Consider the following 56296-nt stretch of genomic DNA (forward strand, 5'->3'; position numbering starts at 1 on the left):
CGGCTTCTTCTCGCGGGACCACAGCGAGGAGAAGCCGAAGGCGCACGACGAGCGACGCCGCTAGCGCAGCCGCAATCCTTCCTTGTCGAACAGCATCGCATCCCGCGCGTCAAAGCTTAACCCCACCATCGCGCCCGGTTCCAGGTTGACCTGGTCGTGGCGTTCGACGATCAGCTTTTCGCCCGAGGGCGCGGTAAGGTGGACGTAGGAGACCCCGCCCAAAGCTTCGGTCAGTTCGACGCGGTGCGTGTCGCCGGGTCCGATCTTCAGGTGCTGCGGGCGCAGGCCCACTGTCACTTCGGCCCCTTTGGCTGGTAGGCCGATGGTCGTCGCAACGGGGCCAAGGCCCTTGGCTGCGACAAAGCCGGTCTCCGCCACACCCGCCACGAAGTTCATCGCCGGGCTGCCGATGAAGCCCGCGACGAACTTGTTGTCGGGGTTGTTGTAAAGGTCGAGCGGCTTGCCGACCTGCTCGATCCGGCCCGCGCGCAGGACGACGATCTTGTCGGCCAGGGTCATCGCCTCGACCTGGTCGTGGGTGACGTAGATCATCGTCGCCCCGATCTCGCGGTGGAGGCGGGCGATTTCGACGCGCATCTCGACGCGCAACTCAGCGTCAAGGTTCGACAAGGGTTCGTCAAAGAGGAACACTTCCGGCCCCCGAACGATGGCGCGGCCGATGGCGACGCGCTGGCGCTGGCCGCCGGACAGGGCCTTGGGCTTGCGGTCGAGAAGGGGTTCCAGCTTCAGGATGCGGGCAGCCTCGGCGACCTTGCGGTCAACCTCGGCCTTGGGGTGGCCGGTCATCTTCAACCCAAAGCCCATGTTTTCAGCCACGGTCATGTGGGGATACAAGGCGTAGGTCTGGAACACCATCGCCACGCCGCGTTCGGAGGGATCGACGTGGGTCACGTCTCGCGTGCCGATGCGGATGGCGCCTGAGCTGGTCTCTTCCAGCCCCGCGATCATGCGCAGCAGGGTGGATTTCCCGCAGCCCGAGGGGCCGACGAAGACGCAGAACTCGCCATCGTCCACAGCCAAGTCGACCCCGTGGATCACCTGCACGTCGCCAAAGCGTTTGACGACATCCTTCAGCGTAACGCCTGTCATGATGTTCCTCCCCTAAACCTGTTCTGGAAAGCGCCAGCTTTCCGCTTCCGCAGCGATCTTCGCCGCGATGTCCTTGATCATCGGAGCCTGGGCCCCAAGCGCCTCCAAAGTCGTTCGCGCCGTGGTCGAGGTGACGGACAGCGCGCCCATCACCCTGCCGCCGCGCGACAGAATCGGCACCGCGCAGCAGATGATTCCCGTCTCGTGCTCTTCTGCGTCCCAGGCGTGACCCCGTTTGCGAATCGCCTCCAGCTCGGCCAGCAGCGCCTCGCGGCTGGCAAGCGTGTGGGGCGTGTGGCGGTGGAAGGATTGGCGGGCGAGCGCGGCCTCCAGCGCCTCGGGCGGCAGGTAGGCGAGCATGGCCTTGCCGACGCCGGTGCAGTAGGCGGGGCCGACCTTGCCGGCCTGGGCGAACATCTCGACCGGGCGGGCGGCGTTGCGTTTGTCGACGTAAAGGACCTGGCCCAGGTCCATCTGCGCAAGGTGGATCGTCTCGCCGGTTTCGCGAGCCAATTCATCAAGATAGGGTCGGGCGATGGGCGCGAGCGACGACTGCGCCCAGGCGGCATGGGCCAGCCTGACCAGCCGCACGCCCAATGCGTAAGTGCCGGTATCGGGGTCCAAGGTCAGCATCCCCTGGTGCGTCAGCGTCTGCAAAAGCCGGTAGAGCGTGGCCTTGGGATAGTCCGATTGGGTGAGCAAATCCGAGAACCGCACGGGGCGGCCAAAGCCTGCCACCATGTCCAGGACATCCAGCGCCTTGCCCACCGTGCCGTCTGCGTGGCCCTCGGCTCCCATCGGTCCCCTCCCGGAACGTCGTTGTTGACAGGGATAACGATAGCCGACATAGTTTTCAATATTCAAGACTAAGTTTCAAATAGTGAAACCAAACGGGAGGAAACCATGGTTCACAAACTGTCGGGCGCGATTGCGCTCGGGGCGGCGCTTATGCTGTCCACGTCGGCCTTCGCGCAGGACAAGCGCGTCGTCACCTGGAACGCGGACTACGATCCGATTCCGCTGGCCGCCGCCGAAGCCCTGATCGCCGACTTCGAGGCCGCGAACCCCGAGATCGCCGTTCAGCTGACCAACTTCGACCACGAAGCCTACAAGAACGCGATCCGCAACTTCCTGACTGCCGATGCGCCGGACCTGGCCAACTGGTATGCCGCGAACCGGATGCGTCCCTTCGTGGAAGCCGGCCTCTTTGCCGACATCTCGGACGTCTGGGCCAACAACGGGCTGATGGACTCGCTGGCGTCGTCGGTGCCGTCGTCGACCATCGACGGCAAGCAGTACGCGATCCCCTACACCTATTATCAGTGGGGCATCTATTATAACCGCGACGCTTACGCAGCCGCTGGCGTTGAAGTGCCCGGCGCCGAAGGCGTAAGCTGGGATCAGTTCCTGGCCAACTGCGAGAAGTTCAAGGCCGCCAGCATCGACTGCGTGACCACCGGCTCCAGCGCACTGTGGCCGGTTGCGGGGATCTTCGACTATGTGTCCTTGCGGACCAACGGCTACCAGTTCCACAGCGATCTGGCTGCGGGCAAGGTCTCTTGGACCTCGCCGGAAGCCCGCGCCGTGTTCGACAACCTGGGCAAGCTGCAGCCCTTCGTCACCGAGAACCATGCTGCAATCGACTGGCAGGATGCGGCCGCGATCTTCGTGCAGGGCAAGGCTGCCAACTACGTGATGGGCAACTTTGCCGTCGGCGTCTTCAAGGAAGGCGGGATGACCAACGACAATCTGGGCTTCATGGTTTTCCCCGAGATCACCGCAGGCGTGGCCCGGGCCGAGGAAGCCCCGACCGACACGATCCACCTGACCTCGGGCGCGAAGAACCCCGATGATGCGAAGACGTTCCTGGCCTACATGGCCAGCGCCGAAGCGCAGTCCAAGTGGAACGCGGCGGTTGGCCAGTTGCCGACGAACAGTGGCGCGACGGTCGACCCGGCCGATCCGTTCCTGACGGCGGGCTTCCAGGCGCTGTCCACCGCAACGGGCGGCATCGCCCAGTTCTGGGACCGCGATGCGGACGCCGAATATGCCAAGGTCGGCATGGAAGGCTTCCAGCAGTTCCTGGTGCAGCCCGAGCAGCTTGAGGCGATCCTTGCGCGGCTGGAGCAGGCCCGCACCCGCCTTTACCCGCAGTAATCCAAGGCTGATGGGCGCTCCCTTCGGGGGGCGCCTTTTTCGTTTTCCGGGGGGAAAGACATGGCACAGGCATCGCAGGCGACCGCGCCACGACGCTGGAACCAACGGACGGTGGCGCCCTGGCTGTTCCTGGCGCCGGGGCTGTTCATGTTCGGGGTCTATGTGCTGTGGCCGATCATCCAGAGCGTGACGCTGTCGTTCTACGACTGGAACGGGCTTTACAACCAGGATGGTCAGTTCACCGGGCGCTTCGTGGGCATGGGCAACTATGCCGAGCTGATGACCGACCCGGCGTTCGAGACAAGCCTGTGGAACAACCTGAAATGGCTGGTCCTGTACATGCTGGCCCTGCCCATCGGGCTCTTCATCGCGATCTTCCTGAACCAGACCGTCACCGGCATCCGGCTTTACAAGTCGCTGTTCTTCTTTCCATTCGTCATCAGCCAGGTCGTCGTCGGCCTGATCTTCGCCTGGTTCTACGCCCCGAACTTCGGGCTGTTCTACCTTTTGACCGAATCAATCACTGGCAAGGGCACAGCTATCCTCGCCAACCCCGACCTTGTCACCTATGGCATCATCGCCGCGGGGCTTTGGCCGCAGATCGCCTATGTGATGATCCTGTACCTGACCGGCCTGAACAACGTCGCCCCCGACCAGATCGAGGCCGCGCGGCTGGATGGGGCGAAGGGCTGGCGGATGCTGTGGTATGTGGTGCTGCCTCAGTTGCGGCCCGCCACCTTCATCGCGGTCATCGTCACGGTCATCGGCGCGCTGCGGTCGTTTGACCTGGTGTCGATCATGACCAACGGCGGGCCGTTCGGGTCCAGCCGCGTGCTGTCCTACTACATGTTCGAGATGGCGCTTGGCGAATACGGCTTCCGCATGGGTTACGGAGCGGCCATCGCCGTCGTCCTGTTTGCGATCATGATGATCTTCATTTCGGGCTTCATCTGGAAGATGTGGCGCGACGAGAAGGAGCGCTGAGATGTTCCCGCGTCCGATCCAGAAATCCAGCCCCGCCGCACAGTGGATCTACACCATCGCGCTGCCCATCGCGCTGATCCTGTGGCTGTTCCCGCTGCTTGGCGTGGCCTTGACCTCGCTGCGTCCGGCCTCGGACCTGGCGCAGGGGAACTACTTCGGCATGCCCTCGGGCATCGCCTGGGAGAACTACGTCTACATCTTCACCAAGACGCCCATCGGCCAGTACATGATCAACTCGCTGTGGGTCACGATCCCGACGGTGATCGGCGCGGTCAGCCTGTCGCTGATGACGGGGTTCGCGCTGGCGGTCTACGGGTTCCGGGCGAACATCCTGGTGTTCTTCATGTTCGTCGCGGGCAACTTCGTGCCGTTCCAGATCCTGATGGTCCCGGTGCGCGACATGACGCTGCAACTGGGGATGTATGACACCTGGTATGGCCTTGCCCTGTTCCACATCGCCTTCCAGACCGGGTTCTGCACATTGTTCATGCGGAACTTCATCAAGGCCCTGCCCTACGAGCTGATCGAGGCCGCGCGGGTCGAGGGCGTCACCGAATGGCGCATCTTCTGGTACATCGTCCTGCCCCTGATGCGCCCGGCCATCGCGGCCCTCAGCGTGCTGGTCTTCACCTTCATCTGGAACGACTTCTTCTGGGCCACCGTGCTGACGCAGGGCGTCGACAGCCAGCCGATCACCGCGGGCCTGTCGTCCCTGAACGGCCAGTGGATCGCGCAATGGCATCTGGTTTCGGCGGGGTCGATCCTTGCGGCGCTGCCGCCGGTCGCGATGTTCTTCCTGATGCAGAAGCACTTCATCGCGGGGCTGACGCTTGGGGCCGTGAAGTAATGCAATGGCGTGTTGATACGCAGGGGCAGACCATTGCCCTTGCGACCGAAGGCGGGGTGCCAGAGGTCATCTACTGGGGTCCCGCGCTGCCCGAAGCCGAAGACTTGGGCCAGCTTGCCCTTGCCGCCCGGCACGATCTGACGGGCGGGATGCTGGACATCCTGCCGTCCCTTTCCCTGTCGCCCGAGCCGGGCCGCGCCTTCCAGGGTCAGCCGGGGCATGTGCTGGCCGAAGCCGATGGGACTCTGCTGTTGCCCGCCTTCCGCTTCGACCGCGCCGAAGTTTCTCCGGGTCGGCTGGAGCTGATCTCCACCGCCCCCGGCCTGATGCTGAGCCATGTGCTTCAGGCCAAGACGACCGACACCATTACGCTGCAAACGCGGCTTACCGCCGACCGGCCAATCCGTGTCCAGTGGCTCGCCGCGCCCGTGTTGTCCGCGCCGCAATCGGGCGACATGATCGACGTCCACGGCAAATGGGTGGGCGAGTTCCATCTGATCCGCTCGCCGTGGTCCCCCGGCATCCGGTCCCGCGAGACGCGGACGGGGCGGTCGGGGCAGGAGCATCCGCCCTACCTGATCCTTGCGGGCGATGGCTGCACCAACATCCGCGGCGAGGCTTTGGCGCTGCATTACGCCTGGTCCGGCGGGCATCGGATGGTCGCCGAAGAGCTGCCGGACGGTCGCCGTCTGGTGCAGTTCGGCCACCCGCTGGGGGCCGAAACGGAAGCGGGCACGCACTTTGAGACCGCCGAGCTTATCGCCTGCGCCTCGACCACGGGTCTGAATGGCATCGCCACGGTGTTCCAGCGCGACTTGCGCGACCGGGTGGTGCAGTGGCCCGACCCCTCGCGTCCGCGTCCGGTGCATTACAACTGCTGGGAAGCCGTCTACTTCGACCACAAGCTTGAAACGCTCGCCGAATTCGCCACCCGCGCTGCGGCACTGGGGGCCGAGCGGTTCGTGCTGGATGACGGCTGGTTCGGGCGGCGCGATGACGACACCTCCAGCCTTGGCGACTGGACCATTGACCGGCGGAAATGGCCCGAGGGGCTGCATCCGCTGATCCGGCATGTTCACAGCCTGGGGATGACCTTCGGCCTCTGGTTCGAACCCGAGATGGTGAACCCGAACTCCGACCTTTTCCGGGCGCATCCCGACTGGGTGCTGGGGCCTGCGGACCAGACCACGGGCCGCAACCAGCTGGTACTGAACCTGGCACTGCCCGAGGTGCGTGAAAACCTTTTTCAGAAAGTGTCAGCGGTGCTGGCCGACTACCCCATCGACTATGTCAAATGGGACCACAACCGATTGCTGCCTGTGGTGGATGCGGCCCAGACGCGGGGCATCTATGATCTGATCGACCGACTGCGCACGGCACATCCGACGGTCGAGATCGAAAGCTGCGCTTCAGGTGGCGGGCGGATCGACTCTGGCATCCTCGCGCGGACGCAGCGGGTCTGGCTTTCCGACAGCAACGACGCGCTGGAACGCCTGCGGATGCAGCACGACGCGGCGCTGTTCCTGCCGTCGGCGATCACGGGAAGCCACGTCGGGCCGCGGCACTGCCATACCTCGGGCCGCGTGCTGCCGATGGCTTTCCGCGCCTGGGTCGCCGCCCAGCGGCATATGGGGTTCGAGATGGACCTGCGCGAGTTGACCGAGGATGAGACGCTGACCCTGGCGCGCGTCACCGCCTGGTACAAGGCGAACCGCGACTGGATGATGGCGGGCCGGGTCCTGCGGCTGGACAGCGACGATCCGGCGGTGACGGCAGAGTTGCAACTTGCCGCGGGGGGCGACCGCTTCGTGGTCTTTGCCGGACAGGCGGAAACCAGCCGCCAAAGCCTGCCACGCCCCTTGCGCCTGACCGGGCTGGAACCCGAGGCGCGGTACATGGTTTCCCTGCTCAACACCGAGGACGCACCACGCCAGTCGCGCGGGCCGAACGCGTTGAAGTCTGGCCCCTTGACGCTGACAGGCCGGATGCTCATGACGAAGGGCATTCTGTTGCCCGTAGCCTGGCCCGCGACGATGTGGGTTGTCGAAGGAAGAAAGCTGTGACCGATCCCGTCTTCCCCGACCTGAAGGGCAGTTCCGTCTTTGTCACCGGCGGTGGCTCCGGGATCGGTGCCGCGCTGACCGAGGCGTTCCTGCGCCAGGGCGCGAAGGTGGCGTTCTGCCAACGGTCGGACGGCACGGCCTTTTGCGGCGCGATGGAGGCGGCGACGGGGAACCGCCCGCTATTCCTGCCCTGCGACATCTCGGTGGTGGATCAGTTGCAGTTGACACTGGCAACGGCGGCAAAGGCACATGGGCCGATCACGGTGCTGGTCAACAACGCCGCGAACGACCAGCGGCACGAGACGTTGAAGACCGATCAGGCCTTCTGGGACTGGTCGATCAACGTCAATCTGCGGTCCTATTTCTTCGCCTGCCAGTCGGTGATCCCGGGGATGCAGGCAGCGGGGGGTGGGTCGATCATCAATTTCAGTTCGATCAGCTTCATGATGGCCGACAAGGGCTATGCCGCTTACATCACGGCAAACGCTGGCATTGTGGGGATGACCCGGACGCTGGCGCGGGAATTCGGGCCGGACCGGATAAGGGTGAACGCGGTGGCTCCTGGCTGGGTGCTGACCGAGCGGCAGAAAGAGCTGTGGGTCACGCCCGAGGGTCTGGCCGCCTATCTTTCGCGGCAATGCCTTCCCGACCCGATTGCGCCCGAAGATGTTGCGGGGACGGTGTTGTTCCTGGCGTCGGATGCGGCGAAGATGATGACCTCGCAGACCCTGATCCTGGACGGGGGGTATATTTCGTCATGAGTGATGTGGCACCCGCCTGGATCGCCGTCGATTGGGGCACGTCGAACCTGCGCGCCTGGGCGATCGCGGGGGATGGACAAGTGCTGGCTGAGGCTGTCAGCGACGAGGGGATGGGGAAGCTGTCGCGTGAGGGGTTCGAGCCAGCCCTGTTGCGGCTGATCGGGCCGTGGTTGGCGGGCAAGGCCCCTGTGGTCGCCTGTGGCATGGTGGGCAGCCGTCAGGGCTGGTGCGAGGCACCCTATCGGACGGTCCCTTGCACTCCGCTGGACATTGCCGGGCAGGTGATGGCGCCCACGACCGACCCACGACTGCGGGTGTCGATTGCGCCGGGCTTGAAGCAGACCAGCCCAGCCGACGTTATGCGTGGCGAGGAAACGCAGATCGCGGGCGCGCTGCGGTTGCTGCCGGGGTATGACGGCGTGCTGTGCCTGCCGGGGACACATTCCAAGTGGGTCCACATCAGCGCAGGCGAGGTGGTCAGCTTTCAGACCTTCATGACCGGAGAGATGTTCGCGCTGTTGTCCGAAGCCTCGGTCTTGCGGCACGGGATGCAGGGCGAGGGCTGGAACGACGCGGCCTTCGACGCAGCGGTGTCAGACGCGCTGTCGCGGCCCGAACGGCTGGGTGCGCGGCTGTTTTCGTTGCGGGCCGAAGGGCTGATCGCCGGGCTGTCCCCCCAGGCCGCCCGCGCCCGGTTGTCGGGGCTGCTGATCGGCACCGAACTCGCTGCCGCCAAACCCTACTGGCTGGGCCAGCGCGTCACCCTGATCGGGGCCGAGAAGCTGTCCGCCGCTTACGCCCGTGCGCTTGAGCTTCAGGGCATCGAAGCCCATCGCCTGAACGCCACCGATTGCACGCTTGCGGGCCTTGCCTCGCTTTTCCCCCAGACCGAGGGCGCCAGATGACCCCCAAGACTGACATGCGCAACCTGATCGCCATCCTGCGCGGGATCACCCCGCCAGAGGCCGCTGCTGCTGCCCTGACTTTGGTCGCCGCGGGCATCACACGGATCGAAGTCCCGCTGAACTCGCCCGATCCTTTCGCCTCGATCAAGGCAATGGCGGCGGCCACACCAGACGCCGAGATCGGCGCGGGAACGGTTCTGACGGTCGAGGATGTCAGCAGGGTCAAGGCGGCGGGCGGGAGCCTTGTCGTCTCGCCCAACTGCGACCCAGAGGTCATCATGGCCACCCGGGCGCAGGGAATGGCCTCCTGGCCCGGTGTGATGACGCCGACCGAGTGCTTCGCGGCGATCAGGGCCGGGGCGACGGGGTTGAAGCTGTTCCCCGGCAGCCTGATCGGACCCGAGGGGCTGAAGGCCCTCCGCGCCGTTCTGCCCCGGGACCTGCCGGTCTATGCCGTCGGCGGAGCGGGCCCGGCGAACTTCGCCGATTGGGCCAACGCGGGCGCGGACGGCTTCGGCATCGGCACCGCGCTGTATACACCCGGCCTGTCCACCGACGAGATTGCCACCAGAGCCGCCGCCATCGTCGCGGCCTATGACGCGGTGTTTGCATGATCTACGACGCACGACCCTGCGAGCTGGGCGAAGGTCCGCTCTGGCACCCAATGCGGCAAGAGCTGTTCTGGTTCGACATCCTGAACCGGACGCTCCATTCCAAGGCGACGTCCTGGCCCTTCGACGTCTATGTCTCGGCCGCCGGGTGGATCAGCCGGGACGAGCTGCTGGTCGCCTCGGAAACCGGGCTGTTCCGCTTTGACCTGACCACCGCAACCCGCACTCCCGTCGCCGACGCCGGGACCTCGGTCACAAGGTCGAACGACGGCCGCACCGACCGGCAGGGCGGGTTCTGGTTCGGCACGATGGGCAAGAAGGCCGAGAAAGGAGCCGGCGCGATCTGGCGCTGGTATCGCGGTGAGTTGCGGTCGCTTTTCAAGGACGTCTCGATCCCGAACTCGATCTGCTTTGCGCCCGACGGGACTGCCGCACATTTCTCGGACACAGTGCAGGGCAAGGTGATGAAGGTCGCACTGGACAGCGCCGGATGGCCGAGGGGCGAACCGGAGGTCTGGCTGGACCTTGCCCGCGCGGGCCTGAACCCCGACGGGGCGGTGATCGATGCCGAAGGCCGGTTCTGGAACGCCCAATGGGGCGCGGGCCGGGTCGCCTGCTACGGTGCCGATGGCAGCTTCGTGCAGGCGGTCGAGACCCCCGGCGCGACGCAATCCTCGTGCCCCGCCTTTGGCGGCACCGATCTGTCCACCCTTTTCGTCACCACCGCCCTTGAGCATATGGACACCGAAGCGCGGGCCAGGCACCCGGCCTCGGGTCAGGTCTTCGCCTTCGCCAACGTCACCAAGGGCCTTCCCGAACCGCAGGTCATCCTATGAAACGCACGCTTGGCGTCTGCTACTACCCCGAACACTGGTCCGAGACCCAATGGGCCGAAGACGCTGCCCGCATGGCGCGGCTGGGCCTGACCTGGGTCCGCATCGGCGAATTTGCCTGGAGCCGGATGGAACCCGAGCCAGGGCGTTATGACTGGGACTGGCTGGACCGGGCGATTGCCACGCTGGGCGCGCGGGGCCTGAAGGTCGTGCTGGGGACTCCGACCGCCACGCCGCCGCGCTGGATGATCGACCGGCATCCCGACATGCTGGCTGTGGATGCGGAAGGCCGGACGCGGATGTTCGGCTCGCGTCGGCACTATGACTTCTCGCACCGGGGCTACCGGACGGAATGTGCAAAGATCGTCGGCCTGATGGCGGAACGCTACGGCAAGAACCCGGCAGTGGCGGCCTGGCAAACCGACAACGAATACGCCTGCCATGCGACCACGCTGTCCTATTCCGACGCTGCAAGGACCGCCTTTCAGGACTGGCTGGCACAGAAATACCAGTCGCCTGATGCGCTGAACCGGGCCTGGGGCAATGTGTTCTGGTCAATGGAGTATCGCGATTTCCACGAGATCGGATTGCCGAACCTGACCGTCTGCGAGCCGAACCCGTCGCATGTGATGGACTTCCGCCGCTTTGCCTCGGAAGAAGTGCGCAGCTTCAACAAGTTGCAGGTGGATATCATCCGCAAGCACTCTGACGCCCCCGTGGCGCACAACTTCATGGGCGCCATCACAGAGTTCGACCATTGGGACGTCGGCGCGGATCTGGATATCGCGTCGTGGGACAGCTATCCGCTGGGGTTCCTGTCGGACCGTATCCCGGCGGATGCCGAGCACAAGCGCCGGTTCGTGCGGCAGGGGGACCCGGATTTCCAGGCCTTCCACCACGACCTTTACCGTGCCGTGGGGCGGGGCCGCTGGTGGATCATGGAACAGCAGCCCGGCCCGGTGAACTGGGCGCCTTACAACCCCGACCCCTTGCCGGGCATGGCGCGGCTCTGGGCCTGGGAGGCTTTTGCGCATGGGGCCGAGGCGGTATGCTATTTCCGCTGGCGGCAAGCGCCGTTCGCGCAGGAACAGATGCACGCAGGCCTTCTGCGGCCTGACAGCGCCCCGGCGCAGGCCTTCGGCGAGGCCGAGCAAGTGGCGCAGGAGCTGGCATCGATGCCTTCGGAGGCCGGGACGGGTGCGGCGCAGGTGGCGCTGGTCTTCGACTACGAATCCGACTGGGCCTGGGACATCCAGCCGCAGGGGCGGAGCTTCCAGTATTTCTGGCTGGTGTTCCACCTTTACAAGGGCTTGCGGCGGCTGGGGCTGAACGTGGACATCGTCCGGCCCGACGTGGCGGACCTGTCGTCTTACAAGCTGGTTCTCGCGCCGGGGGTCTTCACCTTGTCCAAGCCGCTGAAGGCCGCTCTGGCGGGGTTCGGCGGGACCGCGATCCTGGGACCGCGGACCAATTCGAAGACGAAGAACTTCGCCATTCCGGTGCCGCTGCCGCCCGCCCTGCCGGGGCTGGAAGCCGTGGTGGCGCGCGTGGAAAGCCTGCCGCCCGACGTGCCGGTGCCTTTGGCGCAGGGGGGCGCACTTGTGAACTGGCGCGAGAAGCTGGACGGCAACGCGCATGTCGTCGAGGTGGCCGAGGATGGCTGGCCCGCGCTGGTCTGTGCAGACAAGCTGCACTACCTGGCCGGTTGGCCGGACGACCAGGCCCTGTCCCGCATCCTGCAGCGCGCCTGCGCGGCCGAGGGGATCGAGTGCGATCCGTTGCCCGAAGGCCTGCGGCGGCGCGATACGGCCACGCACCGGTTCCTGTTCAACTACAACCCGGTTCCGGCCGAGTGGGGCGGGGTCTCGATCCCTCCGGCGGGCGTGCACTGGACAGAGCTTTAGAAGCGCAGGCGTAGGGTGGGCAATCTGCCCACCCTCCTTTCCTCAGGTCTGCACAGAGACCGCGCCCGTCACCGGGAGGAAGGCCGCCGCGTTCGGACCCAGCGTCAGCCGGTCATCCTGCAGCACCGCATGGATCGACGGCCCAACCGGAGCCTCTGCCCCGGTCACGGTGACTGACAGCGCCACCGGCGACAGGTTGAACAGGCACAGAAACGCGCCGTCGCCGGCGCCACGGACGAAACCCAGCACCGGCTCGGGCAGGTCCAGGAAGCGGGTCTTCCCGTCCCGCAGCGCCGCCGAGCCTTTGCGGAAGGCCAGCACTTGCCGGTAATGTTCCAGCACCGAGCCTTGCGCGCCCTTTTGTCCCTCGACATGCCGCGCGGCCTGTTCCGGCTTGACCGGCAGCCAGGGCTTCACCGGCGAGAACCCCGCGTTGGCCGAGGCGTCCCAGACCATCGGGGTCCGGGTATTGTCGCGGCCGATGGGTTCGGGCCAGAAGACGATGCCCTGCGGGTCGGTCAGTTCTTCGAAGTCCAACGGCGTGTCGGTCTGGCCCAGTTCCTCGCCCTGCCAGAGACAGACCGAGCCTTCGAAGGCCAAGAGCAGCGACCCTGCCTGCTTGGCCACGTCGTCAACATTGTCGCCATGCTTTGCCCAGCGCGAGGCGTGGCGCACGACATCGTGGTTGGAAAACGCCCACATCGGCCAGCCGTCGGGGGCGCCCTTGAAGAAACCCTCGACCTTTTCACGGAAGAAGCCTGCCTCGAACTCATATCCCATCAGTTCGAACGAGTAGCACTGATGCAGCCGACCCGGCGCGGTGTACTCGCCCATCATGCGGATGGCATGGTGAGCCTCGCCCATCTCGCCAACCGAAGCCGCGCCATATTCGTCCAGAAGGACCCGGATGCGTTCCATCCAGGCCAGGTTCTCGGGCTGGTTCTTCGAGAAGATGTGGTACTGCATCCCGTAGGGGTTGCCCTCGGGTTCCTTTTTCACGCGGTAGTCGGCCGGGTCGTCGCGGAACAAGGGGTCATGAAAGAAGTAGTTCACGGTGTCGAAGCGGAAGCCGTCTACCCCCCGCTCCAGCCAGAAGCGCATCGCCGAAAGCGCCCAGTCCTGGACGGCGGGGTTGTGGTAGTTGAGGTCGGGCTGCGAGGTCAGGAAGTTGTGCAGATAGTATTGCTTGCGCCGCGCGTCCCATTGCCAGGCGGGGCCGCCGAAGACGGAAAGCCAGTTGCAGGGCGGCAGTCCGTCGTGCTTCGGATCGGCCCAGACATACCAGTCGGCCCTGGGGTTCAGCCGGTCCTTGCGGCTTTCGGCAAAGAAGGGGTGCTGGTCCGAGGTATGGCTTAGCACCTGGTCGATGATGACCTTCAGGCCCAGCGCGTGGGCCTTTGCGATCATCGTGTCGAAATCGGCCAGAGTGCCGAAGACCGGGTCCACATCGCAGTAGTCGCTGACGTCATAGCCCATGTCCTTCATCGGGCTGCGGAAGAACGGCGACAGCCAGACTGCGTCCACGCCGAGATCGGCCAGATGATCCAGCCTGCGGGTGATCCCGGGCAGGTCGCCAACCCCGTCGCCGTTGGAGTCCTGAAAAGACCGCGGATAGACCTGATAGGTCACGGCGCCACGCCACCAGTCGGACATTCCCCACTCCATTTTCCGGATTCATGCGGCCCATAGCGGCAGGTCAGCCGCTGCAAAAGACCAAAGCGGTTGCAGTGCCGCGCAGGCCCGCAGAATCCCACGCTCTGCGGCAGTTCCGCCACGTCCTGCCCAACCAAGCGGCAGGTGTAGCCGGCTGTAACGGTGACAATATCGCGGTTGACCCTGTCCGGCCAGGCGCGCAGGTTGCCCGCCTGACCCGGAGCGCCGTGCATGCCGAAAGCCTCAATCTTCACCCCCGTCCTGATCGCCGGTTGCACGATCCTGATGATCTCTTTCGCGATCCGGGCCAGCTTCGGCGTCTTCCAGATCCCGGTGGCGACCGAGTTCGGCTGGCCCCGGGCGGATTTTTCGATGGCAATCGCAATCCAGAATTTGGCCTGGGGCATCGGCCAGCCGGTGTTCTCGGCCTTTGGCGAAAGGTTCGGCGACCGCAAGACCATCATCATCGGTGCGCTGCTTTATTCACTTGGCCTGGTCTTGTCGGCCTACGCCATCACGCCGGGACAGCATCAGGCGCTGGCGATCCTGGTGGGCTTCGGCATTGCGGGCACCGGGTTCGGTATCATCCTGCCGCTGATCGGTCGTGCCTCGTCGCCGGAACGGCGGAGCCTGACGCTGGGCATCGGGTCGGCCATCGGGTCGGCCGGTCAGGTGCTGGGGCCGCCAGCCGCCGAAATCCTGCTGCAAAGCTTTCCCTGGCAGACCGTGTTCCTGATCTTCGCCGGGGTGATCCTGCTGACGCTTCTGGCGCTGCCGATCCTGAAGCCCCCCGCCAAGACCAGCACCCACACCGAGCCGTCCGAGCCGATGCTGACCGTTCTGAACCGGGCACTGCGCGATCCGTCCTACATGCTGATTTTCCTGGGCTTCTTCTCCTGCGGCTACCAACTGGGCTTCATCACCGCGCACTTTCCCGCTTTCATCACCGAGGTTTGCGGGCCGATCGATCCGGGCGGGATGCTGGCGGGGATGGGCATCGGGACCACCTCGGCACTTGGGGCGGCAGCGATTGCGGTCATCGGGGTCGCAAACATCGGAGGTTCGGTCCTGTCGGGTTGGTTGGGCGGGCATTTCCCCAAGAAGTACCTCCTGGCGGCGATCTACACCGGGCGGACACTTGCGTCGGCGATCTTCATCCTTCTGCCGATGACGCCCACCAGCGTCTTGGTCTATTCTGCGGTCATGGGCGCGCTCTGGCTGGCTACGGTTCCCTTGACCTCGGGGCTCGTGGCGCAGATCTACGGCGTGCGATACATGGGCACGCTGTATGGCTTCGTCTTTCTGAGCCACCAGATCGGGAGCTTCCTCGGCGTGTGGCTGGGCGGCCGGATGTATGACCTGAACGGCGACTATACGCTGGTCTGGTGGATCGGGGTCGGGGTCGGGGCCTTCTCGGCCATCGTCCACCTGCCGATCCGCGAGCGCCAGATGGTCGCGCAACCGGCCTAGGCAAAACTCGGGAAGTCCTTTCGTGAAAGTCGGTATCGCAGCCCTCGTCCTGGCCTATTTGCTAAGCCAGTTCTACCGCGCCTTCCTGGCAGTGATGAGCCCGGTCCTGACCAAGGACCTGGGCGTCACGGCGGCCGAACTGGCTTCGGCTTCGGGCTGGTGGTTCCTGGCCTTTGCCGCCATGCAGATCCCCATCGGGGCCTGGCTGGACAAGGTGGGGCCGCGGCTGACGACAGGAGTCCTGCTGGCGCTGGGGGCTGTGGGGGCCGTCCTGTTCAGCCAGGCCACGGGGGCCTTGCAGATCAAGCTGGCGATGGCGCTGATCGGCGTGGGCTGCGCGCCGGTGCTGATGGCAAGCTACTTCATCTTCGCGCGCCAGTTCTCGCCCGCCGCTTTCGGCACGCTGGCGGCACTGACGCTGGGGGTGGGCACGCTGGGCAATGTGGCGTCCTCGCTGCCGCTGTCCTGGGCCGTCACCGCCTTTGGCTGGCGCGAGACGGTGCTGGGCATTGCCGCAATCACCGGAGCGGTGGCGCTGGCGATCCTTCTTCTGGTGCGGGATCCCGAGCGGCTGGAGGGGGCGCGGTCGGGGTCGCTTCTGGAACTGCTGAAGATGCCGGTCCTTTGGCCGATCCTGATCATGATGATGGTCTGCTATGCCCCGATCGCGGGGCTGCGGGGGTTGTGGATCGGTCCGTACTTCGCGGACGTCCACGGCGCGGACCAGCTGGGGATCGGCGAGATCAGCCTTTGGATGGGGCTGGCGATGGTTGCGGGCAACTTCGCCTACGGGCCGCTTGACCGATGGCTCGGGCGGCGCAAGCTGGTGGTGGTCATCGGGAACGCGGTGACGCTGGCGTGCCTCTTCGGTCTGTGGTGGTTCGCGGCGGCCCCCTCGGCGGTGGCGACGGCGCTGCTGATCGCGGCCGGGTTCTTCGGCGCAAGCTTTCCCATCGTGCTGGCACATGGCCGGGCCTTCGTGCCGCCGCACCTGATGGGCCGCGGGGTGACGCTGCTGAACCTGTTCGGCATTGCGCCCATCGGCATCGCCCAGATCATCACCGGACGCCTTCATGCCGGGACGCCGCCGACTCCACCCGCCGCGCCGTATGAGGCCGTGTTCCTGTTCTTCGCCGTTGCCACCGCCATCGGCCTGGCCGTCTATCTTCTGTCACAGGATCGGCCGCACTGACGCCCTTCCCGTCGAATCCGCTTCCCCCCGCGCGGACCATGCGCTAACAGCCGCCCGTCCCACCTTTGGGACGATCAAAGGAGAACCCCGATGGGCTACAAGGTCGTCGTCGCGGGTGCCACGGGCAACGTGGGCCGCGAAATGCTGAACATCCTCGCCGAGCGCGAGTTCCCCGTGGACGAGATCGTGGCGCTGGCGTCGCGCAAATCCTTGGGCACTGAAGTCAGCTTTGGCGACAAGACCTTGAAAACCAAGGACCTGGACACCTTCGATTTCACCGGCTGGGACATCGCGCTCTTTGCCGTGGGGTCGGACGCGACGAAGATCTATGCGCCCAAGGCCGCCGCGGCGGGCTGCGTGGTGATCGATAACTCCAGCCTTTACCGCTACGACCCGGACGTTCCGCTGATCGTGCCAGAGGTGAACGCCGAGGCGATCCATGGCTACGCCAAGAAGAACATCATCGCGAACCCCAACTGCTCGACCGCGCAGATGGTCGTGGCGCTGAAGCCCCTGCATGACCGCGCCCGGATCAAGCGCGTCGTGGTCGCGACCTACCAGTCCGTCTCGGGTGCCGGGAAGGAAGGGATGGACGAGCTCTGGAACCAGACCAAGTCGATCTACAACCCGGTCGACGACGTTCCGGCCAAGAAGTTCCAGAAGCAGATCGCCTTCAACGTGATCCCGCAGATCGACGTGTTCCTGGACTCGGGCGAGACCAAGGAAGAATGGAAGATGGTGGCCGAGACGAAGAAGATCCTGGACCCCAAGATCAAGGTCACCGCGACCTGTGTGCGGGTGCCGGTCTTCGTCGGCCACTCCGAGGCGATCAACATCGAGTTCGAGGATTTCCTGGATTGGCAGGAGGCCCAGGACATCCTGCGCGAGGCCCCCGGTATCATGCTGATCGACAAGCGGGAACCCGGTGGCTACATCACGCCGATCGAATGTGTGGGCGAATATGCGACCTACGTCAGCCGCGTGCGGCAGGACAGCACCATCGACAACGGACTGTCGCTTTGGTGCGTGTCCGACAACCTGCGCAAGGGTGCCGCGCTGAACGCGGTGCAGATCGCCGAGCTTCTGGGGTCCAAGGTCCTGAAGAAGGGCTAAGGGTTCCTTAACCCTGATCGGAGAGGGTCTTGGCCTATGGCCGAGACCCTTTTTCAATGTGATGACCTGTTGTGGCGGCGGTTCGTGACGCTTTGCAAGGCGCGGGACGAAACGCCGGGCGCTGTGCTGCGCGATCTCGTCCGCCTCGAAGTCCAGCGCAGCGAGCGACGCACAGCGAGGAGTGCCGAAGGCATCGACGAGCGGCTCCTCGTGCGCCTTCGGCTTCTCGTCGCTGAGGCGCTGGCGAGTTCGGAAAGCTGGGGGCAGTTGCAAAGAGCGCTTGGAGAACGCGGGTTGAAGTTCGTGCCCTCCGGCGGCGGGCTTGTCCTTGCCGACTTCGCCACCGGCGAAACCCTTGCCAAGTCGAGCCAGGTCGGCCCACCCTACATGGCGCTGGTCCGGCAGTTCGGCACCGGCTTTCCGGGCCACCCTCAGCCAGGGATTGCCGCCCAGGCGCTGTCCCGCGCCTGACCCTCTTGCACCCGCCTGTCACACGGGCTTTCCTGTCCCCCCTGACAGGAGCCCGCCGATGACCACGATGCTTTCCCTGAATGACGGCCACCAGATCCCGCAGCTTGGCTTCGGCCTGTGGCAGGTCCCTGCGGCCAGCACGGCCGAAACCACGGCCAGCGCCTTGCGCATGGGCTACCGACTGGTCGATGGCGCGGCGATCTACGGCAATGAGGAGGGTCAGGGCGAGGGTGTCCGGCAGTCCGGCCTGCCGCGCGACCAGGTATTTGTCACAACGAAGGTCTGGAACAGCGAGCAGGGCTTTGACCGTGCCCTACTCGCGACGGAAGCAAGCCTGAAGCGGCTGGGCCTGGACCACGTCGACCTTCTGTTGATCCACTGGCCCTGCCCGGCCAAGGACCTTTACCTAGACACCTGGCGTGCCCTGATCCGGCTGCGGGAAGACGGGCGTGCGCTATCCATCGGCGTGTCGAACTTCCAGGAGCCGCATCTTCAGCGGATCATCGGCGAGACCGGCGTCACCCCTGTCGTCAACCAGGTCGAGATCAACCCGCGCCTCCAGCAGCCGACATTGCGGGCGTTCCATGATCAGCATGGGATCGTCACGCAAAGCTGGACGCCGTTGGGCCAGGGCCGCAGCTTCGACGCCGCCCCGGTGCGGGCCGCCGCGCTCCGCTCCGGCAAGTCCCCCGCACAGGTGATCCTGCGCTGGCACATCCAGATCGGCGCATCGGTCATTCCCCGGTCCACCCGTGAGGCGGGGCTACGCGAGAACCTGGATATCTTCGACTTCACGCTGAACGACGCCGAAATGGCCGCCATCGCCGCGTTGGACGAAGGCGCGCGGTGCGGCCCCGACCCTGCGCAGTTCAACATGGCTTGACGCGCGCCCGGGCGATATCCTTGGGACGGGTTTCCCGGCCTTGCCGCGCCCGTGACCAAGGGCCTACCGTCCCGGCACCCAACCGAAAGGCCCCGCCGATGCGCGCCCTGCTTGCCGTCCTGCTTGCCTCCACCGCTTTGCCGGCCTTTGCCGACACCCTGCCCGCCACCAGCCGGATCACCGCAGTGACCGTCTACCCGGACGGCGCAAGGCTGACGCGGGAGGTGACCTTCACCGCCCCCTCTGCCGGAAGCCACGAGCTTCTGGTTACCGACCTGCCCCATGACAGCGCCCCCGGCCTGATCCGCCTTGCCGCGTCCGACGGCTTGCAACTTGGCGCGTTCAACCTGCGCGCCGATCGGCTTCCGCCGCGCGAGGACCCGCTGACCGAAGCGCAGCAGTCGGCCAAGGCGGAGGTCGAGGCCGCCCAAGTCGCCGCCGACACCGCACAGCTGGCGCTGGAGGCGATCACCGCAAAGGTCGAAGCCGCAGAGGCTCAGGTGCGGTTCCTGTCGTCGTTCACCGGGGCGCTGCCGGACGGGGCGACACCCGACACGATCAAGGCGATGGCCGCAATGATCGGGGCCGAAACTCTGGCCGCCCGCCAGTCCGCCCTTGCCGCCAAGGCCGAACTGCCGCCTGCACAAAAGGCCGTGACCGAAGCGCAAGAGGTTCTGGCGAAGGCGCAGGCGGCCTACGACACGCTGCCGTCGGCTGACATGGACTATACCGCGCTGTCCGTGGCGGTGACTGCGGCCGGGGCTGGCGAGGCCACGGTGACAATCACCCAATACGTCGGCAACGCCCGCTGGCAGCCGGTCTATGACCTGAACCTGACGCGGGTCGGTGGCGCCAAGCTGACTCTCGACCGCGCGGTCCTGGTGACGCAATTCACCGGCGAGGATTGGGATGGCGTCGCGCTGACCCTGTCCTCTTCGCGCCCCAGCGAACAGTCCGCGCCCTCGCTGCTTTGGCCGGAACTGCGGTCCATCGGGCCGGAGGTGGGTGCCGAAGAACTTTCCCGCAAAGCCTATGGCTCCGACAGCGCGCTGTACGAGTCTGCCCCGGCCCCAGAGGCCGCCGCCGCTCCGATCACGGCTGCAATGACCTATGAAGGCGACACGGTCGTTTACCAGTATCCCGAGCCGGTCACCGTCGCGACGGGGGCCGAGGACCTGCGCTTGGCGCTGGATAGTCTGGACTTCGCGCCGGTGGTGGAAGCGGTGGCGGTTCCACGACTGGATGACACCGCTTTCGTCATGGCCAGCTTCACCAACGCAAGTGGCGAACCACTGCTTCCCGGTCAGGTCATGCTGTTTCGGGAAGGGGTCCTTGTCGGATCGACCTGGCTTGACGTGATCGCGCCGGGCGCCGAGACCGACCTGGGCTTCGGAGCCATCGAGACGCTGCGGGTCAAGCGCGAAATGCCGAAGCGGGAGGGGGGCGAGACCGGGATCTTCACCAGCGCCAACCGGCAGTCGGAAAGCGCGGTGATCACGGTCGAGAACACCGGAGCCGAAGCCTGGCCGGTCCGCCTTCTGGACCAGGTGCCCTACAGCGAGCAGGACGATCTGGAGATCGACGTGACCGCCAGCCCCGCCCCGGTGGAAACCGACGTTGAAGGCCAGCGCGGCATCCTGGCCTGGGAGTTCGATCTGACCGCCGGAGGCAAGCAGACGATCACGCTGGAACATGTGCTGACCTGGCCCGAGGGCATGGTTCTGCAGTGATCCACCGTCTCTGAAACCGCAAGGGCCGGGCCGTCAAAGCCCGGCCCCTTGCCGTGGCGTCACCCGCTAAAGTTGCCCTCCGCCGACTGACTTCACGTCAGGTGGAATTCTGACGTGACGTCACAGTGACGTTAACGTCAACTGCTCTGGTATTCATCGGGTGGGGTTCGCATCTGCCGGCCATGATGTTTTCCCTGACGACGAGCTTGATGATGAAATCCGATATTCCAACTGATGTGCTGACGATCCGCCAGATGTGCGATGCCTTTGATGTCACCCCGCGCACCCTGCGGTTCTATGAGGCCAAGGAGCTGTTGACCCCGATCCGCATGGGGACGCGGCGGCTTTTTACCCGGCGTGACCGGGCGCGGCTGGCGCTGATCATGCGCGGCAAGCGCTTCGGCTTCAGTCTGGAGGATATCCGGCAGACGCTGGACCTCTACGACCGGGACGGCGGCCTGACGGCGCAGCGCCAGAAGGCCTGTGAGCTGGCCTTGAAGCGGTTGGCGGAAATGGAGGCCCAGCGCGCCGAACTGGAACTGGCGATCGCCGAGTTGAAGGCAGAGCTGAAGGACGCCGAAGCCAAGGGACTGGTGCCCAACCGCGCGGCCTGAAACACACGTGCCCATCCGGGCGAAAGAGGGAAGAGGACAAGATGCCCAGCTACACCGCCCCCGTGAAGGACATGCAGTTCGTGCTGCATGACGTTCTGAAGGTCTCGGACGCCGACATACCCGGCTATGCGGACCTGGACAGAAGCTTTACCGAAGCGGTGCTGGACGAGGCGGCGAAGGTCGCGCAGGACATCCTTACCCCACTGAACATTGTCGGCGACGTCGAGGGCTGCGTGCTGGAGAACGGCGTGGTTCGGACGCCCAAGGGCTTCAAGCAGGCCTTCGATACCTTGCGCGAAGGCGGCTGGATGTCGCTGGACGCGGCACCGGAGTATGGCGGGCAGGGGCTGCCCTACCTGATGCACACGGCGGTCAACGAGACCTTCGTTTCGGCCAACATGGCCTTCAACATGTACCAGGGCCTGACCCACGGGGCCTATTCGGCGATCAAGGTGCATGGGACGGACGAGCAGAAGACGAAGTGGCTGCCGAAGATGGTCAGCTGTGAGTGGACCGGCACCATGAACCTGACCGAGCCGCATTGCGGCACCGATCTGGGGATGATGCGGACCAAGGCCGAACCGCAGGCGGACGGGTCATACAAGATCACCGGGCAGAAGATCTTCATCTCGGCCGGCGATCACGACATGGCGTCGAACATCGTCCATCTGGTCCTGGCCAAGGCTCCCGGCGGTGGCGAGGGGACGAAGGGGATCAGCCTTTTCATCGTGCCGAAGTTCCTGGTGAACGAGGACGGCTCCCTGGGCGACCGCAACGCCGTCTCTGTCGGCAAGGTCGAAGAGAAGATGGGCATCCACGGCAATGCCACCTGCGTGATGAACTACGACGGGGCGACGGGCTGGCTTTTGGGCGAGTTGCACAAGGGCATGAAGGCCATGTTCACGATGATGAACGAGGCCCGGCTTGGCGTGGCGTTGCAGGGATATGCGGTGGCGGAAGCGGCGTATCAGAACGCGCTGACGTACGCGAAGGACCGGCTGCAGGGCCGCGACGTGACCGGGGTGAAGAACCCGGGCGGCCCGGCGGACCCGCTGATCGTCCACCCCGACATCCGCCGCAACCTGATGGAGCAGAAAAGCTTCCTGGAAGGCGCGCGCGCCTGGGCCTACTGGGGTGCCACGCTGATCGACCGGGCGCATACGGGCGACATGGCGGCGGACGGGCTGATCGGGCTGATGACTCCCGTCCTGAAGGGCTTCCTGACCGACAAGGGCTTCGAGATGGCGGTGCAGGCCCAGCAGGTCTATGGCGGGCACGGCTATATCGAGGAATGGGGCATGTCCCAGTTCGCCCGCGACGCCCGGATCGCCATGATCTACGAAGGCGCCAACGGCGTGCAGGCGTTGGACCTGGTGGGCCGCAAGCTGGCTACCGACGGCGGCAAGCACGTGATGGCGTTCTTTGATCTGGTGAAGGCCGAGTGCAAGGCACATGAGGGCGACGACCGGATGAAGGGCTTCGTCGAGCCGCTGAAAGCCGCGTCGAAGGCACTGCAGCAGGCGGGGATGTACTTCATGCAGAACGGGATGAAGAACCCCAATGCAGCACTCGCCGGGTCCTATGATTTCATGCACATGATGGGCCATGTCTGCCTGGGTCTGATGTGGACCAAGATGGCCACGGCCGCCTACACGGCGCTGGATGCGGGGGCCGAGGACCGCGATTTCTACGAGGCCAAGATCGCCACGGGCCGCTTCTACATGGCCCGCCAGCTTCCCGCCTGCGCGATGCACCTGGCCCGGATCGAGACGGGCGCCGAACCCGTCATGGCGTTGGCCGCCGAGGCGTTCTAGGCTTCTGCCCGAGGGGCGGGCCACAAGGCCCGTCCGACACCTCACGGGAGAGACTGGCCATGAAGCTTTATTCCTTCGGCGAAAGCGGTAACGCCTACAAATGCGCCTTGGCGCTGGAGATGGCCGACCTGGACTGGGAGCCGGTCTTCGTCGATTTCTTCAAGGGCGAGGCCCGGTCGCCGGAGTTCAAGGCGATCAACGAGATGGGAGAGGTCCCGGTGCTGGTCGACGGCGACACCACGCTGACCCAGTCGGGGGTGATCCTGGACTACATCAGCTCCAAGACTGGCAAGCTTGGCGGCCGGTCCGCCGCCGAACGCCGCGAGGTGCTGCGCTGGATGTTCTGGGACAACCACAAGCTTTCCACCGCCATCGGCACCACCCGTTTCCTGATGAACTTCCTGCCTCCCGAAAAGCGCCCCGAAGGCGTTATCCCTTTCATGCAGGGCCGCCTGAAAGCCGCCTACACTGTGCTGAACGACCACCTGGCCAACCGCAACTGGGTCGCCGGAGAGGCCGCCACCATCGCGGACCTGAGCTGCTGCGGCTACCTTTACTACCCCGAGCCCTACGGCTTCACCCGCGCCGAATGGCCCCACATCGACCGCTGGCTGGACCGCATCGCCGCCCTGCCCGGCTGGAAACATCCCTACGACCTGCTGACGCGGGCCTACCCCGCATAGGAGACGACCATGACCGACGCCTTCATCTACGACGCCGTCCGCAGCCCCCGCGGCAAGGGCCGGGCCGATGGTGCCCTCCATGAGCTGACCTCGGTCGCGCTGTCGGCACGCGTGCTGAACGCGGTGAAGGAGCGGAACGGGCTGGAAGGCCACGCGGTCGAGGATGTGATCTGGGGCAACGTCACCCAGGTCGGCGAGCAGGGTGGGTGTCTGGCGCGGTCGGCCGTTCTGGCCTCGGACCTTGACGAGCGCATCCCGGGCCTTGCGATCAACCGGTTCTGCGCCAGCGGAATGGAGGCGGTGAACCTGGCGGCGAACCAGGTGAAGGGCGGCGCGGGCCAGGCCTATATCGCCGGCGGGGTCGAGATGATGGGCCGCGTCGCGATGGGCAGCGACGGGGCGGCGATTGCCGTCGATCCGACACTGGCGATGAAGACCTACTTCGTGCCCCAGGGCATCAGCGCCGACATCATCGCCACGGAATTCGGCTTCACCCGTGACCAGGCGGACGCGCTGGCGGTGGAATCCCAGCGCCGCGCCGCGCAGGCCTGGGCGGAAGGGCGGTTCGAGAAGTCGGTGCTGGTGATCAAGGACCAGAACGGCCTGCCGATCCTGGCGACCGACGAATACATGCGCCCCGGCACCGACATGCAGACGCTGGGCGCGCTCCGGCCCGCCTTCAAGGAGATGGGCGAGGCCATGCCCGGCTTCGACAAGGTTGCGATGATGAAGTACCCGCACCTGGAGCGGATCAATCACATCCACCACGCCGGAAACTCGTCAGGCATCGTGGACGGGGCCGCCGCAGTGCTGATCGGCAACGCCGAGTTCGGGAAAGCCCACGGCCTGAAACCCCGCGCCCGCATCCGGGCCACGGCGAAGATCGGGACCGATCCGACGATCATGCTGACCGGCCCGGTGCCCGCGACGCAGAAGATCCTGAAGGACAGCGGGTTGCAGATCGGCGACATCGACCTTTTCGAGGTGAACGAGGCCTTCGCATCCGTCGTCCTGCGTTTCCAGCAGGCCTTCGACGTGGACCCGGCGCTGGTGAACGTCAATGGCGGTTCCATCGCGATGGGCCACCCGCTTGGCGCCACGGGCGCGATCATCATCGGCACCCTGCTGGACGAGTTGGAGCGTCAGGACAAGGAACTGGGCCTGGCGACGCTGTGCATTGCCTCTGGCATGGGTGCCGCCACCATCATCGAGCGGGTCTGAAATCATGCGCGGCGGTAGACGCAGGCAGGACATGCGCTGGCTGCAAGGCCGCCATGATGTCGCTGATGCACCATCTGATGTCGCAATCCTACGTCGCGCCTTGGGTGATTCTCCCAAAGTGATTGCTTCTTCGGATTGTATCGAAAGGCATTCAGGCCATGTATTCAAACATCGCGGCCGAGCTGCGTTTGCGCGGCGACCTGCTGCTTCAAGGGCAGATCGACGCTCTCTTGGACAGCTACATCTTCCCGCTTCCGGTTTACCTGCCCGAACAGCGGATGCTGTTGTCCGGCCCCGAGGAGGCCCGCGTTGTCTTCAGCCTTCTGCGCCACTGGCTTCTGCGCAGCGGCGTCACCTCGATTCAACCGCAGGTCCTGGCGGTCGAGCTGCCCCGTGCCGGACGCTTTCGGATGTGGGTCGACTGGCACGAGCGGATCATGCCCTCGGGCGAGACGCGGACCTGTTCAGCGATCTACTACTGTCGCGCAACGGACCTTGGCCCGCGCATCGAGATGGTCAACTATACGCGCCTGTCGATGCCCGAACTGCACCAGGAGTTCGAGGCACTCGCGCTGTCCGCCTAGGCCCGGGCACTTCCGGGTCGGGCGATAGCCCAACCGCAGGAGGACGCGATGCCCGTGATTGACCGCGCCAAGGTCCCGGTGAAGACCGGATCAATCTACCCCGAGCCTTACGCCAGCATGATGAAGGGGCGTTCGTCCCTGCGGCTGGGCGATGCGGGCGGGCTGACCCAGTTCGGGGCGAACCTTGTAAGCCTGGAACCCGGCGCGCTGTCCAGCCTTCGGCATTGGCACCAGAACGAAGACGAGTTCGTCATGGTGACCGAAGGCGAATGTACCTTGGTGCAGGACGCGGGCGAGACGGTGATGCGCGCAGGCGACTGCGCGGCCTTTCCGGCAGGCAGCCCGGACGGGCACCACTTCGTCAACCGCTCTGACCGGGTGGCCCGGTTTCTGGTCGTGGGCACCAAGGCCCCGCGTGAGGTGGCGACCTATTCCGATGTTGACCTGCGGGTCGAGATGGAGGCCGGCCGCGCCCGCTTTACCTACAAGGACGGCAGCGACTGGGCGGGGCCGCGATGAACCCACTGGAAATTTACCAGACCGCGCTGAACGTGGTCTCGGACGCTGTGCTGGTTGGGAACTTCGACCGCTACGCAGCGATGATCGACCTGCCCTATCTGGTGCACACCGAGACAGCCCGTCTGCTTGTCACCCGGCGCGAGGACTTGCGCCCGACCTTCGACGCACTGCACGAAACCCTGCGTACCCAGGGCGTCACGCATTACGAACGCGTTGCCAGAGCCGCCGACTACGTAGACCGCGGCCGGATCGAGGGCTGGCACCACACGCATCTGATCGCCTCGGGCGAACGGTTGAACTATCCTCACGTCTCACGTCACACCCTGGTGCTGCGGGACGGGGACTGGCGGTTCTCCGAGGCGCATTACGCCATCAAGGTGGACCGCTGGCCCGTCACGCGCGAAGTCCTGGAAGCGCAGTTCGGTGTGGCCGTGCGCGCGGCGGATGACGCATGATCGTCGATCCCTCCACCACGCCCACCAGCGGCGAGAAGGGTCTGCACACGCTGCACCTGTCCCAGGCGGGTGGGCTGACGCAGTTCGGAGCCTTTCTTGATACGCTGGACCCCGGTGCCTGGTCCAGCCAGCGCCACTGGCACTCGGCCGAGGATGAGTTCCTGTATCTGCTGTCGGGAACCGCCACCTTGCGCGACGATCAGGGCCTGACGGACCTTTTCCCCGGCGATGCCTGCTGCTGGCCACATGGGAAGCCGGACGGCCACCATCTGACCAACCGCGGCGATGTGCCTGCGCGCTGGCTGATCGTCGGCTCGCGCTGCACGGGCGACGTCTGCACCTATCCCGACGACGGACGGCGCCAGATCAACGACAACACCACCTGGCGGATCGAAACCGCTGATGGCCGTGTGCTGAAGTCAGGCGACCTGCCGACCGAGCTTCTGAACCTATCCGCGCCCTGGGGCCGCCCTTGGGACGGCACGCCACGCCCGACGGTGATCCGCGCGGGATCGGTTGCCGGGGAAGGCGGATCGGGCAGCTACCCAGCGCCCTATGCGGAGATCGGCGACTACCTCGCCCATCCCCTGTCCGACGCCGGAGGCCTGACCCAGTTCGGGGCCTTCACCGAAATCCTGATGCCCGGCGCGCGGTCCAGCCAGCGGCACTGGCATTCGGACGAAGACGAGTTTCTGTATACGCTCGACGGCATCGTGACCCTGCACGACAACGACGGCCCGCGCGATCTGCCGCCCGGAACCTGTGTCTGCTGGCCCGCCGGGGTTGCGAACGCGCATTGCCTGGAAAACCGCACGGCCTTGCCCGTGACCTACTTCGTCGCTGGCTCCCGCCTGCCCGAAGACGAGGTCAGCTATCCCGACATCGACCTGCATTACACCCGCCGCAACGGGTTGCGCAGCCAGACCCGAAAGGATGGCACCCTTTACCCCGGCTGGCCGCGCGAGGTGAACAGATGACACCGTGCGAAACTTTTTTGCTCAACCATAGGAATATGTGCGGAACCAATTCCTCCGTCGTGGGTTGCAGGTTTCGGGGGGATTTGCCACCTCGTCAATCGCGTCCTCTCCAGCTTTGGGGTGGTCGCCGACCCGAACGCAAAGGACACGCCGGAATGCGCGCAAGCACGATCCTTCAAGCCTACCTGGACGAAATGGCCAAGGCCGTGATGAACGAATGGTTCGAGGACTATGCCGCGCGCATCCAGCTGCCACTGAACCTCCTGACCTCGTCGGCCAATATCACCGTCGTCACCCGTGCCGATCTTGAGGACGGGTTCGACGAATTCGTCGCCATGATCCGCAGCCAGGGCGTTACCCACATGGATCGGACGGTTCAGGCTGCGATCTTTCAGGGCAACGACCATATCGTCGGGGTCTACGAGACCCACCTGATGGCGGGCGAAAAGCTGGCGCTGCCCGTCTTCCATTCGAAGATGTGGATCGGCTGCTACGACGGTCGCTGGAAGGCGATCAAGATCCACAACACCACCAACGAAGCGCGCTGGCCGATGCTGCTGACGCGGCTTTCCCCCGAACTGTGGCTATCCGAGGAGCCTTAGATGACCGACTTCACCATGACCACCGACGCCGAGGGCGTCGCCACCATCACCTGGGACGTCGCATCAAAGTCGATGAACGTCATGTCGACCGAGGCGTTCATGACGTTGAGCGGCCTCATCGATCAGGCGCTGGCGGACGGGGCGGTGAAGGGCGTCATCATCACCAGCGGAAAGAAGGATTTTGCCGGGGGGATGGACCTGAATGTCATCGCCCGGATGCGGGCCGGGGGGGCGGGGGCGATCTTTGACGGCGTGATGCAGATGCATCAGGTCCTGCGCAAGATCGAACGCGCGGGGATGGACCCCAAGACGCTGAAAGGCGGCAAACCGATCGTTGCAGCCCTGCCGGGGACGGCGCTGGGGATCGGGCTGGAACTGCCGCTGGCCTGCCACCGGATCATTGCCGCCGACAATCCCAAGGCAAGGATCGGCCTTCCCGAGATCATGGTCGGCATCTTCCCCGGCGCGGGCGGCACCACCCGCCTGGCGCGCAAACTGGGCGCGATGATGGCGGCGCCCTTCCTTTTGGAAGGCAAACTCTCGGACCCCAAAGCCGCGAAAGCCGCGGGTCTGATCGATGAGGTCGTGGCGCCCGAGGACTTGCTCAAGCGCGCGAAGGAATGGGTTCTGTCGGCCACCGATGTCGACCTCGTCAAACCCTGGGACGCCAAGGGCTACAAGATGCCCGGAGGCGCGCCCTATCATCCGGCGGGGTTCATGACCTTTGTCGGCGCAAGCGCGATGGTCCACGGCAAGACGATGGGCGTCTATCCGGCCGCCAAGGCGCTGTTGGCGGCGGTTTATGAGGGTGCGCTGGTCCCCTTCGACATCGCGCTGAAGATCGAGGCGCGGCACTTCACGTCCGTTCTGATGAACCCCTCTTCCGCCGCGATGATCCGCAGCCTCTTCATCAACAAGGAGGCGCTGGAAAAGGGCGCGAACCGGCCGAAGGTCGAAGATATGGCGGTGCGCAAGCTTGGCGTCATCGGCGCGGGCATGATGGGCGCTGGCATCGCCTATGTCGCGGCCAATGCCGGGATCGACGTCGTGCTGATCGACGCGGCGCAAGAGGCGGCGGATCGGGGCAAGGCCCATTCCGAAGCGATCCTCGACAAGGGGATGAAGCGCGGCAAGGTGACGGCCGAGAAGAAGGCCGAGGTGCTGGGTCGCATCACCGCGACCACCGGTTATGCCGCGCTGGCGGGGGCCGACCTGATCGTCGAAGCCGTCTTCGAGGACCCGAAGATCAAGGCCGAGGTCACCGCCAAGGTCGAGGCCGTGGTGGGCGAGGGCTGCATCTATGCCACCAACACCTCCACCCTGCCGATCACCGGCCTTGCGGCGGCGTCCAAGCGGCCCGAGCAGTTCATCGGCATCCATTTCTTCAGCCCCGTCGACAAGATGATGCTGGTGGAAATCATCCGGGGGGGAAAGACCGGCGACGCCGCCGTCGCCAAGGCGCTGGATTTCGTGCGCCAGATCCGCAAGACCCCCATCGTCGTCAACGACGCGCGGTTCTTCTATGCCAACCGCTGCATCATTCCCTACATCAACGAAGGCATCCGCATGGTCGCCGAAGGTGTGGAACCCGCGCTGGTGGAAAACGCGGCCAAGCTGGTCGGGATGCCGCTTGGCCCGCTGCAACTGGTCGATGAAACCTCGATCGACCTTGGGGTGAAGATCGCCAAGGCGACCAAGGCCGCGATGGGCAAGGACTACCCCGATGAGGCGGTGGACCATGTGCTGTTCTGGATGGCCGACCAGGGCCGGCTGGGAAAGAAGTCCGGTGCCGGCTTCTACGCCTATTCCGACAAGGGTGAGCGTCTAGGCCTGTGGGACGGGCTAGGGCACAAGTATCCGCTGGACAAGATGCAGCCCTCGCTGTCCGACGTGCAGCACCGGCTGCTCTTTGCGCAGGTGCTGGAGGCCGTCCGCGCGCTGGAAGAGGGCGTCCTGACCGACATCCGCGAGGGCGACGTCGGCGCGATCCTGGGCTGGGGCTTCGCGCCCTGGTCGGGTGGGCCGTTCAGCTGGCTCGACATGATCGGCGCCGCCCGCGCGGTCGAGATCTGCCGGGGCCTGACGGCGCAGTTCGGGCCGCGCTTCCATGCCCCGGCTCTGCTGCGCGAGATGGCCGAGACGGGGCAGACGTTCTATGGCCGGTTCGCGGGCGAAAAGGCCGCGGCCTGATGTGCAAGCGTAGGGTGGGCAATATTGCCCACCCTACCCCATCGACAAAGGTTAACAGGTTTCCGGCCATACGCGCGTATGTATGGTTTCCATACGCAATCCAGACCAAGGCCAGACGCGGTCGTCGGACCCCTGCCCCTTATGGATTAACCAGGTTCGGCGGTGCCTTCCCCTCGGTCCAGGCGATCAGGTTCGCGACCGCCATCATCCCCATGGCCTCGCGCACTTCCAGGCAGGCGGTGCCCAGATGCGGCAAGAGCGTGACGTTTTCCAGCGCCATCAGCGCCGCCGGGACCTGCGGTTCGAACTCGTAGACATCCAGCCCCGCCCCCGCGATCTGCCCTGCCTGCAGGGCGTTGATCAGCGCCGTCTCATCCACCACATCGCCCCGGCTGATATTCACGAAGATGCCTGATTTCTTCATCATTCCCAGGACCTTGGCATCAATCAGGTGATATGTGGCCTTGCCCCCCGGCACCGCCACCACCACGAAATCCGCCGCCATCGCCTCGGCCATCTCGACCTGCCGAGCGGGCAGCCCCGGGTCCTCGACCTTCGAGCGGTTGTAGAACACCACTTCCATGTCGAACCCGTAGTGGCACCGCTTGGCAATCGCCTTGCCGATCCGGCCGAAGCCAATGATTCCAAGACGTTTTCCGGTGACATGGGTGCCCAGCATCTGAACCGGCCCCCAGCCTTCCCAGCCGCCCGCCCTGAGGATGCGCTCGCCTTCACCGAGGCGGCGGGCGGTCATCAGGATCAAGCTCAGCGAAATGTCGGCAGTCGCATCGGTCACCGCGCCGGGCGTGTTGGACACAGCAATCCCGGCGGCCTTCGCGGCCTCGGCGTCGATGTGGTTGTAACCCACCCCGAAGTTGGCAAGGATCTTCGCGCGAGGGCTGGGAACGTCAGCGAAAACATCGGCTTGGAAGCGGTCGCCCAGGGTCGGAAGCACGGCGTCATGGTCACGCAGCGCGGCCCGAAGTTCGTCCCCTGACAGCACTTCGGTCCGGTCCCGCAGGGTCACGTCGAACCGCTCTCGCGCGGCGTCAAGCACAGGGTCGGGCAAGCGGCGGGTGATCAGAAGTTTCGGTTTCAAAAGAGTTTTCCTCCCAGGGGAACGTCATGTCCGGGTCCGATCAAAACCACCGCGCCCTCGTCGTCCGGCAGGCCCAGGACCAGCACCTCGGACAGGACCGGGCCGATCTGGCGGGGCGGGAAGTTGACGACGGCCAGCACCTGCCGCCCGACCAGTTCGTCCAGCGTATAATGCTTGGTGATCTGCGCCGACGAGCGTTTCTCGCCAATCCCGGGCCCGAAATCGACCCAGAGCTTGTAGGCCGGTTTCCGCGCCTCGGGGAAGGGTTCGACCCGGGTGATGCGGCCGACGCGGATGTCGACCTTCTCGAAGTCGGCGTAGGTGATGGTCATTTCCCAAGCTCCCGGCCCCGGTCGGCAGCGGCCTTAACGGCCCGCTGCAAAAGCGCCGGAAAACCCGCGTCCGGGTCCATCAGAACGCCCAACGCGGCGGCAGTGGTCCCTCCGGGAGAGGTCACGTTGATCCGCAACTGTGTCGCGGTATCAGAGCTTTGGAAGGCAAGCTCTCCGGCCCCGCAGACCGTCGCGCGGGCCAGTTGCATGGCAACATCCGCCGGAAGCCCTTCGGCCTCGCCTGCGGCGGCCAGCGTCTCGATCAGGTGGAAGACATAGGCCGGACCCGAGCCGGAGACCGCAGTCACTGCGTCGATCTGGTCTTCGCCCGACAGGTCAACCACCTGCCCCACGGCGGCCATCAGCTCGCGGGCCAGAGCATAGTCGGCGTCCGAGACATGGGCATTGCGGCACAGGGCGGTGATCCCGCGGCCCACCATCGCAGGGGTGTTCGGCATGGTGCGGACTATGGGGGTGCGGGTGCCCAACGCCTCCTCGAAGGAGTCGATCCTGGTGCCTGCCGCGATGGAGACAAAGAGGGTCGATCCGTTCCCCAAAGCCTGCAAGGACGGTAGCGCGGCGCCCATCATCTGCGGCTTCACCGCCAGCAGCGCCACGGCGGGGGACTTCGGAACCCCTTGATTCAGATGGACCCCGCTGACCTTCAGCCAGTCCGTCGGATTGGGCTCGATCACCCAGACCGAGCCAGCAGGCACCCCCGCTGCAAGCCAGCCGGTCAGCAAAGCGGTCCCCATCTTGCCGCAGCCAAGCAGCACCAGCCCTTCCCGGGCCACGCGTTCCAAGGTCATGAAACCCCCCAATCAAACCGGGGGAAGGTTAGGCGCGCCCGTAAGCCTCGGCAATGGCGACTTTCATCGCCTGTTCGGGCGACTGGTCGCCCCACATCGCCAGTTGGAAGGCCGGGTAGAACCGTTCCGACGCCATCACCGCCGCAGCGATCAGCCGGTCGATCTGTTCCGGCCCTGCAATTTGCCCACCCGAGAGGACAAGACCGTAGCGCCAGACCATCAGCTTTTGCTCGGCCCACCAGGTGAAGGCGCCGGTCCATACCATGTCGTTGCACCGGTTCAGCACGTCGTACAGCGCGTGGATCCTGTCGGCTGGAGGCTCCATCTCGAAGGTACAGATCAGGCGCAGCGTTTCGTCCTGCTCGCACCAGGCCAGCGTCAGCGAGTAGGTCCGCCATTGACCTTCGACCGCCATCGCGATCTGGTCATCGGTCACGCGGTCGAATTCCCAGGCGTGGTGTTCGGCCAGGGTCTCGACGATGTCGATGGGATGGAGGTCTTCCATCGACGCGTAGTCCTCGGAAAGCGACATTGCCCGGCCTCATAATGAAGCTTCAGGCGGGCCGCGACCCACAAGAAGCTGGGTGTCTGGCAAGGGTCTGCGTCTGCCCGACGATGCCCTTACTAGATATGGTGTGGCCAAAGCGGAAGCCTGTAAAGCGATTTCTTAAGAAAATAGCTGTGGAAAAGCCGTTTTAGTCATCGGGAGAGTCTGGAGAGTCAAGGACTTGGCGTTTGGCGATAGCGGCCCGGTCCCTCCCACACGTCAAGGCAGAAAAAAGCCCCTGTGCGGGGGCACAGGGGCATGTCGGGAATGGTCCAGGCCCTTCAGGGGCAGACTGGCCGGACCAGGCGATGGGGACAGATCGCATCTCCTAACGCCTTCATCCTAGGCAACCGATGAATCCGCAATGTGACAGGCCCTGCCCGGGGTTGCGGAAACCTGTGGATTACTTCCGCCTCGAGCGGATCATCCCGGTGATGTCGTAAACCTGTTCCAGGATCGGCCGGGCGAGGGCGTCGGCACGGTCGGCCCCGTCTGCAAGGATACGGTCGATCTCGGCCGGGTCGGCCATCAGGCGGTTCATCTCGGTCGTTATCGGCGAAAGCGACGCCACCGCCAGATCGGCCAGAGCGGGCTTGAAAGTGCCGAACTGAGCACCCGCAAAATCGCGGATGACCTGATCGACCGTGTGGCCGGACAGGGCCGCATAGATGTTGACCAGGTTCCGCGCCTCGGGCCGATCTTTCAGGCCCTCGACCGTTTCCGGCAGCGGCTCGGGGTCGGTCTTGGCCTTGCGGATCTTGGCGGCGATCATGTCGGCGTCGTCGGTCAGGTTGATCCGAGACTGGTCCGAGGGGTCGGACTTCGACATCTTCTTCGTGCCATCGCGCAAGCTCATGACGCGGGTCGCCGCGCCTTCGATCAGGGGCTCCACCACGGGGAAGAAGTTCACCCCGTAGTCGTTGTTGAACTTGATCGCGATGTCGCGGGTCAGCTCCAGGTGCTGTTTCTGATCCTCGCCCACCGGGACCATCGTGGCGTGGTAGGCCAGGATGTCGGCAGCCATCAGCGCGGGATAGGCATAAAGGCCCAGGGAGACGTTCTCGGAGTTCTTGCCGGCCTTGTCCTTGAACTGGGTCATGCGGCTCATCCAGCCCATGCGCGCGACGCAGTTGAAGATCCAGCCAAGCTCTGCGTGGGCGCTGACCTGGCTTTGGTTGAAGAGGATCGACCGCTTCGGGTCGATGCCCGCAGCAATGAAGGCGGCGGCACCTTCCCGGGTGGCATGGCGCAGCTTCGCGGGGTCCTGCCAGACCGTGATCGCGTGCATGTCGACCAGGCAGTAGATCGTCTCGATCCCCTCGTCCTGCTTCTCGACGAAGCGTTTCAAGGCGCCGAGGTAGTTGCCAAGCGTCAGCCCGCCCGAGGGCTGGATGCCCGAAAAGATGCGGGGCTTGAAGGGTGTCGGCGTTTGGACCGCCGAAGCCGGGGAGGACATGGGAAGGCTCCGTCTGGATAAAGCTGCCGAACCCGCGTAATCCAAGGGGCAACAGGCGTCAATCGCGCCAAGCAACTGGCAGGACAGGCATGGACACGGATCACAACGCACCGCCCTTGAACCCGCTGCCGCCGATCGTGTGGCTGCTGGCCCTGCCTCTGATCGCAATGGAAGTGGTGCTGACCCTGGCCGAACGTGGCCTGGTCGGGGGTCCGCAAGGAATAAGTTGGCGGTTGCAGGCAGTGGAGCGGTTCGGACTGTTCCCCGAACTGCTGAAGTATCAGTGGGAAACCGGCGGGCAGCCGCTGGGAGAACTGCACCGGCTGGTCAGCTACGTCCTTGTCCACGGCAGCTTCACCCATGCCCTTTTCGCCGTGGTGATGCTGCTGGCGCTGGGCAAGATGGTGGGCGAGGTCTTCCGATGGTGGGGGCTGGTGGTGGTCTTTCTTGGTTCAGCAGCGGTGGGCGCCGCGACCTACGGGCTGCTGGTCCCGGAGCGCGTCCAACTGATCGGCAGCTTTCCCGCGGTCTACGGGCTGATCGGGGCCTTCACCTTCCTGATCTGGACCAACCTGGCCCGGGTCGGCGCGAACAAGTTCCGGGCGTTCAGCCTGATCGGGGCGCTTCTCTTCGTGCAACTTGTATTCGGACTTGCCTTCGGGGCGGGCTGGGACTGGGTGGCCGACATCGCGGGCTTCGCGGCCGGGTTCCTGCTGTCCTTTGTCGTCGCACCGGGCGGGTTCCGTCGGGTTCTGGACCAGATGCGTCAGCGCTGACGGCGCAGGGCTTTCAGGTCGGACAGGCGGACTGCCTTGAGCCCGAAGGCAGCGATGGCATAGCTCGCCATGCCAAGGGTGATCAGCAGGACCAGAGCCAGAACGCGGTAGGCCCGGGCGTCGAGCATCGGTTGCAGGAGGCTCCATCCGCCCCACAGCGCCGCGCCCATCAGGGCCGAGGCCAGCACGATCCGCCAGAAGCGCGAGACAAAGCGGGCGTCGAAGCGGGTTTCCTGGCCCAGCCGCCGCGCGCCCCACCAAAGCTGGCCGACCATCACCCAGGCCGAAAGCGTCGTGGCCCAGGCGGCGGCGGAAAAGCCGATCCAGGGCATCAGGCCGAAGGCGAGGGCGGCGTTCAGGACCATCGACCAGACCGCATAGCGGAACGGGCTGCGTGTGTCCTCACGCGCGTAGAACAGGGGTTGCAGCGCCTTTTGCAGGACGAAGGCAGGCAGGCCGAGGCCATAGATCGCCAGCGCCAGCGCCGTCGCTGCCGTATCATCGGCCCCGAAGGCACCGCGCTGGTAAAGGACTTCGGTGATCGGCAGCGCGATGACCACCAGCGCCACGGCGGCCGGAAGGGTGAGGAGAAGCGCGAATTCGGTGCCCCGGTTGAAGGCCTCGCGTCCGCCCGCGCTGTCCCCGGCCTGCAGTCGGCGGGACAGTTCCGGCAGAAGGACGGTGCCGACGGCGATGGCGACGACGCCCAGCGGCAGTTGGTAAAGCCGGTCGGCGTAGACCAGCCACGAGATCGCGCCCTCGGTCCCCGATGCGACCTGGCGCGAGACGAGAAGGTTGATCTGCACAACCCCGCCAACCAAGAGTGCGGGGCCCATAGTGACCATCAGGCGGCGGAAGTCCGGCGTCAGGCGGGGCAGCCGCAAGCGGGGGATGAACCCGATGCGGCGCGCGGCGTAAAGGGTCCAGGCCAGCTGCGCAATGCCGGTGATCGGTGTGGTCCAGGCCAGCGTCAGGCCCATGTCCCAGCCGTAGTAATGCGCCAGCATCATCGCGATGATGAAGACGACGTTCATCAGGACGGGCACTGCCCCGGCCTCGGCGAAATGGCCGTGCGCGTTCAGGATGCCCGAGAGCAGCGCAAAGAGCGAGATGAAGCCGATGTAGACGAAAGTGATCCGGCCGAAGTCGACCGCCATGTCGAAGCGCCCGTCACCGACAAAGCCCGAGGCCATCGCCCAGACCAGAAGCGGCATGGCCAGCGTGCCAAGCAGCGTGAAGACCAGCAGGAAGGCGGTCAGCCCGGAAAAGGCGTTCTGCGCGAAACCCTCGGCATCTTCACCGGCCTCCAGCTTCTTGGAATACAGCGGCACGAAGGCCTGGTTGAACGCCCCTTCCGCAAAGAAGCGGCGGAACATGTTGGGCAGCGAAAACGCCACGTTGAACGCGTCCGCCACCGGCCCCGCACCCAGGTAGGCGGCCATCATCAGCTCGCGCACCAGACCCGCGCCGCGCGACACAAGTGTCCAGCCGCCCAGCGTCACGATGTTGCGGATCATGCCGCGAGAGCTCATGCGCTGGCCCTTTCGGCCCCTTCCGCGATGGCCTGCCGCAGCTTCTTCTCCAGCGCCTCTTGCCGGTGCTTCTGGTGCAGCTTCAGGCCGAACATGTCCTTGACGTAGAAGGTGTCGACGACCTGCGCGCCATAGGTCGCGATCACGGCGCTGGCGATGTAGATGTTGTTCGTGGCCAAGGTCCGGGTCAGGTCGAAAAGAAGGCCGGGACGGTCGCGGGTGTCGACCTCGATGATCGTGTAGATGTCGGACCCTTCGTTGTCGAACATGATATGGGTCGGAAAGCGGAACTCGCGCTCGCGCTTCTTGATCTTGTCGCGGTCCTTCAAGGCCTCGCGGGCCACGACCTCGCCCTTCAGCGTCTTGTCGATCATCTGACGCAGGCGCGGCAGGCGGGCGACCTCATACGGGTGGCCCTCGATGTCCTGCACCCAGAAGACCGCGGTGGCGTAGCCGTCCTTGGACGTATAGGTCCGCGCGTCCACCACGTTCGCCCCGACCAGTGCCAGCGCCCCCGCCAGCCGGCTGAAGATGCCGGGATGATCGGCAAGCGCAAAGCAGGCCCGGGTCGCGTCGCGGTCGGGATCTGGGTGCAGGTCGATGCGGATCTCGTTGTCGCCAAGGCCCTGGAGAAGCCGGGCAAAGACTTCATGCGTATCGGTAGACAGGCCCTGCCAATAGGGTGCGTAGTGGCGCGTCGTCTCATGGTCCAGCACCGCCGGGTCCCAGTTGGCCAGCCGTTCCGTCAAGGCGCGGGTCGCTTCTTCCTGCCGGTTCTCGCGGTTCAGGGTTTCAAGCCCGCCTTCCAGCGCCTCGGCGGTCTGCTTGTAAAGCTGCCGCAGGAGCATGGCTTTCCAGTTGTTCCAGGTCCCCGGCCCGACGCCCCGGATGTCGCAGACGGTCAGCACCGTCAGAAGGTCCAGCCGCTTGCGCGACTTTACCGCCTTGGCGAAGTCGCGCACCGTGCGCGGGTCGCCGATGTCGCGCTTTTGCGCCATGTCGGACATCAAGAGGTGATAGCGCACCAGCCATTCCACCGTCTCACATTCCTCGGCATCAAGGCCAAGGCGCGGCGCGACGCGCCGGGCGATCTGCGCGCCCAGGATGGAATGATCTTCGGGTCGGCCCTTGCCGATGTCGTGCAGGAGCAGAGCTACGTACAGCACGCGCCGGTTGACGCCTTCCTTGAGGATCGAGGACGACAGGGGCAGGTCCTCGACCAGCTCTTCTCGCTCGATCTGGGCCAGGCAGCTGATCGTCTGGATGATGTGCTCGTCCACCGTGTAGTGGTGATAGACGTTGAACTGCATCATCGCGACGATGGGTTCGAATTCCGGGATGAAGGCGGCAAGGACCCCCAGTTCGTTCATCCGGCGCAAGCTGCGTTCCGGGTTGCCGTGCTTGAGCAAGAGGTCCAGGAAGATCCGCTGCGCCTCTGGATCCTCACGCATCTCGTCATCGATCAGGTCCAGGTTCGCCGCGACGATCCGCATGACGTTGGGGTGAAGGAGGTACTTGGTCCGCAGCGCCTCCTCGAAGACGCGCAGCAGGTTCAGCTTGTCCGTCAGAAAATCCTTGGGGTCGACCACGTCGATCCGGCCCTGCACCAGCTTGTAGCCGGACTTGACCCGTTTGGTCAGCTTGAAGATGCCGAAAAGGCTGGCCTCGCGCTTGGCGTGGCGGGCTTCAAGCTCGGTCAGGAAGACCCGCGTCAGTTCGCCCACACGGGTTGCCAGGCGGAAGTAGTCCTGCATGAAATGCTCGACCGCGCGACGGCCGGCGGTGTCGCGATATCCCATCCGGGCCGCCACCTCGACCTGCAGGTCGAAGGTCAGAGAATCGGTCGGTCGGCCGGTGATGAAGTGCAGATGGCAACGGACAGCCCACAGGAAATCCTCGGCCCGGGCAAAGCTGTCGAACTCGTCGCGGCTGAGAAGCCCCGCGCCGACCAGCCCTTCGGCGGAGGGCACCCGGTGCAGGTACTTCCCGATCCAGTACAGCGTCTGAAGGTCGCGCAAGCCGCCCTTTCCCTCCTTGACGTTCGGCTCCAGCACGTAACGCTGACCGCCCTGCCGCTTGTGGCGCTCGGCCCGCTCGGCCAGCTTCGCCTCGATGAATTCGGGGCCGGAGTTCTTGAAGAGCTCGCCCCAAAGCTTGGCATCCAGTTCCTCGGCCAGCGGACGATGGCCGCAGATGAAGCGGTGTTCCAGAAGCGCGGTGCGGATCGTGATGTCCTCGCGCCCCAGACGGATGCAGTCCTTCACCGTGCGGCTGGAATGGCCGACCTTCAGCTTCAGGTCCCACAGCATGTAAAGCATCGTCTCGATGACGCTTTCGGCCCAGGGAGTGATCTTCCAGGGCGTCAGAAACAGAAGGTCCACGTCCGATTGCGGTGCCATTTCGGCCCGGCCATAGCCGCCGACGCCCAGAACGGCGATGCGCTCGGCCTCGGTGGGGTTGGCCAAAGGATGCAGGCGCATTGCGGCGGCCAGCGTCACCTGCACCAGAACGTCGGTCAGCGCCGCCTGGGCCGAGATCAGCGCCCTGGCCTCACGCGGGGCGGCGCGGAAATGAGCCTCGAACCCGGCGCTTGCGTCTGCCTTTGCAGCCTGCAACGCACTTACAGCCACGGCGCGGGCCGCCTTGGGGTCGGCAGCGCCACGCAAGCCGTCCAGCACGCGGGCTGTCAGCGCCTTGGCATCCGGCACCGGATAGGAGGTCCCGACCGCCAAGGGCGCAACCGGGGCCTCGGCGGCTGAGTCCACGAGCTCAGAACCCTGCGCCGCCGAAGCTGCGCGGAGCAGCATCGATCACCACGACCTGGTTCGTACGGATCGTCGCCACGGCGAGGCCCCGCTCGTTTGTGCCGTTCGGCAGCAGGCGGAAGATGCCCGAGACCCCGGCAAAGCCCGCCGACTGCGTCAGATCGCCCTTGGAAAGCGGAGCCCCGTCCTTGGCGCGGCTCGCCAGGGCCCCGATGGCCGCGATTCCGTCGTAAGCCAGTGCCGCAACCGGAACCGGCTGACTGCCATAGGCGCCCTCATACCGCGCGCGGAACTGCGCCTGCAGGCCCGGGTCCGGCATGGCGAACCAGCCGCCCTGGACGCCCGGCAGGGCCAGGGTGGCCGGCGGGATGTCCCAACGGGTCAGGCCGATGAACTGTGTCGTTGCCTTGTCGATGCCGTTGTCGACGAGAAGCTGGCTGAGAAGCGGCAGCGCCCCCGCCGTGTCGGCCGTCAGGAACAGCGCCGTGGCACCCGAGGACCGCGCAGTGCTGACGATGCCCGACGCCGCCTGCACGATCCCGTTCTGCGAGAATTCATACGAGGTGACACCCACCACCGAGCCGCCCGCGGCCGAGACTCCACGCTCGATTGCGGCCTTGCCGACCTCGCCCGCGACGTTGCGGTCATGCACGATCAGGACCTTGGATTTGCCGTTCTTGACCGCGAACCGCGCCAGACGGCGGGCGGTGTTGTCGAATGTCTGGCCAAGGACGAAAACGTTGCCGCCCGCGATGGCCGCATTGTTCGAGAAGGCAAGGACGTTGACGCCCGAATTCGCCACCGCAACGCCGGCGGCATTGGCCTCTTCGGAATAGAACGGCCCAAGGATCACCTGGGCGCCTTCGTCCACCGCCTGCCGGGCCAATGCCGTGGCCTGCGCGGGGCTGCCCCCGGTCTTGTAGACGCGCAGGTCGATGTTCACGCCCGACAGATCCGCCATTGCCAGACGCGCAGCGTTTTCAAGGTTCCGGCCGAACAGTTCGTCCTGCGACTGGCCCGAGCCCGAGGGGATCAGCAGTGCAACCTGGACCGAACCGCCACGGGTCGGCGGGGTCGTTCCGGGCGTTGATGCCACACAGCCCGAAAGGACCACGGCACCAAGCACAAACAGCATCTGACCCAGCGACTTGCGGGCCCGGCGAAATACGGACAACATGGTGGTTCCTCACTGTTGCAGCGCGCTGCGTTTGCCGGTCAGGGTAAAGGGTTCGGGAAGGGAAGTAAACTTGTGAGGCAGACGGCCGACCCTGCCGAGACCAGCCACACGCCCGGCCTGCGCGCCATTCCGCCGGGGCTGCACCTGGTCTCGACCCCTATCGGCGCGGCACGGGATATCACCTTGCGGGCACTGGATGTGCTGGCCGGGGCCGATGTGCTGGTGGCCGAGGACACGCGGACACTGCGTCACCTGATGGAGATCCACGGCATCCCCCTGGGGGGTCGGCAGGTCATCGCCTACCACGACCATTCCGGCGAAGGGCAGATGCAGCGTCTGCTGGGGCTTCTTGCCGACGGCAAGAGCGTGGCCTATGCGTCAGAAGCCGGAACGCCCTTGATTTCGGACCCCGGTTTTGAACTTGCGCGTGCCGTGGCGGCATTGGGATTGCCGATGAGCGCCGCCCCCGGCCCCTGCGCCGCAATCTGCGCGCTGACCCTGTCCGGTCTGCCCTCGGACCGCTTCCTCTTCGCGGGCTTTCCGCCCTCGGCCCAGGGCGCGCGACGAAGCTTCCTGGAAGAGCTGGCGGCGGTGCAGGCGACGCTGATCCTTTACGAAAGCCCGAAGCGTTTGGCCGCCCTTCTGGCCGAGATGGTCAAGACGTTGGGGGCGACCCGGCAGGCCGTGGTCTGCCGCGAACTGACCAAACGTTTCGAAGAAGTGCTGCGTGGTCCTCTGGCGGACCTGGCCGAAAAGGTCGCGGCCCGAGAGATCAAGGGCGAAATCGTGGTGCTGGTCGACCGCGCGCCCCCCGCCGAGGCGACCGAGGACAGCATCGCTGCGGCTCTGGACCTGGCCTTGCAGTCGATGTCCGTTAAGGATGCCGCAACTTTTGTGTCGCAAACTCTGGGGGTGTCCCGCAAGATCGTCTACAAGACCGCCCTCGACCGCAGCCAAGGATAGCCATGCCTTTCGACTTTGTCTCCTCTCCGGCCCGGCAGACCCGCAAGGCACGGGGATTGACCAATTACCTTGCCGGTCATGCCGCAGAAGCCTCGGTTGCCCGCCTTTATGAAGATCGCGGCGTCGCCATCTGTGCCCGGAACTGGCGTGGCCTGACGGGGGAAATCGACCTGATCGGGCGCGACGGTGATGTCGTCATCTTCGTCGAGGTGAAGCAAAGCCGGACGCATGACCTGGCCGCTTCGCATCTCTCCGACCAGCAGATCCGGCGCATCTTCGCCACGGTCGATGAATTCGTCGCAGGTGAACCGCTTGGCCTGTTGACGGATGTGCGCATCGACCTTGCGCTGGTCGACGGGCAAGGCCGCATCGAGGTAGTGGAAAACGCCTTCGCGGGCTGAATTGCATCTTTCGGCGGCTTCAGCCATCACTCACTTCGGAAGAAGGAGTGTGCCATGCCGCTGAAGGTAGCCTTGCAGATGGACCCGATCGGGTCGGTCAACATCAACGCCGATTCGACGTTCCGCATCGCGCTGGAAGCCCAGGCGCGCGGGCATCAGCTGTTCTTCTACACCCCGGACAGGCTTGCCTTCGTCGAAGGGCGGATCATGGCCCGAGGCTGGCCGATCGAGGTGCGGCGCGAGATCGGGAACCATGTCACCTATGGCGCGGAAACCGAGGTCGACCTTGGCGACTATGACGTCGTCTGGCTGCGCCAGGATCCGCCTTTCGACATGGGCTACATCACGACCACGCATCTGCTTGAAATGATCCATCCCAGGACCCTGGTAGTGAACGACCCCTTCTGGGTGCGCAACAGTCCCGAAAAGCTTCTCGTCCTGCGCTTCCCGACGCTCACTCCACCCACCGCCATCGCCCGCGACCTGGACACCATCCGCGCCTTCAAGGCGCGGCACGGCGACATCATCCTGAAGCCCCTTTATGGGAACGGCGGCGCGGGCGTCTTCCGGCTTGATCCGAACGATCGCAACCTCTCCAGCCTGCACGAGCTTTTTATGGGCATCAATCGTGAGCCCCTGATCGTGCAGAAGTTCCTGCCCGCTGTGGCCCAAGGTGACAAGCGGGTCATCCTGGTCGACGGCGAGCCGGTGGGCGCGATAAACCGCGTCCCCCAGGCTGGCGAGACGCGGTCGAACATGCATGTCGGAGGTCGGCCCGAGAAGATCGGCCTCACCGACCGCGACCTGGAAATCTGCAGCACCATCGGCCCGGTCTTGCGCGAAAAGGGCCAGGTCTTCGTCGGCATAGACGTGATCGGCGACTGGCTGACCGAGATCAACGTCACCTCCCCCACCGGCATCCAGGAACTCGAGCGCTTCGACGGCACCAATGCCGCCGCCCGCATCTGGGAGGTGATCGAAGCGAAGCGGGCCTAGGCCAGCCCGCTGTCCGGATAGGCCCGCACCACGTCCCAGACCAGGGCCTTCATCCAGTCGGCCTGTTCGTGCGTGGGCCAACCTGGCTCACCGCGCAGGTTCGGGGTTTCGCGAGGGTCCCGGCCGTAGATCACCGCGTAATGCGCCAGAGCGATCAGGTAGGCGCCCTTGGCGTTGACGTGAATGTCGTCCTCGAAAAGCTCGTTCATCGCCTTGAGACCCGGTGCGGATCCCGCCTCGATTGCGTCCCAGACCGCAGCCATGATCTTCGGCCCCGGGATTACCCGCATCGGCGGGCTGCCAGCGGGGCGGTTGGTGTTGACATGATCCGCGATGACCTGCCAGGCCGACATCTCGACATCGAGTCGCTTGCGGAACGGGATCAACTGATCCTCGGACGTGTCCCACTTGGAAGGAGTCCCGCTGTCCAGCCCGATCCAGCTGGCATAATAGACAGTCTCCGCACCCTGGCCGCCGCGTCCGTTCTTCCAGGCGTGTTCGAACCAGGTGAGCGCGATCTTGTCCGCGCCGTGCCACTGAAGCGTGGAGCGCACCGAGACCCGCTCGGTCATCACCAGGAGGTCGTATTTCGCGATGTCGCGCTTTGCATCGACGGGCTCGATAGGATCGGTCTGCCAGCGCATCTCGGCCGGGCTTCCGGGGATCGTGGACTTGTCGATCAGCATGCCGCGCGACTGCCCCCCGCCTGCGGACTTGACCAGGATTTCCAGCGGGTGCGGGATCGGATCGGTCAGGCTGTGCCCCGACATCACCATCCGCAGATTGAAGGGCCGCTGCACCGCTTGGGCGCGGAGCGGAGTTGCCGCAAGCAGTGGAAGCGAGGCCAGGCCTGCAAGGACACGGCGGCGGTCTGTGGAATACAACATGGAAAATGACCTTTCACTCGATCGACGGGGCCAGCTTACACGTGGCAGATGGGGCTGGGAAGCCGTCGACGCAAGCCCCACCAGAGCCGCCCCGAAATGCGGCGTTACGCGGGGGTGTCCACGCTGGACAGGCAGATAAAACAAAGGCAGATCAGAAGCTTGCCTGTGGGCGTTCAGCAAGTGTTAACCTTGTTCGACCGCCGGATCGTGCCGCAACTTTCGCAGAAGGACCAGCCCGAAGAGGAAGTTCGGCAGCACGACCAGCAGCGGCACCAGATAGGCCGACAACGGCAGCGGGCCTTCGGGCAATGGGTTCTGCGCGGTTTCGTAGGCGACGAGCAGGATGCCGAAGTTCCACACCATGTGATAGACGATGGCAGTCCAGATCGACCCGGTGCGCAGCATCAGCGCGATCAGAAGAAGTCCGGTCATCATCGCCGCCACTGACTGCGCTGCGGCAAGGCGCAGGTCGCCCAGGACAAAGGCGTTCAGCACGTGTATCGCGCCGAACAGAACCGAGGTCAGCGCGACGGCAGGCCAGATGCGCAGACGCGACTTAAGGGCCTGGAAGAGGATGCCGCGGAACATCCACTCTTCCGACAGGGCGACGAGCGCGGTGTTGATCGCCAGGAACAGCATCGCCCGGCCAGGCGGCAGCCCGATGGCAAAAGCAATGCCGTAGAACGGCAAAAGCGTCAGGATCGGGAACCAGATGAGCCAGACCACCGCCCGCAGCCGGGGCGGACCGAAGCTGAGGTCTCGCCAGCGAAAGACCCGGCTGGCAATCGCCAGAACCGCGATGCCACCCACCACGTTCCAGGCGATGCCCGTTGTGAGTAACCCGACAATCTCGGCGATTCCGGCGCTTTCCTGGCGCATGAACGCCCCGGCCACGATGGTCGCAGCAAGCCAGGCGAGCAGGGTCAGAAGGGCTTGGGGCAGGCGGTTGGGCATTTCGGTCCAGGTGCTTGGGGCGCGGCAGTCTCCCCGGGGAGACGCTTCGGAAGGCGGAAGCGTTCCCAGTCGCACGGACCGGCTGCCCAGGACTAAGCGCGGGGCGACCGCGCGGCAAGGCCAGAGCGCTGTCGGACGTGGCGCGGCACTAAAGCGGGCCTTCGGCCGATAGGACTTTTGGCCTGTATCCCCAGCAGAAGGGTCGGGGTAGAGTTGCGTGGCAACTGGATGCGAAGGCTTTTCACGATGACAATGGCTTCTGCGGTTTCTGCAGGCGACGCCCGGCCGATGAACTTTGCCCTGATCGTGGATGACCACCCGCTGTTCTGCGACGCACTGTCCATGACGCTGAAATCAGTGGCGGGAATCCAGGAGATCGAGACCGCCGATCGGCTAGAGACGGCAATCCACCGGGTCGACCTGACCCCGGTGCCGGATGCCATCGTGCTGGACCTAAACCTGCCGGATGTGAACGGGATCGACGGCCTTATCCGCCTGCGACAGGCGGCGTCCGGGGTGCCGGTTCTGGTGGTGTCCTCATTGGCGGACAACCGCGTGATCGGAGCCTGCATGGCGGCCGGGGCGGCGGGCTTCGTGCCGAAACATTCGCGGCGCGAGGTCTTCCGAGCGGCGTTCGATGCGCTGCGCGAGGGGCGACGCTTCCTGCCCGAAGGCTATGTGCCCGTGCCCGAGGGCAAGGCCAAGGGCAGCGCGCGGGAAGAGGCGATCGGGCGGCTGGCGCTTCTTACGCGGCAGCAGGCGAAAATCCTGCAACTGGTCTGCGAGGGCTTGCTGAACAAGCAGATCGCCTATGAGCTGTCCATCGCCGAGACGACGGTCAAGGCACATGTCACCGCCATCATGCGCAAGCTGGGGGTGCAAAGCCGCACCCAGGCCGTGCTGATCGCGCGCGAGACGAACTTCTCCAGCCTGATGCCCGAGGATGGCTGAGGTTAGGACGGCTGGGGCGAGGACCGCTGGGGCCTTGCCCCGGTCCGACGGCGCGCCGTAGCATCGACCTTGGGGGGGAAACCGGATGTCTGCGCCCTTGGCTCTTGCTGCTGCGGTGATGCCGCGCGCCCATGTCGGCGCGCGCGACCCCGATGCCCTGGCAAAGCTGGCGCGGGGCCTGGGTCCGGGGCCATTCGCAGCGGTGATCCTGTTCATCTCGCCCGAAGCCGACCGGGACCTGCTGGCAAGCGGGCTTGAGGCGGCTTTTCCGGGCGTTTCGGTGATCGGCTGCACCACGGCCGGAGAAATTTCGCCCGAGGGCTATTCGGAAGGCGAGATCGTCGCGGTCGCCCTGCCCTCTGCAGTCTTTGCCGTGGATTGTCTGGGGATCAACCTGGCGGCGCTGGACGGGCAAGAGCTGATCGGACGGCTGATCCGGGCGCGGGCAGGGCTGGCGCGGAAGCGTGGCGGCTGGGAAGACGAATTCGCCTTCCTGATGGTCGACGGCATGTCCATCCGTGAGGATGAGCTGACGGCCGCCCTTGGGCCGGGCCTGGGTCCGGTGCCGTTGTTCGGAGGCTCGGCCGGGGACGGGACACGGTTCGGCGCGACGTTTGTGTTGCAGGATGGGGTCTTCCGGGAGGGTTGGGCGGTCCTGATGATGGTCAGGACGGCCTGCACAGTGCGGGTGTTCAGCCTGAACCATCTGACCCCCACCAACCGACGGATGGTCGTCACCGGGGCCGATCCGGCGCGGCGGGTGGTGCACCAGATCAACGCCGAACCGGCAGCACAGGAGTACGCGCGGCTTCTTGGCAAGGACCCGGCGCAACTGACGACCTTCACCTTCGCCGCGCATCCCGTCGTGGTGCGAATCGGGGGCAGTCATCATGTGCGGGCGATCCAGCGGCTGGACCCCAATGGCGACCTGGTCTTCTTCTCGGCCATCGACGAGGGACTGGTCCTGACCCTGGCCGAGCCGCAGGACATGGCGGCGCATCTGGACCGCGCGCTGACCGACCTTGCGGCAGGTGGCAAACCGGCGGCGATCCTGGCCTGCGACTGCATCCTGCGTCGGATCGAGGCGATGGAAAATCAGCGGTTCGGCGCGGTCTCGGCCTTGCTGAAGGCGCATGGGGTGGTCGGATTCTCTACCTATGGCGAACAGTTGAATTCGATGCACGTCAACCAGACGATGACCGGGGTGGCGATCTATCCTCCGAAAGGGGCGGCATGATCGAGACACTGATCAACCCGGCGGACAGTGCGGAACGGCGGGCCGAGAAGCTGTTGACCATCGTCGGCGCGCTGATGCGGCGGGTGGAGCAGGCGACAGACGACAGTGGCGCGGCCTATGCGCAGTTCCAGCGGGCGGCCTTGCTGGAGGACCAGGTCCGCGAGCGGACCCAGGATCTGGGACGGGCGCTGGACTTGCTGAACGACTCGAACGCCCGTCTGGCCGAGGCGACGCGTGAGGCAGAGACGGCGCGGCAAAACCTGTCGAATGCGATCGAGACGGTGCAGGAGGGTTTTGCGCTTTTCGACCGGGAAGACCGGCTGGTGATGTGCAACAGCCGCTTTGCAATGCACATGCCGGACGTCCATGCCGAGTTGAAGCCGGGGCTGGGGTTCCCGGACTATGTGGCGATGGTCAGCCAGTCGCCGCATCTGGCGCTGGAGGGGGACTGCCCGGTCAGTTGGGCCGAAGGGCGGATGCGGCGGCACAAGGACCGGCACGTCATCTTCAACGTGCGGCTGGGCGGTGACCACTGGGTTCAGGTCAGCGAGCATCGGACGGCGGATGGCGGGACGGTGATCCTGCAGACGGACGTCACCGACATCATCCTGGCCGAACGGCACGAGCGCGGGAAGCTGCTGGACGACCAGGCGCGGGTGATCCGGGCGACACTGGACCACATCAACCAGGGCGTCGGCATATTCGATGCCGAGGCGCGGCTGGTGGGGTGGAACCAGCGGCTGGGGTCACTTCTGTCGCTGCCGATGGGGCGCCTGCGGATCGGGGCGTCGTTCGAGGCGGTGTTCGGGCGGCTGCCGATGCAGTTCGAGGGGATGACCCAGGGCGCGCTGGTGGGGTGGGTCGCGGCGACGGCGCGGCCTCCGCTGGAGTTTGCGGTCCGGCGGGGGGAGGAGCTGATCCTGGACGTCTTTGGCCAGGGGATGCCGGACGGGGGGTTCGTGCTCAGCTTCACCGATGTGACGGCGGAACGGGCGGCTTTGCAGGCTCTCAGCCAGGCGAACGAGACGCTGGAAGCGCGGGTGATGGAGCGGACACTGGAACTGGAGGACGCGCTGGCCCATGCCGAACGCGCCAATGCCAGCCGGTCTCGGTTCGTGGCGGCGGCGTCTCATGATCTGTTGCAACCGTTGTCGGCGGCAAAGCTGTTCATCAGTTCGATTGCCGGTGATGGGCTGGACCCCGGCGCGCAAGTGGCGCTGGAGAAGGCGCAGAATGCGTTGATGTCGGTCGAGGGGCTGCTGGACGCGCTGCTGGACATATCGAAGCTGGAATCGGGGAAGGCGGCGGTCAGCGTGGGGGCGGTCAGTCTGGAGCGGCTGCTGCGGACGATGGCCGAGGAATTCGCGCCGATGGCGGCGGCGAAGGGCCTCAAGCTGACAGTGGTGCCGTGCAGCGCAACGGTGGAAAGCGACCCGGCCTATCTGCGGCGTATCCTGCAGAACCTGATCGGCAACGCGATCCGTTATACGACGACAGGCCGGGTCCTGGTCGGTGCGCGCAGGCGGGGCGGCGTGGTGCGGGTGGAGGTCCGGGACACCGGCCCAGGCATCCCGGAAGACGCGCAGAACGACATCTTCAAGGAATTCCACCGCCTGAACGCCCGCGCCTCGGCCAGCGAGGGGATGGGGCTGGGGCTGGCCATCGTGGAGCGGGCCTGTGCTTTGCTGGGGCATCCTTTGGGCTTGCAGTCCGACGTTGGGCACGGGACCTGCTTCATGGTGCAGCTGCCGCTGTCGGAAAGCGGGCCTGCCCTGCCCTTTCAGATCGATGCGCCCGAGCGGCGGCGCGGTCCGGTCGCGGCGGACAAGATTGCCTTTCTGGTGGAAAACGACGGGGAGTTGCGGCGCGCGCTGGGGCTCTTGTTGGAAAAGTGGGGGATGACGGTGCTTGAGGCGGGCTCGGGCGAGGAAGCTTTGGCTTTGATCGACGAGATCGGGATCCTGCCCGACATCTTCATTGTCGATCACCAGCTGGGCGAGGGCATGACCGGGATCGAGGTTCTGGCGGCGCTGCGGGCCGCGCATGGGCCGGTGCAGTCGCGGCTGATCACGGCGGATCGCGGGGCCGCTTTGCAGAAGCTGGCCGCAAATGCGGGCATCGAAATCCTTCACAAACCGATCGACCCCCGCGCCCTGGAAGCCGTGGTCGCGCAGCTTTCGGACCCTACGACTTAGGCAGCATAGCCGGACGTGACCGCTCGCCCTAGTCTGCGGCCCAAGAGGGGGAGTTTTCCATGCTGCTGAGTGATACCCGCGAAATCAAGGCCGACCCGAAGACGGTCTGGGATGCGATCCTGAACCCGGACGTGCTGAAGGAATGTATTCCCGGGTGCCAAAGCCTGACCGGATCGGTCGCCGAGGGTTACGAGGCCGTGGTCAAGCAGAAGGTCGGCCCGGTCAGCGCCACGTTCACCGGGTTGGTGCAGTTGTCCGACATCATTGAAGGTGCGTCGCTGAAGATCAGCGGCGAGGGCAAGGGCGGCGTCGCGGGCTTTGCCAAAGGCGGCGCCAACGTCAGCTTCGAGCCGATGGAGGGTGGCACCCGCCTGACCTACGAGGCCGAGGCCAATGTCGGCGGCAAGATCGCCCAGCTCGGCAGCCGGATCATCGACAGCTTTGCCAGGAAGCTGGCCGACGAGTTTTTCACCCGCTTCCAGGCGGCGGTCGAGGAGCCCGAGGAAGAGCCGGAAAATGTGACCGAAGAAGCTGTTGCCGATTCGGGGGAAAAGAAGAAGGGTTGGTTCAAACGCCTGATCGGCTGAACCGACGGCCCGCGACGAAGACACGCGAATACCTAGGACGACCCAGGGAGGAACAAGAATGACCAAGGTCTTTATGACCGTGAACGGCAAGGCCGTGAGCGGGGAAGTGGAAGGGCGGACGCTGCTGTCGTCGTTCCTGCGCGAAGGGCTGGGGATGACCGGCACCCATGTCGGTTGCGACACCAGCCAATGCGGCGCCTGCGTGGTGCATGTCGATGGCAAGCCGGTGAAAAGCTGCACCGTCTTTGCGGCGGATGTGGCGGGGGCTTCGGTGAAGACGATTGAAGGCATGGCCAACGCGGATGGATCGTTGAACGTGCTTCAGCAGGCGTTCCAGGATCATCACGGCCTGCAATGCGGGTTCTGCACGCCGGGCATGGTGATGTCGTCGGCGGCGCTGCTGGCGGAAAACCCCAAGCCCTCGGAGGCTGAGGTGCGGCACTACCTGGACGGCAATATCTGCCGCTGCACGGGGTATCACAACATCGTCAAGGCCGTGATGGCTGCCTCGGGGCAGGACGTCTCGGCTTTGGCAGCGGAATAGGGGGGAACATGCCGAAGGATCACGGGATTGGCGCATCGACCAAGCGCCGCGAGGATGTCCGCTTTCTGACCGGACGCGGGGTTTATACCGACGACATGGCGCTGCATGGGCAGACGGCGGCGGTCTTTGTCCGCTCGAACGTGGCACACGGGCGGATCAAGTCGATCAACACGGCCAAGGCGGCGGCGATGCCGGGCGTGCTGGCGATCTTCACGGGTGAGGATTTCAAGGACGTCGGCGGCAACCCGGCGGGCTGGCTGATCAACAGCCGCGACGGCACGCCGATGCGCGAACCCAAGCGCCCGGTGCTGGCGCATGGCAAGGTGCGCCATGTGGGCGACGCCTATGCGGCGGTGATCGCCGAGACGGTGGCCCAGGCCAAGGACGCGGCCGAGCAGCTGGCGGAAGACAGCGTGATCGAGGAACTGCCCGCGATCGTCGATATGAAGCAGGCGGTCGCCGACCCGTCGAACCGCGTGCATGACGAGATCCCGGACAACCTGTGCTTTGACTGGGGCTGGATCGAGGACAACCGCGCGGCGGTGGATGCGGCGATGAAGGCCGCGCCGCATGTCGTGACGCTGAACCTGGTGAACAACCGGCTGGTGCCGAACGCGATGGAGCCGCGGGCCAGCATCGGCGAGTACAACCCGGGCACGGGCGACTACAAGCTGACCACGACCAGCCAGAACCCGCACCTGACACGGCTTCTGGTCTCGGCCTTCGTGCTGGGCATTCCGGAGAACAAGCTGACAGTGGTGGCCCCCGACGTGGGTGGCGGCTTCGGGTCGAAGATCTATCACTACGGCGAAGAGGCGCTGGTGCTGGCGGCGGCGAAGAAGCTGGGCCGCCCGGTGCGCTGGACGGCAGAGCGCAGCGAGTCTTTCCTGACCGATGCGCATGGCCGCGACCATGTGACGAAGATTGAACTCGGCTGCACCAAGGACGGTGAGATCCTGGCGATCCGGACCGAGACGCTGGCGAACGTGGGGGCGTATCTGTCGAACTTCTCGACCGCGACGCCCACCTTCCTGCACGGGACGCTGATGTCGGGGCCCTACAAGGTGCCGCATGTCTATGTGAACGTGAAAACCGTTTTCACCAATACGGCTCCGGTGGATGCCTACCGTGGTGCGGGCCGCCCCGAGGCGACCTATTCACTGGAGCGGGTGATCGACAAGATGTGCCGCGAGTTGGGGCTTGACCCGTTCGAGGTGCGGCGGAAGAACCTGCTCACGCCAGACCAGTTCCCCTATCAGTCGCCCGTGGGTCTGCTTTACGACACCGGCAACTACCAGGCGACGCTGGACAAGGCTGTCCAGATGGCCGACGTCGTGGGCTTTGAAAAGCGCGCGGCAGAGTCCAAGGCGCGCGGCAAGCTGCGCGGCATGGGGCTGTCGACCTGGATCGAGGCTTGCGGGATTGCTCCGTCCAATCTGGTGGGCATCCTTGGGTCGCGCGTCGGCCTTTATGACGCGGCGACGGTGCGGGTGAACGCGACCGGGAACATCAGCGTCATGGTCGGGGCGCACAGCCACGGTCAGGGCCATGAGACGGTCTTTGCGCAGATCGTGGCCGAGAAGCTGGGGATTCCCGACAGCTCGGTCGAGATCGTGCATGGCGATACCTCGAAGATCCCGTTCGGGATGGGGTCCTATGGCAGCCGCTCACTGGCGGTCTGCGGCACGGCGATGACCAAGGCGGTGGACAAGATCATCGCCAAGGGCAAGAAGATCGCCGCGCACATGCTGGAGGCGGCCGAGGGCGACATCTCGTTCGAGGACGGCAAGTTCCAGGTGGCGGGGACCGACAAGGCCAAGACCTTCGGCGAGATCGCGTTCAGCGCCTACGTCCCGCACAACTACCCGCTGGAGACGCTGGAACCGGGGCTGGAAGAGACGGCCTTCTACGACCCGGCCAACTTCACCTACCCCGCAGGCGCCTATATCTGCGAGGTCGAGGTGGACGAGGGCACCGGCAAGGTCGACGTGGTGGCCTTCCACTGTGCCGACGACTTCGGCAACGTGATGAACCCGATGATCGTCGAAGGTCAGGTGCATGGCGGCGTGGGCCAGGGGATCGGCCAGGCCCTGTGCGAGTTCACCGCCTATGACGAAACAGGGCAACTGCTGACGGGGTCCTACATGGACTACCCGATGCCGCGGGCCGAGGATGTGCCGTTCTACAACGTGGATTACAGCTGCCAGACGCCCTGCACGCACAACCCGCTTGGGGTGAAGGGCTGCGGCGAGGCGGGGGCGATCGGGTCCCCTCCGGCGGTGATCAACGCGGTGATCGACGCACTTCAGCGCGGGGGTCACACCCACGTCACGCATATCGACATGCCAGTCTCGCCGTCGCGGGTCTGGTCGGCGATCAACGGGTAAGGGAGGATCAGATGCACAATTTCGACTTCGCAAAGCCCACGACGATTGCCGATGCGGCAAAGGCTCTGGCGGCTGACGGGGCGCAGGCCCTGTCGGGCGGGCAGACGCTGATCCCGACGATGAAGCAGCGGCTTGCCGCGCCGGGCGTGCTGGTCAGCCTGACCGGCATTGCCGAAATGCAGGGCGTCTGCATCGGTGACGGCGGGCTGCATATCGGGGCGGCGACGCCCCATGCTGTCGTCGCCAAGGAGGCCAAGGCCCACTATCCGGCGCTGGCGGACCTGGCGGGGGGCATCGGTGATCCTGCGGTGCGGTCGCGCGGCACCATCGGCGGGTCGGTCGCCAACAACGACCCGGCGGCCTGCTATCCGTCCGCCGTGCTGGCCAGTGGCGCGACGGTGGTGACCAACAAGCGCAAGATCGCGGCGGATGACTACTTTCAGGGCCTGTTCACCACGGCGCTGGAGGAAGGGGAGTTCATCACCGAAGTCGTCTTCCCGATCCCGCAGAGGGCGGCCTATGTGAAGTTCAACCAGCCCGCCAGCCGCTTTGCCCTGACCGGAGTCTTCGTCGCGAAATTCGCGGATGGGGTCCGGGTCGCGGTGACCGGCGCAGGCAACGACGGTGTCTTCCGCTGGACTGAGGCAGAGGCTGCGCTTTCGGCCAACTTCTCGGCTGCGGTGATTTCCGGGCTGACGGTTGATCCCTCGGGCATGAACACCGACCTGCACGGCTCGGCCGCCTATCGGGCGAACCTGGTCAAGGTGCTGACGGGGCGCGCGGTGACCGCCGCGGGCTGACCGTTCGACCTAAGGCAAATGCCCGGTGGAGCGATCCGCCGGGCTTTTTGCTTTCAGACTGGAAAGAAGCCGTCCCGCGACGGGTCATAGCTTTCCAGCCCGCCCTCGCCCGTGTCGGTCCACAGCCCGTGCAGGGTCAGCCGGTCATCCTCGACCGCGGTGCGGACGAAAGGGAAGGTCAGCAGGTTTTCCAGACTGGTCAGCACCGCCTGCTTTTCCAGCGCCGGCAGGATCTGGTCGTCGGGCAGTTGCGCGACCTTCTGGAACCCGGGGCGCAGGATGTCCATCCAGCGGCCGACGAAGCTGGTCTTCTCTTCCAGATGCGGCGCGTGGCCCCGGCACATGTCGTGGCAGCCTTTGACCCCACCGCAGTTCGAGTGGCCCAGCACTACGATATGCGCGACGCCAAGGCCCGTGACGGCATATTCCACCGCCGCCGAGGTGCCGTGGTATTCGCCGTCCGGGTTGTAGGGCGGCACCAGATTGGCGACGTTGCGGTGGATGAAGAACTCGCCTTCATCCGCGCCGAAGATCGAGGTGACGTGGACCCGGCTGTCACAGCAGGAGATCACCATCGCGCGGGGATGCTGCCCGCTTTCGGCCAGGCGGCGATACCAGGCGCGGTTGTCCTGGTAAGTCGTCGCGCGCCAGCCGTGAAAGCGCTGGACCAGGTAGGTGGGAAGCGGCCGGATGTGCGTGATCATGATCTTTGGTCCCTTGTCGCCCCTTGCCTATGCCGCATTTGCGGAAAATTCGAGGGGCAAATTCCCCGTCGGACGCGACCTGGGCAACCAATTGTTCAGCAAGACGGGCCAATCTGCCGGTGGGTGTGAAGAAAATTGGGTGTTCAAGATGGGCGAGATAGCCGCTCTGCGACCGCGTGAGGTCGTGCGTCAGGATGTCGAGGCGATAGCGGTGATCTACCGCAACCTGGGGGCCCCGGTGGCCGAACAGATGGTGACGCGCGCGCTGGGGGAACTGGCGCTGACGATGGCCGGGATCGCCGAAAAGGTCCGCGGGCAAGAGTTGAAGGACCTGTCGCGCCAATTGTCCCGGCTGGGTCGCATGGCGGCGGACCTGGGGCTGCTGACGCTGGCCACGGTGGCGGGCGACGCAAAGATCTGCCTGGAGCGTGCGGACGGGACGGCCTTCTCGGCGGTCTGGGCGCGCCTGATGCGGGTCGCCGAACGGTCCCTGACGGCCGAGGCCGGGGTGGCGGACCAGACTTTCTAGGCGGATTTCACTGCCGCAATGCAATTCTGGGTTGTTGCGATGCCGTTTCCCACAATCTTTGGAAGATTTGAGGGCGGCCCACGGGAAGGGGGAATATTTGCCCAAGCTCGGCAGATCTCGGGAAATGCTTGATCTCGCGCGAAATATTCCTGCAATTGAAACGAACAGTCCCAGCCGCGATCCACCCATGACCAGCCCCTTTGCCTTTGCCACCCCGTCCTCTGCGGCAAGACCGATGCATGTGCTGCGGCCCGATGAGCTGGCGGCCTTCCTGTCGGGGCCGGGCCAGCCCTGGGCCTTGTGGCTGACCACAACCGGGTTCGAGGCCGGCTTGGGCGATCTGCGGCTTTTGCCGGCAGCTGATGGCGGGGTGGCGGGGGCGGTGGCTGGCTATGGCACCGCCCAGGCCCGGCGGCGGCTGCGTTTCGGTCTGGCGAAGGCCATCGCGGGCCTGCCCGAGGGGGACTGGCGACTGGAAGGTCAGCTTGACCCGGCCGAACGGGTCGAGGCTGCGCTGGCCTGGCTGTTGTCGGGATACCGCTTTGACCGTTACCGCACGAAGAAGAAGCCCCCCACCCTGCCCCGGCTGATCTGCCCCGAGGATCTGGACGCTGCCCGCCTCATCGCGATGGCCGAGGGTGAGGCGCTGACCCGCGACCTGATCAACACTCCGGCCGAAGACATGGGGCCGGCGGAGCTGGAGGCGGCCTTCCTGGCTCTGGCGACAGAATTCGGCGCGCAGGCGGATGTGATCCGGGGCGAAGATCTGCTGGGGCAAGACTTCCCGATGATCCATGCCGTTGGTCGTGCCAGTCCGCGCGCTCCGCGCCTGCTGGACCTGCGCTGGGGGGCCAAGGGCCCGAAACTGACTCTGGTCGGCAAGGGGGTCTGCTTTGACACCGGCGGGCTGAACCTGAAGCCTTCGTCGGGCATGAACCTGATGAAGAAGGACATGGGCGGCGCGGCGACGGTCATGGGCCTGGCGCGGATGATCATGACGCTGGGTTTGCCGGTGCAGCTGCGTGTGCTCGTTCCGGCAGTGGAGAATCTGGTTTCCGGCAACGCCCTGAAACCGAAGGACATCCTGACCAGCCGCAAGGGCCTTACGGTCGAGGTGAACGACACCGATGCAGAAGGGCGGCTGGTCCTGGCCGATGCGCTGGCCTATGCCTGCGAGGACGCCCCGGACGTGCTGGTCAGCATGGCGACCCTGACCGGCGCGGCGCGGGTGGCGGTGGGGCCGGACCTGGCACCCTATTACACGGACGACGAGGGGTTGGCCGGGGCGCTGGAGGCAGGCGCGAAGGCGGGCTTCGACCCGG

At 65.4% G+C, this 56296-nt stretch carries 53 protein-coding genes (1 of these 53 cut by a window edge); 38 read left to right on the plus strand and 15 right to left on the minus strand.

Annotated elements, in window-relative coordinates; translation table 11 throughout:
• Positions 1-60: 60 nt before the first annotated feature.
• Together Q8M85_RS11250 and Q8M85_RS11255 are read right to left on the minus strand one after the other, a co-directional pair.
• The gene (locus Q8M85_RS11250) at positions 61-1110 is read right to left on the minus strand and encodes an ABC transporter ATP-binding protein (protein WP_305544329.1); all 1050 of its coding nucleotides are present in this window, start codon (positions 1108-1110) and stop codon (positions 61-63) included.
• A 12-nt stretch (positions 1111-1122) separates the two neighbouring features.
• Positions 1123-1908 (minus strand): IclR family transcriptional regulator, encoded by a 786-nt coding sequence (locus tag Q8M85_RS11255; protein ID WP_305544330.1) that lies wholly within the window; start codon positions 1906-1908, stop codon positions 1123-1125.
• A gap of 105 nt (positions 1909-2013) precedes the next feature.
• Here Q8M85_RS11255 and Q8M85_RS11260 point away from each other — a divergent pair, with 105 nt between their 5' ends.
• Genes Q8M85_RS11260 through Q8M85_RS11300 form a run of 9 tightly spaced genes read left to right on the plus strand, consistent with a single transcriptional unit; the run spans position 2014 to position 12175 of the window.
• Positions 2014-3267 carry an ABC transporter substrate-binding protein gene (locus tag Q8M85_RS11260; protein ID WP_305544332.1) on the plus strand — a complete coding sequence of 418 codons (1254 nt, stop codon included), beginning with the start codon at positions 2014-2016 and terminating at the stop codon, positions 3265-3267.
• Positions 3268-3327: 60 nt separating this feature from the next.
• Entirely contained in the window at positions 3328-4251 is a 924-nt protein-coding gene (locus tag Q8M85_RS11265; RefSeq protein ID WP_305544335.1) for a carbohydrate ABC transporter permease, read from the plus strand.
• Position 4252: 1 nt separating this feature from the next.
• Positions 4253-5098, plus strand: coding sequence for a carbohydrate ABC transporter permease (locus Q8M85_RS11270; RefSeq protein ID WP_305544337.1), 846 nt, complete (start codon positions 4253-4255; stop codon positions 5096-5098).
• Positions 5098-7161 carry an alpha-galactosidase gene (locus tag Q8M85_RS11275; RefSeq protein WP_305544340.1) on the plus strand — a complete coding sequence of 688 codons (2064 nt, stop codon included), beginning with the start codon at positions 5098-5100 and terminating at the stop codon, positions 7159-7161. The genes Q8M85_RS11270 and Q8M85_RS11275 overlap by 1 nt, the downstream gene beginning before the upstream one ends.
• Positions 7158-7922 (plus strand): SDR family NAD(P)-dependent oxidoreductase, encoded by a 765-nt coding sequence (locus Q8M85_RS11280; protein WP_305544342.1) that lies wholly within the window; start codon positions 7158-7160, stop codon positions 7920-7922. The genes Q8M85_RS11275 and Q8M85_RS11280 overlap by 4 nt, the downstream gene beginning before the upstream one ends.
• A 5-nt stretch (positions 7923-7927) precedes the next feature.
• On the plus strand, positions 7928-8827 hold the full coding sequence (locus Q8M85_RS11285) for a 2-dehydro-3-deoxygalactonokinase (RefSeq protein WP_305544754.1): 900 nt from the start codon (positions 7928-7930) through the stop codon (positions 8825-8827).
• The gene (locus Q8M85_RS11290; protein WP_305544345.1) at positions 8824-9441 is read left to right on the plus strand and encodes a 2-dehydro-3-deoxy-6-phosphogalactonate aldolase; all 618 of its coding nucleotides are present in this window, start codon (positions 8824-8826) and stop codon (positions 9439-9441) included. Before Q8M85_RS11285 ends, Q8M85_RS11290 begins: the two co-directional genes overlap by 4 nt.
• Complete coding sequence (locus Q8M85_RS11295; protein WP_305544348.1) at positions 9438-10274, plus strand: SMP-30/gluconolactonase/LRE family protein; 837 nt, start codon at positions 9438-9440, stop codon at positions 10272-10274. Before Q8M85_RS11290 ends, Q8M85_RS11295 begins: the two co-directional genes overlap by 4 nt.
• Positions 10271-12175, plus strand: a complete 1905-nt coding sequence (locus tag Q8M85_RS11300; RefSeq protein ID WP_305544351.1) for a beta-galactosidase — start codon at positions 10271-10273, stop codon at positions 12173-12175. The genes Q8M85_RS11295 and Q8M85_RS11300 overlap by 4 nt, the downstream gene beginning before the upstream one ends.
• A gap of 42 nt (positions 12176-12217) precedes the next feature.
• On the opposite strand, the gene Q8M85_RS11305 is transcribed toward Q8M85_RS11300, so the two are convergent.
• Together Q8M85_RS11305 and Q8M85_RS11310 are read right to left on the minus strand one after the other, a co-directional pair.
• On the minus strand, positions 12218-13828 hold the full coding sequence (locus Q8M85_RS11305; protein ID WP_305544353.1) for an alpha-amylase family glycosyl hydrolase: 1611 nt from the start codon (positions 13826-13828) through the stop codon (positions 12218-12220).
• A complete protein-coding gene (locus tag Q8M85_RS11310; RefSeq protein ID WP_305544356.1) occupies positions 13801-14061 on the minus strand; it encodes a hypothetical protein in 261 nt (86 codons plus the stop codon). Before Q8M85_RS11310 ends, Q8M85_RS11305 begins: the two co-directional genes overlap by 28 nt.
• On the opposite strand from Q8M85_RS11310, the gene Q8M85_RS11315 reads away from it, so the two are divergent.
• The 16 genes from Q8M85_RS11315 (at position 14060) to Q8M85_RS11390 (ending at position 30346) form a co-directional block, all read left to right on the plus strand.
• Complete coding sequence (locus Q8M85_RS11315) at positions 14060-15298, plus strand: MFS transporter (RefSeq protein ID WP_305544359.1); 1239 nt, start codon at positions 14060-14062, stop codon at positions 15296-15298. The two genes, Q8M85_RS11310 and Q8M85_RS11315, sit on opposite strands and share 2 nt — an antisense overlap.
• A 22-nt stretch (positions 15299-15320) precedes the next feature.
• Positions 15321-16490 (plus strand): MFS transporter, encoded by a 1170-nt coding sequence (locus Q8M85_RS11320; RefSeq protein WP_305544362.1) that lies wholly within the window; start codon positions 15321-15323, stop codon positions 16488-16490.
• Positions 16491-16580: 90 nt separating this feature from the next.
• Positions 16581-17603 (plus strand): aspartate-semialdehyde dehydrogenase, encoded by a 1023-nt coding sequence (locus Q8M85_RS11325; RefSeq protein WP_305544365.1) that lies wholly within the window; start codon positions 16581-16583, stop codon positions 17601-17603.
• Positions 17604-17639: 36 nt separating this feature from the next.
• Entirely contained in the window at positions 17640-18074 is a 435-nt protein-coding gene (locus Q8M85_RS11330) for a hypothetical protein (protein WP_305544367.1), read from the plus strand.
• Between the two features lie 58 nt (positions 18075-18132).
• Entirely contained in the window at positions 18133-18957 is an 825-nt protein-coding gene (locus Q8M85_RS11335; RefSeq protein WP_305544370.1) for an aldo/keto reductase, read from the plus strand.
• A gap of 98 nt (positions 18958-19055) precedes the next feature.
• A complete protein-coding gene (locus Q8M85_RS11340; protein WP_305544372.1) occupies positions 19056-20687 on the plus strand; it encodes a DUF4139 domain-containing protein in 1632 nt (543 codons plus the stop codon).
• A gap of 212 nt (positions 20688-20899) precedes the next feature.
• Positions 20900-21301, plus strand: coding sequence for a MerR family DNA-binding transcriptional regulator (locus Q8M85_RS11345; RefSeq protein ID WP_371135235.1), 402 nt, complete (start codon positions 20900-20902; stop codon positions 21299-21301).
• A 41-nt stretch (positions 21302-21342) separates the two neighbouring features.
• The gene (locus tag Q8M85_RS11350) at positions 21343-23115 is read left to right on the plus strand and encodes an acyl-CoA dehydrogenase C-terminal domain-containing protein (RefSeq protein ID WP_305544375.1); all 1773 of its coding nucleotides are present in this window, start codon (positions 21343-21345) and stop codon (positions 23113-23115) included.
• 53 nt (positions 23116-23168) lie between these two features.
• Positions 23169-23798 (plus strand): glutathione S-transferase family protein, encoded by a 630-nt coding sequence (locus tag Q8M85_RS11355; RefSeq protein WP_305544758.1) that lies wholly within the window; start codon positions 23169-23171, stop codon positions 23796-23798.
• A gap of 9 nt (positions 23799-23807) precedes the next feature.
• Positions 23808-25019, plus strand: a complete 1212-nt coding sequence (locus Q8M85_RS11360) for an acetyl-CoA C-acetyltransferase (RefSeq protein ID WP_305544378.1) — start codon at positions 23808-23810, stop codon at positions 25017-25019.
• A gap of 158 nt (positions 25020-25177) precedes the next feature.
• A complete protein-coding gene (locus tag Q8M85_RS11365) occupies positions 25178-25603 on the plus strand; it encodes a hypothetical protein (RefSeq protein ID WP_305544381.1) in 426 nt (141 codons plus the stop codon).
• Between the two features lie 48 nt (positions 25604-25651).
• Positions 25652-26122, plus strand: coding sequence for a cupin domain-containing protein (locus Q8M85_RS11370; protein ID WP_305544384.1), 471 nt, complete (start codon positions 25652-25654; stop codon positions 26120-26122).
• Entirely contained in the window at positions 26119-26577 is a 459-nt protein-coding gene (locus tag Q8M85_RS11375; protein ID WP_305544387.1) for a hypothetical protein, read from the plus strand. Before Q8M85_RS11370 ends, Q8M85_RS11375 begins: the two co-directional genes overlap by 4 nt.
• Positions 26574-27554 carry a cupin domain-containing protein gene (locus Q8M85_RS11380; protein WP_305544390.1) on the plus strand — a complete coding sequence of 327 codons (981 nt, stop codon included), beginning with the start codon at positions 26574-26576 and terminating at the stop codon, positions 27552-27554. Before Q8M85_RS11375 ends, Q8M85_RS11380 begins: the two co-directional genes overlap by 4 nt.
• Positions 27555-27709: 155 nt before the next feature.
• Positions 27710-28156 carry a hypothetical protein gene (locus tag Q8M85_RS11385; protein WP_305544393.1) on the plus strand — a complete coding sequence of 149 codons (447 nt, stop codon included), beginning with the start codon at positions 27710-27712 and terminating at the stop codon, positions 28154-28156.
• The gene (locus Q8M85_RS11390) at positions 28157-30346 is read left to right on the plus strand and encodes a 3-hydroxyacyl-CoA dehydrogenase NAD-binding domain-containing protein (RefSeq protein ID WP_305544396.1); all 2190 of its coding nucleotides are present in this window, start codon (positions 28157-28159) and stop codon (positions 30344-30346) included. It abuts the gene before it with no gap.
• A gap of 139 nt (positions 30347-30485) precedes the next feature.
• Here the strand turns inward: Q8M85_RS11390 and Q8M85_RS11395 are convergent, their stop codons facing one another.
• The 5 genes from Q8M85_RS11395 to trpS all read right to left on the minus strand — a co-directional run bounded on the left by Q8M85_RS11395 (position 30486) and on the right by trpS (position 34589).
• Entirely contained in the window at positions 30486-31445 is a 960-nt protein-coding gene (locus Q8M85_RS11395) for a D-glycerate dehydrogenase (RefSeq protein WP_305544399.1), read from the minus strand.
• Complete coding sequence (locus tag Q8M85_RS11400) at positions 31442-31777, minus strand: tRNA-binding protein (RefSeq protein ID WP_305544402.1); 336 nt, start codon at positions 31775-31777, stop codon at positions 31442-31444. The genes Q8M85_RS11395 and Q8M85_RS11400 overlap by 4 nt, the downstream gene beginning before the upstream one ends.
• Positions 31774-32586, minus strand: a complete 813-nt coding sequence (gene proC, locus Q8M85_RS11405) for a pyrroline-5-carboxylate reductase (RefSeq protein ID WP_305544405.1) — start codon at positions 32584-32586, stop codon at positions 31774-31776. The genes Q8M85_RS11400 and proC overlap by 4 nt, the downstream gene beginning before the upstream one ends.
• A 28-nt stretch (positions 32587-32614) precedes the next feature.
• A complete protein-coding gene (locus Q8M85_RS11410; protein ID WP_305544408.1) occupies positions 32615-33118 on the minus strand; it encodes a YbjN domain-containing protein in 504 nt (167 codons plus the stop codon).
• Between the two features lie 418 nt (positions 33119-33536).
• Positions 33537-34589 (minus strand): tryptophan--tRNA ligase, encoded by a 1053-nt coding sequence (gene trpS, locus Q8M85_RS11415; protein ID WP_305544411.1) that lies wholly within the window; start codon positions 34587-34589, stop codon positions 33537-33539.
• A gap of 89 nt (positions 34590-34678) precedes the next feature.
• On the opposite strand from trpS, the gene Q8M85_RS11420 reads away from it, so the two are divergent.
• Positions 34679-35365, plus strand: a complete 687-nt coding sequence (locus Q8M85_RS11420; protein ID WP_305544414.1) for a rhomboid family intramembrane serine protease — start codon at positions 34679-34681, stop codon at positions 35363-35365.
• On the opposite strand, the gene murJ is transcribed toward Q8M85_RS11420, so the two are convergent.
• Genes murJ through Q8M85_RS11435 form a run of 3 tightly spaced genes read right to left on the minus strand, consistent with a single transcriptional unit; the run spans position 35356 to position 40839 of the window.
• Positions 35356-36897 (minus strand): murein biosynthesis integral membrane protein MurJ, encoded by a 1542-nt coding sequence (gene murJ / locus Q8M85_RS11425; RefSeq protein WP_305544417.1) that lies wholly within the window; start codon positions 36895-36897, stop codon positions 35356-35358. The two genes, Q8M85_RS11420 and murJ, sit on opposite strands and share 10 nt — an antisense overlap.
• Positions 36894-39662 (minus strand): [protein-PII] uridylyltransferase, encoded by a 2769-nt coding sequence (locus tag Q8M85_RS11430; RefSeq protein ID WP_371135236.1) that lies wholly within the window; start codon positions 39660-39662, stop codon positions 36894-36896. Before Q8M85_RS11430 ends, murJ begins: the two co-directional genes overlap by 4 nt.
• Positions 39663-39666: 4 nt before the next feature.
• A complete protein-coding gene (locus Q8M85_RS11435) occupies positions 39667-40839 on the minus strand; it encodes a penicillin-binding protein activator (protein ID WP_305544423.1) in 1173 nt (390 codons plus the stop codon).
• Positions 40840-40911: 72 nt separating this feature from the next.
• Between Q8M85_RS11435 and rsmI the strand changes: the two genes are divergently transcribed.
• The 3 genes from rsmI to gshB are packed head-to-tail and all read left to right on the plus strand — an operon-like array spanning position 40912 to position 43199.
• A complete protein-coding gene (gene rsmI / locus Q8M85_RS11440) occupies positions 40912-41802 on the plus strand; it encodes a 16S rRNA (cytidine(1402)-2'-O)-methyltransferase (RefSeq protein ID WP_305544426.1) in 891 nt (296 codons plus the stop codon).
• Positions 41803-41804: 2 nt separating this feature from the next.
• The gene (locus Q8M85_RS11445; protein WP_305544428.1) at positions 41805-42203 is read left to right on the plus strand and encodes a YraN family protein; all 399 of its coding nucleotides are present in this window, start codon (positions 41805-41807) and stop codon (positions 42201-42203) included.
• A 54-nt stretch (positions 42204-42257) separates the two neighbouring features.
• Positions 42258-43199, plus strand: coding sequence for a glutathione synthase (gshB, locus tag Q8M85_RS11450; RefSeq protein WP_305544430.1), 942 nt, complete (start codon positions 42258-42260; stop codon positions 43197-43199).
• On the opposite strand, the gene Q8M85_RS11455 is transcribed toward gshB, so the two are convergent.
• Together Q8M85_RS11455 and Q8M85_RS11460 are read right to left on the minus strand one after the other, a co-directional pair.
• Complete coding sequence (locus Q8M85_RS11455; protein ID WP_305544432.1) at positions 43196-44086, minus strand: hypothetical protein; 891 nt, start codon at positions 44084-44086, stop codon at positions 43196-43198. The genes gshB and Q8M85_RS11455 overlap by 4 nt on opposite strands.
• 183 nt (positions 44087-44269) lie before the next feature.
• Positions 44270-45040, minus strand: a complete 771-nt coding sequence (locus Q8M85_RS11460; protein ID WP_305544434.1) for a CPBP family intramembrane glutamic endopeptidase — start codon at positions 45038-45040, stop codon at positions 44270-44272.
• A 246-nt stretch (positions 45041-45286) separates the two neighbouring features.
• On the opposite strand from Q8M85_RS11460, the gene Q8M85_RS11465 reads away from it, so the two are divergent.
• The 7 genes from Q8M85_RS11465 to Q8M85_RS11495 all read left to right on the plus strand — a co-directional run bounded on the left by Q8M85_RS11465 (position 45287) and on the right by Q8M85_RS11495 (position 53741).
• Complete coding sequence (locus Q8M85_RS11465) at positions 45287-45991, plus strand: response regulator transcription factor (protein ID WP_305544437.1); 705 nt, start codon at positions 45287-45289, stop codon at positions 45989-45991.
• Positions 45992-46076: 85 nt separating this feature from the next.
• Positions 46077-47228 (plus strand): FIST N-terminal domain-containing protein, encoded by a 1152-nt coding sequence (locus Q8M85_RS11470; RefSeq protein ID WP_371135237.1) that lies wholly within the window; start codon positions 46077-46079, stop codon positions 47226-47228.
• Positions 47225-49423, plus strand: coding sequence for a PAS-domain containing protein (locus Q8M85_RS11475; RefSeq protein ID WP_305544440.1), 2199 nt, complete (start codon positions 47225-47227; stop codon positions 49421-49423). Before Q8M85_RS11470 ends, Q8M85_RS11475 begins: the two co-directional genes overlap by 4 nt.
• 59 nt (positions 49424-49482) lie before the next feature.
• A complete protein-coding gene (locus tag Q8M85_RS11480; RefSeq protein ID WP_305544443.1) occupies positions 49483-50010 on the plus strand; it encodes a CoxG family protein in 528 nt (175 codons plus the stop codon).
• Between the two features lie 58 nt (positions 50011-50068).
• A complete protein-coding gene (locus Q8M85_RS11485; protein ID WP_305544446.1) occupies positions 50069-50554 on the plus strand; it encodes a (2Fe-2S)-binding protein in 486 nt (161 codons plus the stop codon).
• Between the two features lie 8 nt (positions 50555-50562).
• Positions 50563-52941, plus strand: a complete 2379-nt coding sequence (locus Q8M85_RS11490) for a xanthine dehydrogenase family protein molybdopterin-binding subunit (RefSeq protein ID WP_305544448.1) — start codon at positions 50563-50565, stop codon at positions 52939-52941.
• An 11-nt stretch (positions 52942-52952) separates the two neighbouring features.
• Positions 52953-53741: a xanthine dehydrogenase family protein subunit M gene (locus Q8M85_RS11495; protein WP_305544451.1), complete on the plus strand. Its 789-nt coding sequence runs from the start codon at positions 52953-52955 to the stop codon at positions 53739-53741.
• A gap of 53 nt (positions 53742-53794) precedes the next feature.
• On the opposite strand, the gene Q8M85_RS11500 is transcribed toward Q8M85_RS11495, so the two are convergent.
• Complete coding sequence (locus Q8M85_RS11500; RefSeq protein ID WP_305544763.1) at positions 53795-54442, minus strand: carbonic anhydrase; 648 nt, start codon at positions 54440-54442, stop codon at positions 53795-53797.
• A gap of 151 nt (positions 54443-54593) precedes the next feature.
• Between Q8M85_RS11500 and Q8M85_RS11505 the strand changes: the two genes are divergently transcribed.
• Both Q8M85_RS11505 and Q8M85_RS11510 read left to right on the plus strand, forming a co-directional pair.
• Positions 54594-54974, plus strand: a complete 381-nt coding sequence (locus Q8M85_RS11505) for a hypothetical protein (RefSeq protein ID WP_305544454.1) — start codon at positions 54594-54596, stop codon at positions 54972-54974.
• Between the two features lie 187 nt (positions 54975-55161).
• Positions 55162-56296: the 5' portion of a M17 family metallopeptidase gene (locus tag Q8M85_RS11510; protein WP_305544457.1), read on the plus strand. 260 nt of this gene lie beyond the right edge of the window; the window shows 1135 of its 1395 coding nt (coding positions 1-1135); its start codon is at positions 55162-55164; its stop codon lies beyond the right edge, outside the window.

This window comes from Tabrizicola sp., assembly GCF_030694085.1.
GTDB lineage: Bacteria > Pseudomonadota > Alphaproteobacteria > Rhodobacterales > Rhodobacteraceae > Tabrizicola.

What these genes read in the sequence shown, in the direction of transcription:
- Q8M85_RS11465 (WP_305544437.1), top strand. Translation starts at nt 45,287, where the DNA reads ATGACAATGGCTTCTGCGGTTTCTGCAGGCGACGCCCGGCCGATGAAC.
- Q8M85_RS11350 (WP_305544375.1), top strand. Translation starts at nt 21,343, where the DNA reads ATGCCCAGCTACACCGCCCCCGTGAAGGACATGCAGTTCGTGCTGCAT.
- Q8M85_RS11360 (WP_305544378.1), top strand. Translation starts at nt 23,808, where the DNA reads ATGACCGACGCCTTCATCTACGACGCCGTCCGCAGCCCCCGCGGCAAG.
- Q8M85_RS11400 (WP_305544402.1), bottom strand. Translation starts at nt 31,777, where the DNA reads ATGACCATCACCTACGCCGACTTCGAGAAGGTCGACATCCGCGTCGGC.
- Q8M85_RS11335 (WP_305544370.1), top strand. Translation starts at nt 18,133, where the DNA reads ATGACCACGATGCTTTCCCTGAATGACGGCCACCAGATCCCGCAGCTT.
- Q8M85_RS11505 (WP_305544454.1), top strand. Translation starts at nt 54,594, where the DNA reads ATGGGCGAGATAGCCGCTCTGCGACCGCGTGAGGTCGTGCGTCAGGAT.
- Q8M85_RS11480 (WP_305544443.1), top strand. Translation starts at nt 49,483, where the DNA reads ATGCTGCTGAGTGATACCCGCGAAATCAAGGCCGACCCGAAGACGGTC.
- Q8M85_RS11270 (WP_305544337.1), top strand. Translation starts at nt 4,253, where the DNA reads ATGTTCCCGCGTCCGATCCAGAAATCCAGCCCCGCCGCACAGTGGATC.
- proC (WP_305544405.1), bottom strand. Translation starts at nt 32,586, where the DNA reads ATGACCTTGGAACGCGTGGCCCGGGAAGGGCTGGTGCTGCTTGGCTGC.
- Q8M85_RS11265 (WP_305544335.1), top strand. Translation starts at nt 3,328, where the DNA reads ATGGCACAGGCATCGCAGGCGACCGCGCCACGACGCTGGAACCAACGG.
- Q8M85_RS11460 (WP_305544434.1), bottom strand. Translation starts at nt 45,040, where the DNA reads ATGCCCAACCGCCTGCCCCAAGCCCTTCTGACCCTGCTCGCCTGGCTT.
- Q8M85_RS11250 (WP_305544329.1), bottom strand. Translation starts at nt 1,110, where the DNA reads ATGACAGGCGTTACGCTGAAGGATGTCGTCAAACGCTTTGGCGACGTG.
- Q8M85_RS11365 (WP_305544381.1), top strand. Translation starts at nt 25,178, where the DNA reads ATGTATTCAAACATCGCGGCCGAGCTGCGTTTGCGCGGCGACCTGCTG.
- murJ (WP_305544417.1), bottom strand. Translation starts at nt 36,897, where the DNA reads ATGAGCTCTCGCGGCATGATCCGCAACATCGTGACGCTGGGCGGCTGG.
- Q8M85_RS11290 (WP_305544345.1), top strand. Translation starts at nt 8,824, where the DNA reads ATGACCCCCAAGACTGACATGCGCAACCTGATCGCCATCCTGCGCGGG.
- Q8M85_RS11330 (WP_305544367.1), top strand. Translation starts at nt 17,640, where the DNA reads ATGGCCGAGACCCTTTTTCAATGTGATGACCTGTTGTGGCGGCGGTTC.
- Q8M85_RS11385 (WP_305544393.1), top strand. Translation starts at nt 27,710, where the DNA reads ATGCGCGCAAGCACGATCCTTCAAGCCTACCTGGACGAAATGGCCAAG.
- Q8M85_RS11445 (WP_305544428.1), top strand. Translation starts at nt 41,805, where the DNA reads ATGCCTTTCGACTTTGTCTCCTCTCCGGCCCGGCAGACCCGCAAGGCA.
- Q8M85_RS11255 (WP_305544330.1), bottom strand. Translation starts at nt 1,908, where the DNA reads ATGGGAGCCGAGGGCCACGCAGACGGCACGGTGGGCAAGGCGCTGGAT.
- Q8M85_RS11375 (WP_305544387.1), top strand. Translation starts at nt 26,119, where the DNA reads ATGAACCCACTGGAAATTTACCAGACCGCGCTGAACGTGGTCTCGGAC.
- Q8M85_RS11310 (WP_305544356.1), bottom strand. Translation starts at nt 14,061, where the DNA reads ATGCACGGCGCTCCGGGTCAGGCGGGCAACCTGCGCGCCTGGCCGGAC.
- Q8M85_RS11435 (WP_305544423.1), bottom strand. Translation starts at nt 40,839, where the DNA reads ATGTTGTCCGTATTTCGCCGGGCCCGCAAGTCGCTGGGTCAGATGCTG.
- gshB (WP_305544430.1), top strand. Translation starts at nt 42,258, where the DNA reads ATGCCGCTGAAGGTAGCCTTGCAGATGGACCCGATCGGGTCGGTCAAC.
- Q8M85_RS11490 (WP_305544448.1), top strand. Translation starts at nt 50,563, where the DNA reads ATGCCGAAGGATCACGGGATTGGCGCATCGACCAAGCGCCGCGAGGAT.
- Q8M85_RS11470 (WP_371135237.1), top strand. Translation starts at nt 46,077, where the DNA reads ATGTCTGCGCCCTTGGCTCTTGCTGCTGCGGTGATGCCGCGCGCCCAT.
- Q8M85_RS11325 (WP_305544365.1), top strand. Translation starts at nt 16,581, where the DNA reads ATGGGCTACAAGGTCGTCGTCGCGGGTGCCACGGGCAACGTGGGCCGC.
- Q8M85_RS11275 (WP_305544340.1), top strand. Translation starts at nt 5,098, where the DNA reads ATGCAATGGCGTGTTGATACGCAGGGGCAGACCATTGCCCTTGCGACC.
- Q8M85_RS11305 (WP_305544353.1), bottom strand. Translation starts at nt 13,828, where the DNA reads ATGTCCGACTGGTGGCGTGGCGCCGTGACCTATCAGGTCTATCCGCGG.
- Q8M85_RS11420 (WP_305544414.1), top strand. Translation starts at nt 34,679, where the DNA reads ATGGACACGGATCACAACGCACCGCCCTTGAACCCGCTGCCGCCGATC.
- Q8M85_RS11340 (WP_305544372.1), top strand. Translation starts at nt 19,056, where the DNA reads ATGCGCGCCCTGCTTGCCGTCCTGCTTGCCTCCACCGCTTTGCCGGCC.
- trpS (WP_305544411.1), bottom strand. Translation starts at nt 34,589, where the DNA reads ATGTCCTCCCCGGCTTCGGCGGTCCAAACGCCGACACCCTTCAAGCCC.
- Q8M85_RS11380 (WP_305544390.1), top strand. Translation starts at nt 26,574, where the DNA reads ATGATCGTCGATCCCTCCACCACGCCCACCAGCGGCGAGAAGGGTCTG.
- Q8M85_RS11495 (WP_305544451.1), top strand. Translation starts at nt 52,953, where the DNA reads ATGCACAATTTCGACTTCGCAAAGCCCACGACGATTGCCGATGCGGCA.
- Q8M85_RS11485 (WP_305544446.1), top strand. Translation starts at nt 50,069, where the DNA reads ATGACCAAGGTCTTTATGACCGTGAACGGCAAGGCCGTGAGCGGGGAA.
- Q8M85_RS11345 (WP_371135235.1), top strand. Translation starts at nt 20,900, where the DNA reads ATGAAATCCGATATTCCAACTGATGTGCTGACGATCCGCCAGATGTGC.
- Q8M85_RS11260 (WP_305544332.1), top strand. Translation starts at nt 2,014, where the DNA reads ATGGTTCACAAACTGTCGGGCGCGATTGCGCTCGGGGCGGCGCTTATG.
- Q8M85_RS11295 (WP_305544348.1), top strand. Translation starts at nt 9,438, where the DNA reads ATGATCTACGACGCACGACCCTGCGAGCTGGGCGAAGGTCCGCTCTGG.
- Q8M85_RS11410 (WP_305544408.1), bottom strand. Translation starts at nt 33,118, where the DNA reads ATGTCGCTTTCCGAGGACTACGCGTCGATGGAAGACCTCCATCCCATC.
- Q8M85_RS11370 (WP_305544384.1), top strand. Translation starts at nt 25,652, where the DNA reads ATGCCCGTGATTGACCGCGCCAAGGTCCCGGTGAAGACCGGATCAATC.
- Q8M85_RS11300 (WP_305544351.1), top strand. Translation starts at nt 10,271, where the DNA reads ATGAAACGCACGCTTGGCGTCTGCTACTACCCCGAACACTGGTCCGAG.
- Q8M85_RS11315 (WP_305544359.1), top strand. Translation starts at nt 14,060, where the DNA reads ATGCCGAAAGCCTCAATCTTCACCCCCGTCCTGATCGCCGGTTGCACG.
- Q8M85_RS11455 (WP_305544432.1), bottom strand. Translation starts at nt 44,086, where the DNA reads ATGTTGTATTCCACAGACCGCCGCCGTGTCCTTGCAGGCCTGGCCTCG.
- Q8M85_RS11475 (WP_305544440.1), top strand. Translation starts at nt 47,225, where the DNA reads ATGATCGAGACACTGATCAACCCGGCGGACAGTGCGGAACGGCGGGCC.
- Q8M85_RS11390 (WP_305544396.1), top strand. Translation starts at nt 28,157, where the DNA reads ATGACCGACTTCACCATGACCACCGACGCCGAGGGCGTCGCCACCATC.